The following is a 55859-nucleotide window of genomic DNA, read 5'->3' as shown; positions in this document are numbered from 1 at the left end:
CGGTGTCGATTACGTGGTCGATACCACGGCGGTGGACGCGGTGGTGCAGGCGGCGCTGGCCTCGCTCGCCCCGCACGGGACGATGGCGTTCCTCGGCGTACCCAAGAAGATGGATGCGGTGTTCTCGACCTCGATGCTCGGCTTCCTCGCCAGCGGCGCGACGCTGAAGGCGGTGATCGAGGGCGATACCGACCCCGACACCTATATTCCCGAGCTTCTGGCTCATTACGAGGCGGGGCGCCTGCCGCTCGACAAGCTCGTGCGCACGTATCCGTTCGACCAGATCAATCAGGCGATCGAAGACCAGCTTGCCGGGCTGGTGGTCAAGCCCGTTCTCACCTTCTGAAGGCAACCGATCATGCAGACCGACACACTCGCGTTCGGGCCGGACGAACTTCGCATTCCCGATGACATCGCCGAAAAGGTGGTGAACCCGAACCTCTGCGCCGACGAGGCTTCGTTTCACGAGGCGCTGGCGTGGATGCGCGCGAACCGGCCGATCGGCTGGGCGCATCTCGGCGGCTACGATCCGATCTGGATGGTCACGAAGTACAACGACGTCGTCACTGTCGAGCGCCGCGCCGACGTGTTCCTGAACATGGTCGACAATCCCATCTATAACCCGCAGGCCGACGATGCCTTCCTGCGGTCGGCCAACAACGGTACCTGCCAGGTCGTCGCGGCGCTTACGCACATGGACAATCCCGATCACAAGGCTCTGCGCTCGATCGCCGTTCCGTACTTCTCGCCCGCGAGGATCACCCGGCTTGAAAGCGATATCCGCATCATCGCCAGGGACACCGTGGCGCGGCTGCTGGCCGGTCCGCGCGAGGTGGATTTCGTCAAGGACTTCGCGCTCGAATACCCGCTCAGGGTCATCATGAACATGTTCGGCGTCCCCGAGACGGACCTGCCCAAGATGTTGAAGATGACGCAGGAATTCTTCGGCTCGAAGGACCCCGAAGAGCAGCGCAGCGACATCGAGATCACCCCCGACATGGCCGCGCGCCAGTTCCACCGGGTGATCCAGGAATATTACGACTACTTCACGCCGATGACCCGCGATCGCCGCGAGAACCCGCGCGACGACCTGATGAGCGTGATCGCCAATGCCGAGATCGACGGTGAGCCGATCAGCGATTTCTTCGCCAACGGCTATTACATCACCATCGCCACCGCCGGGCACGATACCACGTCGACCACGACCGCCACCGGCATGAAGGCGCTGTGCGAGCACCCCGACCAGTTCGCGCGGCTCAAGGCGGACCCGAGCCTCATCCCGTCCTTTGTCGAGGAAGCCCTGCGTACGGCGGCGCCGGTGCGGCACTTCACGCGCACCGCGATCGACGACTTCGACCTGCACGGGACCGCGATCCGCAAGGGTCAGCGCCTCATGCTGTCCTACCCTTCCGCCAGCCGTGACGAGGACGTGTTCGAGAATGCGGGAGGATTCGACCTTGCCCGCAAGCGCAACCGGCACCTCTCGTTCGGTTCCGGCCCGCACATGTGCCTCGGCCAGAACCTTGCGAAGCTCGAGATTCGCATCCTCTACGAAGAACTGATGCCGCACCTCACCGCCGTCCGGCTGAACGGCAGCCCCCGCTACATCGAGACCAACTTCGTGGGAGGGTTGAAGTCTCTGCCGATCGCTTTCGAAACCAACTGAAAAACAAAGTTCACGGGAGAAGATACATGAAATCCAGCAAGTTACTGGCGGGCGTCGCCTTCATCGGCCTTGTAGCCACGCCGGGCCTCGCCATGGCGCAGGACGAAGCGGCGAGCGCGGCGCAGCCCACGGCGGGCGTCGGCGAAATCATCGTCACTGCTCAGAAGCGCTCGGAATCGCTGAACAAGGTCGGCCTGACCATCCAGGCGCTGTCCTCCGACGATCTGGTGAAGCAGGGCGTCAACAGCGTGTCGGATCTCGCCAAGGTGATCCCGGCGCTGACGGTCGCCAACAGCATCTACAACACGCCGGTCTACACCCTGCGCGGTGTCGGCTTCTACGAGAACTCGCTGGCGGCCTATCCGGCGGTCAGCGTCTACGTCGACGAAGTGCCGATGCCGTTCCCGGCGCTGGTCGGCACGGCGGCGCTGGACGTCGAGCGCGTCGAAGTCCTCAAGGGACCGCAGGGCACGCTGTTCGGCCAGAACGCGACGGGCGGTGCGATCAACTACATCGCCGCCAAGCCGACCGCCGACTTCAAGGCAGGCGTGAATGCCAGCATCGACAGCTTCGGCGAAGTCGATGCGAGCGGCTTCGTCAGTGGTCCGATCAGCGACACGCTGCGCGTCCGCGTCGCGGCCAAGACCGCGCAGGGCGGCGCCTGGCAAAAGAGCCAGACCCGGCCCGACGACGACAAGCTGGGCGACAAGGAACTCTACATGGGCCGCGTCCTGCTCGACTGGACGCCGACCGACCGGCTCTCGGTGTCGCTCAACGTCAATGGCATGATCGACAAGTCGGACCCGCAGGCGGGCCAGTACATCGCCCTGTTCCCGCAAGTCGGACCGGTCGGCGCGGGTCTTGCCGCCACGCCCTTCGCGCCGTCCAAGCCGCGCACCGCCGACTGGAACCCCAATCGCCGTCCCAAGGGCGACGACCGCCAGTGGCAGGCCGCCCTTCGTGCCGACTATGAGCTTTCGGACAGCCTCAAGCTGACCTCGATCACCTCCTACGTCGATTTCAGCCGCAAGCAGGTCAACGATCCCGATGGCGTCGCCGTGGAATCGCTGGAGTTCCTGTTCGATGGTTCGCTCAAGTCGTTCAGCCAGGAACTGCGCATCGCCAGCAACGGCTCCGGCCCGTTCAGCTGGATCATCGGCGGCAACTACGAGCACACCACCTCGAAGGAATTCGCCGACCAGTATGCGGGGCAAAGCTCGGTGGTGGCGAACCTCGGCTTCCCGGCCAATACCAACACGTTCTTCCTGAACTCGCAGATCGACAACTACGCGGTCTTCGCCAATGCGGACTACGAGATCCTGCCCGGCCTGACGGTGAAGGGCGGCGTGCGCTACACCAAGAGCCAGCGCGATGCGCAGACCTGCACCCGCGATCCCGGAAACGGCGGCGCGGCGGCGTTCTTCACCGCCGTCTCGACCCAGGTGCGTCAGGCGATCGATCCGACTGCCGCGCCGACGCCTGCCATTCCCGCAGGCGGATGCGTGACGCTGGACGAGGCGACTTTCCTACCGACGCTGTATGAAGGCTCGCTCGACCAGGACAACGTTTCGTGGCGGGGCGGCATAGACTATCAGGCGCTTCCCGAACTGCTGCTCTATGCCAACGTGTCCAAGGGCTACAAGGCCGGCAGCTTCCTGTTCACCAATGCGTCCAGTACCGCGCAGTTCGCGCCGGTCACGCAGGAATCGGTGCTGGCCTTCGAAGGCGGCTTCAAGGCCAGTATGCTCGACCGGCGCATGCAGTTCAATCTGGCCGGGTTCTACTACAAGTACACGGACAAGCAGATCCGCGGCAAGCGCATCGACCCGGTGTTCGGCGTGCTCGACGCGCTGGTCAACGTGCCCAAGTCGAGCCTGATGGGCGTCGAGGCGGAGATCATGGCCGAGCCGGTCGATGGCCTGAACCTGCGTCTGGGCGGCACATATGTCGATACCCGCATCGACGAATATACCGGCGTCGGCTTCAACGGCGGCGTGCAGGATTTCGAGGGCAACCCGATCCCCTTCGCGCCCAAGCTGTCGGTGAATGGCTCTGCGGATTACGAGTTCGCGCTCAGCGAGGGCGTCTCGGCATTCCTCGGCGGGACGGTGACGCACAACAGCTCGACCTACTCGGTGATCGACACCGTGCCGACCGCCAAGCTGAAAGATTATACACTGGTTGACCTTCGTGCAGGATTGTCGTTTTCTGACGATGCGTATCGACTCACGGTGTTCGCGAACAACGTCACTAACGAGTATTATTACACCAATGCACCAATCCTGTACGATACTCAGGTGCGGTACACCGGGCGGCCGGCGAGCTACGGCGTAGCGCTCGCGGCCCGCTTCTGACGGGTGGCCGGGGGAGGGGGCAGCACCTCCTCTCCCGAGCCGGAAAAAAGAGAGAGGACCTGAATCTTGCGCGGGACGATGATGACGAACCCGATGCTGTTGTCGCGGCTGATCGACCATGCCGCCGAGCATCACGGGGATACGCCCTTCGTAGCGCGCCGCATCGACGGCGTGATCGAGCGTTCGGACTGGGCGCGGATGCGCGACCGGGCAAAGCGGCTGGCCAATGCCATGACCGGCCATGGCTTCAAGGTGGACGACGTCGTCGGTTCGCTGGCGTGGAATACCTCGAACCACATAGAGCTGTTCTATGCCGCGCTCGGCATCGGGGCGGGGCTGCACACGCTCAATCCGCGCCTGACGGCCGAGGATCTGCGCTACATGATCGAGAAGGTCGGCGAGATCACGATCTTCATCGATGCCGACACCCTGCCGCTGGCCGAGCAGGTCGCGGCTATCACGCCGATGGTCATCCGCTGGGTGTTCATGGACGAACCCGGCGCGCCGGTTCCGGCGAGCGCACTGCCCGGCTTCGTCACCAAGACCGATTTCATCGGCGACGCCTCGGCTGACTTTGCATGGCCCACTTTCGACGAGAACCAGGCTGCGACGATCTGCTTCACTTCGGGCACGACCGGCCGGCCCAAGGGCGTCGCCTATACGCACCGCTCGATCACGCTGGGGTCGATGAACATGTCGATGGCCGACATGTACGGCACCCACCGGCGCGGCTCGCTGGAATGCATGCTGCCGATCGCCGCGATCTTCCACGCCAATGGCTGGATGATGCCCTTCACCGCGCCGATGAACGGCCACAAGCTTGTCCTCAACGGCCGCGATTTCTCGCCCGAGGGCATCATCGAACTGATCGACGGGGAGGGCGTGACGATCACCGGCGCCGTGCCGACGATCTGGATGGACCTGTTCGACGCCGCCGACCGTCAGGGCTCGAAGCTGGAGACGGTGCGCACAGGCCTGCTTGCCGGTACTCGCCCGTCGCGCGCGCTGGCCGAGCGCTTCGAGAGCTTCGGCATCACCTTGTGCCAGTCCTGGGGCATGACCGAAGTGCCGGGCTGCTCGCGCAGCGCCCCGGCGGCGGGGTCGGACACTCTGCCGGCCGACGAACAGCACGAACGCCACCTTGCCCGGCAGGGGCGCGTCGGTTTCCTGTCCGAGATGCGCATCGTCGATGACGAGGGCAAGCCGCTTCCGTTCGACGGCGAGCACGCGGGCCACCTGCTGGTGCGGGGGCCGATCGCCTCGGGCAGCTACGTGGGCCTCAGCGATGCGGAAGGCTTCGAATGGCTGGAGACGGGCGACATCGCGCGTATCTATCCCGACGGTTCCATGGAGATCGTCGACCGCGCCAAGGACGTCATCAAGTCCGGCGGCGAGTGGATCAGCACGCTGCAACTGGAATCGGCGGCGGCCAGTTTCGCCGGCGTCGCCGAGGCGGGCGTCATCAGCATCCCGCATCCGCGCTGGCAGGAACGGCCGCTGATGCTGGTCACGCTGGCCGAGGGCGTCGAGGCGCTCGACGAGGCGGCGCTGCGCGCGCATATGCAGGGCTTCGTCGCGAAGTGGTGGTTGCCCGATGCGATCCGGGTTATCGACATGATGCCCCGGACCAGCACCGGCAAGCTCGACAAGATGGCATTGCGGCGCCTCTACGCCCAGAGGTCGGAGAACATCATAGCATGAGCGGCACAGTGCTTACGGTGGAAAGCGAAGGCGCGATCGAGATCGTCACGCTCAATCGCCCCGACCAGCTCAACGCCGTCTCGCCCGAACTGGCGCAGGCGCTGCTCGATTACTTCAGCGGGCTGCCCGCACGGCTGGAGACGCGCGTGGTGATCCTGCGGGGTGCCGGACGCATGTTCTGCGCCGGTGCCGAACTGGGCTCCGACGCTTTCGCCAATGAAGGACCGGGGCGCAACCAGCGGCAACTGGCGATGCAGCGGCTCTATTCGGGGATCGTGCGCGCCATGCGGGCATGTCCGCAGCCGATCATCGCGCTGCTGCACGGCGCGGCCTGCGGCGCGGGGTTCTCGCTGGCGCTGGCGGCTGACGTGCGCATCGCTGCGGAGGATGCGCGGCTCAATGCCGCCTATCTGCGCGTGGGGCTGGGCGGATGCGACATGGGTTCGGGCTATCTGCTGCCGCGCCTTGTCGGGCTGTCGGTGGCCTCGGAACTGCTGATGACCGGCAACTTCATCGCCGCGCCGCGCGCGCTGGCGACCGGGCTGGTCAGTTCGGTGGTGGCTGGCGAGGCTCTCATGGAAGCGGGCCTGGCAATGGCCCGCGATATGCTGCGCGCCTCGCCGATGGGGCTGCGCATGACGAAGGAGACCCTCAATCTCACCGTCGATGCGCCGGGTATCGACGCCGCGCTGACGCTGGAGGATCGCCAGCAATGCATGCTGATCGCGACCGCCGATCACGAAACGGCGGTGGAAGCCTTCAGGAACCGCGCCGCCCCGGAATATCGCGATCTTTAGGGCGCTATATTGAATCGTCATTGCGAGCGTAGCGAAGCAATCCAGGGCAGTTTCAAGCCGCCCTGGATTGCTTCGCTGCGCTCGCAATGACGAGATGGTCGTTCAATCCGACATCATCGACCTCTAACGCTTGACACATTCCCCTCTCCAACCTTAAGTTTACCAAACGGTCAAATAAAGACTCGATGCGGCATCTGATGCCGACGTCGGCGCCGGTTCCGATTGGAGAGGGTTGGGACATGAACATCACCGCTTCCGCGCGGGCTTTCGAAGGCAAGACGGCGTTCACCGAGGCCTGCGGCCTTGGCACCGGCCCGGTGCCGCTCGAGCCTTACCGATCGCCCGAGTTTTTCGAACGCGAACGCGTGCAAGTCTTCGAGCGGGCCTGGCTGCTGGTCGGGCGCGAGGAAGAAATCCCGGCCTACGGCGACTATTTCTCGACCGAACTGTTGCCGGGCGGCGTTTCCGCGATCCTCAACCGGGGCAAGGATGGACGCATCCGCGCGTTCTACAACACCTGTTCGCACCGCGGATCGCAAGTCCTCGACGGACCCACCGGCAATGCGCGGCGCATCGTCTGCCCCTACCACAACTGGACATATGCGGCCGATGGCGATCTGATCTCGATCCCGGACGAAGCCAGCTTCTTCGCGGTCGACAAGAAGCGCTGCGGGCTGACGCAGATGGCGACGGAAACCTGGGAGGGCTGGATCTTCGTCAACCTCCAGCGCCAGCCCGAAGTCGATCTGCGCACCTTCCTCGGCGATTTCGCCGACCGTCTGGCCGGCGTGCCTTACGTGGCGGCGGACAAGCCGATCGTGCTCAAGGCCGACCTCGATGCCAACTGGAAAGTGGTGCAGGACGCCTTCATCGAAAGCTACCACATCCCCGCGATCCACAAGAAGACGATCGCCCAGACCTTTTCGTCGAGCGAGAACCGCTTCGCCCGGCTGCTCGATGCGCGCACGTTCGGGCCGCACCGCACCGTCTCGATGTACGGCAACCCGACGATGCCGCTCGACGAGCGCAACAAGGTGGAGATGCTGGCCTATGCCTCTGGCGACACCGGCAGCCTGATCGCGGCGGGCACGAGTTCGCAGATGGCTGAGTTCCTCGATCACCCCGCCGTCAATCCGACGCGGGCGGGGTGCTGGTCGATGGACGTGAACAACCTGTTCCCGAACACCCAGATCGATTTCGGCCCCGGCGGCTTCTGGGTCCACCAGTTCTGGCCGCTGACGCCGACCACTTCGCGCTACGAAGTGCGCTTCTATGTCCCCGACGCGCTGAACGCGCGCCAGCGCCTGCAGCAGGAACTCTACGTCGCGCGGGTGATCGAGGTGGTGCTGGAAGACCTCGCCAACGTGGCCCGCACCCAGCGCGGCATCAACAGTTCCGGCAAGGACGAGATGCAGCTTCAGGACAGCGAGGTCGGCATCCGTCACTCGGTCGAGCAACTGCTCAAATGGGTCGAGGCGGAAACCGTCACCGAGGCGCTGGCGTGAGCGGTGCGGCGCGCTTGCCGCAGGCGTTCGCGGAACTCGAACCTTTCGTCGACAGCTGGGGGAGCCATACCACCGCCGGGCGGCTGGCCGCGCGCTGCGAGCGCTCGATGGACGAGATCAGGGTGTTCTACGAGGCCATGTGCGCGCGGGCGGAAGAGGCCATCGGCTACGTCGACCGTTTCGGGCTCGACGACCTGCCTGACGATGCGCGCAATCTCATGGCGCTGGTGCTCGGGCTGGCGCAGGCGCACGTCGCCATTGAAATCCACGGGCAACCCCGCGCGCCGGGAACGCCGTGGCCCAATTCGATAAGGATCGCCCGCGGCTTGCCGTTTCTCGGCTGATCGGGCGCAAGGGAAAGGACTGTCATGCGTTTCAAGGGCAAAGTCGCCATCGTCACCGGTGGAGCATCGGGCCTCGGCCGCGCGACCGCGCTGCGGCTGGCGTCGGAAGGCGCCGCAGTGGGCATCGCCGATATCAACGATGCGGCGGCGAAGACCGTTGCCGAAGAGATCGCCGACGCGGGCGGCACGGCGCGCGCGCTGCATCTCGATATCACCGTGGAAGACCATTTCCGCGCGGCAGTGGGCGCGATGGTCGATGGCTTCGGTCGGCTCGACATCATGCACAACAACGCGGCATTCACTTCGCCCGAGGCGATTTCCGGCGACACGGATATCCTGGAAATCCCCGACGCGCTGTGGGACCAGATTTTCGCAGGCACGGTGCGCGGGACGATGCAGGGGTGCCGCCACGCGATCCTTGCCATGCGCAAACAGGGCGGCGGTTCGATCGTCAACACCGCCTCGATGTACGGGGTGGATGCGTTCTACAAGATGCCCGCCTACTGCGTGTCCAAGGCGGCGGTGATCCAGTTGACCAAACAGGTGGCCACGGCCTTCGGCCGCGAGGGAATCCGCTGCAACGCGGTGGCGCCGTCGATGATCACGACGCCGCTGCTCGAAGCCTCGATCCCGCCCGCCTTCATCGCAATGAACGTCGACGCCACCCTGACCGGCTACCTCGGCACGCCTGACGATGTCGCGCAGGCCGTCGCCTGGCTGGCGTCGGACGAGGCGCGCTACATCACCGGGCAGGTGATCCGGGTGGACGGCGGCTCGACCGCGCACCTGCCGACTTACGCCGATGCCCGGCGGTTCTACGATGGCCTTGCGGCTGCCTGATCTCCCGAAACGAAGGAACGACGATGAAGCTGGCTCGGTTCGAAAACGGAGGCGTGCCGCGCCTCGGCGTGGTGGACGGCGATGGATTCGTCCCGCTCGATACTATCGGCATCGACCATCCCGACATGATCGCGTTGATCGAGGGCGGGCAGAGCACTCTGGGTGAGATCGCCGCCGCGCTGGCATCGGGGCGCGGTGAGCGGCTGGCGCTGGCCGATGTGCACCTGCTGGCTCCGCTGCGCCCGCGCAAGTTCCTGGGTCTTGGCATGAACTACCGCCGTCATGCGGACGAGGCGCGTGCGCTGGGCATCGCGGTGCCTGACGGGCAATTGTGGTTCAACAAGCAGACGACTTGCGTGAACGGGGCCTACGACGACGTGGTGCAGGGACCGACCACCAAGCTCGATCACGAAGTCGAACTGGGCGTGGTGATCGGCCACGCGGCCAAGTCCGTCGCCGAGGGCGATGCGATGGCGCATGTGTTCGGCTACCTTGTGGTGAACGACGTGTCGGCGCGGGACTGGCAATTCCAGTCCCCGACGATCACCATGGGCAAGTCGTTCGATACGCACGGGCCGATCGGGCCATGGATCGTGACGGCGGACGAGATCGCTGATCCGGCGGCGCTCGGCATCCGCTGCATCGTCAACGGTGAGGTACGCCAGTCCAGCAATACCGAGCAGTTCATCCACTCGATCGGGGCGCAGATCGCCCACCTTTCAGCCGCCTTCACGCTGGAGCCCGGCGATATTCTCGCCACCGGCACGCCCGAAGGCGTGGGTGCGGCTCAGCAGCCGCCGCGCTTCCTGTCGCCGGGGGACGTGGTGCGCTGCGAGATCGACGGGATCGGTGCCATCGAGAACAGGATCGTCGCGTGACCGTCAATTTTTGCCCAAAAACTGACCTAATGGTGGATTAATCTCACCGCGGTTTTTGCAAAATCGCTTGACCTTGCTGCATATCCTGATGTGAGGGTGTCAGGAAATGCACATCTTTGGTCAGGCGAACGGCCTGACGGAGCGATCGAATGGCCGAAACGAGCGATATTCCCGAAGATTCCGCGCCCGCCAAGCGCCGCCGTGCCAGCAGCGGCCGCATCGCGGTGCGGCTCGACGGGGCGGAAACGCACCCGGTCGCGATCGACCAGAAGGCGCCGCAGCGGCAGCGCAAGCGCGCCAGCCGCCGGGGCGACGATGTGCGCGAGCGCATCCTGGCCGCCGCGCTGGAATGCTTCGGGGCGTTCGGCTTCGAAGGCACCTCCACCCGCGCCGTGGCGGATCGGGCGGACGTGACACACACGCTGGTGCTCTATCACTTCCAGTCCAAGGAAGCCTTGTGGATCGCGACGATCGACAATGCGCTCAAGCGCTATTCGGCGGAAATGAAGGCGCATCTGGAAAAGGCGGGCGACAGCGCCGCGGCGGGACTGCGCACGTTCATCGAGCAGTTCATCCGCATGTCCGCCCGCCAGCCGCAGATCCACCGTATCCTGACCATGGAGAGCAACCAGGACACCTCGCGCCTGCAGTGGGTCATCGAGAACTACTTGCGTGAACACTTCGGCGCGATCCGCGAACTCATCCGCGCCGGGCAGGACCAGGGCATCGTGCGCCAGTGTGATCCGGCGCGGATGTACTACATGATCATCAGCGCCGGCGGCACGCCGTTCACGGTCTCGACCGAATACCGAGAACTGACGGGCCGCGACGTGTTTTCGGAGACCGAAATCCTGCGCAACATCGCATTCCTCTACGAACTCGTCTTCATCGACGCGCCGTAGGGCGCGATGATATTGAACTAACCTTCGTCATTGCGAGCGTAGCGAAGCAATCCAGAGCGGCGTAAAACTGCCCTGGATTGCTTCGCTTCGCTCGCAATGACGATACGATGTAATGTCGTCACGCCTTAGGGCGGCGCCTCGGCCTCAGCTCCATTCCGGCTCGCCGAGGTTCTCCCAGAGCTGGATCATGTTGCCGTCCTGGTCGTAGAACAGGAACGAGCGGCCCATCGATGCGCATTGCCACACGTAGTCCGTCTGCGTGCGGTAGCCGGCAGCCCTGACTTTTTCGAACCAGCCGTCGATGTCTGTCACCAGCAGGCCGAGTTCGTGGATGCCGGTATGGCCATAGCGCAAGTTCTCCTCGGGCGTCTTGGTGATCGCGGGGTTCAGGCATTCCTGTAGCTCGATGAAGGCGCCGTCCTTCGAACTGAGCAGGGCCATGCGCGAACGCGCGCCCTTGATCTTGAAGATGTCGTCCAGCAGCGCCGGATACATGAAGGTGTTCGGTCCTGGCTCGGGCCCGTCGGGGATCACGGTCTCGACGCCGAGCTCAAAGCCCATGACGTCGCGCCAGAGGCGGATGGCGTCTTCCAGATTGGTCACCATCAGCGCCATGTGATGAAACTTCATGCCATTCTCTCCCGATCGGGCGGTCTGTGCGACACGCCTCCTTGTCATCCGCCTTGGGTTATGCTTTCCTGACCAAAAGATCAATATAAGACAGGCAAGGAAGAGGAGGATTCGATGGAGGATGCACAAGGGCTTGCCCGCCGGTTCGGCGAACTGTTGGCGCAGCTGCGGTTCCCGGAGGCGTTCGAACTGCTCGCCGACGACGGCATCTACACCGTGATCGGCACGACGGCGGCATCGGGCGTCTATCACGGACCGAAGGACCTGATCGCGCGGCTGGTGCCGCTGCTGTCGGACTTCGTCGAGCCGCCGGTCGTCCGCTTCGAGGAGCCGATCGTGCAGGGCGACCGCGCCGTGCTGCTGGGCAGCGGACGCGGCGTGGGGCCGACCGGGCCTTACGATCAGCCCTACTATGCCTTCGTGATGCGCGCGGCAGGCGGGCGCCTCGTCGAAGTGATCGAGTTCATGGACACGATGATGCTCCAGTCGGCGGTCTTCGGCGAGCAAGCGGCGCACTGACGCCTTCTCCAGACACAAGGACAACAACCATGACACAGCAATCCAGTGAGACCGCCACGGAGACTGCGGCGATCATTCCGCCCGTCCGGCTCGCCCATTTCGTGCTGCGGACATCGCGCTTTCGCGAGGTGATCGACTGGTACAAGACCGTGCTCGGCGCCGAGGCTGCTTTCGAGAACGAAATCCTCGCATTCCTCTCCTATGACGAGGAGCATCACCGCGTTGCCGTTCTGAACATGCCGGATCTGGAGGAGCAGAAGGACGGCGTGGCGGGCTTCCACCATGCGGCGTTCACCTACGACAGCCTCGGCGATCTCATGGCGACGTACAAGCGACTGCGCGATGTGGGCATCACGCCGGTTTTCCCGATCAATCACGGGCCGACGACTTCGATGTACTATCAGGACCCCGACGGGAACCAGATCGAACTGCAGGTCGACAACTACGACAACATCGAGGACGCGACGGCGTTCTTCTATTCCCCGGCCTTCGCCGAGAACCCGATCGGCGTGGAGTTCGACCCCGAAGATCTGCTGCGCCGCGTCGAGGCGGGCGAGGATCAGGCCGTGCTCAAGCGGCGGCCGGATATCGGCCAGCGCGGGCTCGAAGCGGTGAAGCTGCGGTGACGGAGGCGGAAATGACTAAGCTCACCATCGAAGATCGGCTCGACCTTGCGGAACTGGCCCTGCGTGGTTTCTGGCTCATCGACCAGGGGCGTGCGGGCGAGGCGGCGGCGCTGTTCGCCGAGGATGCGAACCTGACCTTCGGGCCCGGCGCGCCTCGGCCCGGCACGATCAGCGGCGCTGCGATTGCGGCGGCGATGGCCGCCCGGCAGGCCGAGGCGCACGTCACCTCGCGCCATGTCCTGTCCAACACGCTGATTTCGGCGCTGGACGACGGGCGGGCGGAAGTGCGTTCGCTGCTGACGCTGTTTCGCTCGCCCGACGCAGACCTTTCACCGGTGGTGCGTTCGGTGGCCGACGTGATCGACGTGTGCGTGCAGGAAGGCGGCGTCTGGAAGATCGCGGATCGCAGCATCCTCCCGGTTTTCCAGCCGGGGTGACGGAGCCACCGTTCCCATAACGACAAAGCGGAGAGGGTATTTGTCTCGTATCAAGATGTTCGGCGCGATTCCGCGCAAACCCGGCGTGACGGCGCAGTGGTTTCACGACCACTACCGGCACCCCCACGGAACGATGGGCCGCACGATATCGACCATGCGCGCCTATACCCAGAGCCATCAGGTTCACTCGGACCTGCTGGACGCGCGGCAGACGCATTTCGAGGCGACGGCGGAAGTGTGGTTCGACTGCGTACAGGACGCCATCGATTTTCCCGGCGAGCCTAATTACGTCGAATTGCTGATCCCCGACGAACCGCTGTTCGTCGACATGGACAAGCTGCGGTTCGTCTTCGCCGAAGAGGAAGTGCTGCAGTCGGGGGCGGACTGGAACGAGGAGGGCGTCGAGACGGGCGACAGACTGTTCCGGCTGGATCGCCGCCCGATCAGCATCAAGCTGCTGCAATACGTCATCAGCGAGGGTGTGACTGCCTGGGACGATGGTGAAGACCTTGCGCTAGGCCGGCGGATCGGCGCGCTGCGCCATGTGCGGTGCCGCCCTTCGCCTGCCCTGCATCCCGAAGGCGCGTTCTGCGTCGGTATCCGCGAACTCTACTGGCCGACGCAGACGGCGATGGAGGAGGGCGTCGCACGCGATCCGCAGGCCTGGGAGACACTGCTGCGCCGTCCGGCGGATTCCATCGCCTACCTCGCCAGCGCCGAGCGCTTCATGTGACGAAGGGCGGGGTCGGTGTGCCGACCCCGCCTCTGCTCAGCCGCGCAAGGTCGGCGCGAGGTGCTTTTCGGCCCATGCGCGAAAGTCGATCGGCGAGCCGACCAGCGCCGTCAGCGCGCCGGTGTCGTTCTCCGCGGGCTTCGTGGCCAGCCAGGTATAAAGGTCCACGCCCTGCGGCCAGTGCTCCGCGATCGCGGCCATCGGGACTTCGACGGCAACCGCCGGTTTTCCCGCCAACTCACCGACGATAGCAGCCATCTGTGCGGTGCTGCCGACGTCGGCGACGAGATCGACCTCGCGCCCGCGCCAATTGTCCGGCGACGCAAGCACCGCCGCCGCCGCGCGCCCGATGTCTTCGGCGCAGATCAGCGCGAGTTGCACGTCGGTCGGCAAGGCCATTGCGATCGTAAGCGTGCCGTCGTTCTGCGTGATCGGGAAGTAGTTCAGGAAGTTGTCCATGAACCATGCCGGGCGCAGCACCGTGGCATCGAGGCGGAGTTCGGCGATCCGTTCTTCCACGGCTCGTTTCGATCCCACCGATAGCACGCCCCGGCTGCCCGCCGCCTGTGCGGATTGATAGATGAAGTGCCCGGTGCCCACTTCGCGCACCGTTTCCGCCACCATGATCCCCTGAACGGCCTGCCCGATGTCCCAGCGGTCCTGCAGGGACGCACCGGATAGATAGACCGCGTCCGCCCCTTCGATGGCCCGGCGCAGGGCCGAGCGGTCTTCCATGTCGGCGGTCACGGTTTCGGCGCCGAGCGCCCGCGCAGCCTTTGCCTTGTCGCCCGTTTCATCGCGGGTGACGGCGCGGACCGTCCAGCCGTCCTGCAGCAGCGCGCGGACCACGCCGCCTCCTGCCGTTCCGGTTCCCCCGAAGACCGTTATCGTACGCGATACCATGCCTGCTCTCCCATCTGGCTGAGTTTGCGAAGGACTATGGCGGTGGCGCTTGGTGAGTGCAATTAAATTGACCATATGAATTCATAATTCGGCTGAGATTCATGCGATAATTCTATTTTATCGCGATAAATATCGTTTTTTCGACGTTTTAATTGACATAACGGTCAAATGTGGGAGCTTTGCTCCGGGCGTCCCCGCAGCGACGGAGGACCACGCCGATAGGAGAGGACATGACCGACAGCAGGCAGATCGCGCGCGCGTTCTTCGACAAGTTGTGCAGTGGCGATTTCATGGGTGGTTTCGAATCGCTGGCCGAGGATGCGACCTGGACGATCATCGGCGACACGCCCCTTTCCAAGCATTTCACCAGGGATCGCCTGCTGACGGAGATGATCCCGATGCTCTCCACCTTCCGCGAACCCGCACGCATGGCGGTGAGCGAGATCATCGCCGAGGGAGACCGCGCCGTCGTGATCGCCAGCGTCGAGGGTGTCGGACCTTACGGTCCATACCGGCAGGACCCCTACTGCTTCATCCTGCGCACGCGCGACGGCCGCATCAGCGAAATCGTCGAGTATCTCGATACGGTTGCCGTGGAGACGGCCCTCGTCGGTCGCAAGCTGGTGGATGCGCGATGAGCGGGGCGAGCGTGATTGCACTTCCCGAAACGGCGGACATGGTGGTGATCGGCTCGGGCGCCGCGGGCATGACGGCGGCGACCGTCGGCGCGCTGAACGGGCTGGACGTGGTGCTCCTTGAAGCGGCCGATGTCTTCGGCGGGACCACCGCCTTTTCCGGCGGAGGCGTGTGGATTCCTGCGAACCACCACCAGCCGGCGCTCAGTATCGCGGACGATCGGGCCTCGGCACGCACGTATCTCGAGGCGGTGCTGGGCAACTTCTTCAACGCCGCCAAGATCGATACGTATCTCGACAAGTCGGGCGAGATGCTGGCCTTCATGGAAAGCCGCACCACGGTACGGCTGACGCCCAGCGACATTCCCGATTATGCCCCTTCTGCGGCAGGCTGGAATCAGGGGCGCTGTCTGCTCACGGCTGATTTCGACGGCAATGCGCTGGGCGCGGATTTCGAGCGCGTGCGTCCGCCGATCCGCGAGATGGGGTTGTTCAAATCGATGCAGGTCAGCCCCGCGCAGGCGGTGGCGATGCAGGGTTGGAATCGCTCACTTTCGGCCTTTCGCCTGACTGCCTCGCGCATGACGGGCTACGCTTTCGACCGGCTGCGGGGACGGCGCGGAAGGCACATGGCCAACGGCAATGCGCTGGCGGGGCGCCTGTTCAAGTCCGCGCGCGATGCGGGGGTACACCTGATCGAGAAAGCCCGCGCCTGCGATCTCGTGTTCGACGGCGGCCAGGTGACCGGCGTAGTGTTCGAGCATGGCGGCGGGCGGCATACGGTCAAGACGCGGCAAGGCGTCGTCCTTGCATCCGGCGGCTTCGGGCAGGACGAGGCGATGCGGCAGAAGTGGTTGCACCAGTCCGCGGCCGGCTGGTCGCTCCAGCCCGAAGGCAGCCGGGGCGACGGCATCCGCATGGCCGAGAAGCTGGGCGGGCGGCTGAACCCGGACAATGCGGCGAACGGCATCTGGGTGCCGGCCTCGCGCTATCAGCGGGAAGACGGCAGCGTCGGCCTTTTCCCCTCGCTGTTCTTCGATCGTCACTGCCCGGGGCAGATCATGGTCGATGCGCGCGACGGCAAGCGCTTCGTCGACGAGAGTTTCCACTACCAGAACTTCGGGGAAGTCTCGCTGGAGAAGGGCGTGACGCGCATCTGGCAGATCGCCGATGCCGAGGCGGTGGCGCGCTACGGTCTGGGTGCGATCAAGCCCGCGCCGTTCCGCCCGGACAAGTGGGTCGCCTCCGGCTACGCCCGCAAGGCGGCGAGCATTTCCGAACTCGCGCGCGAGCTGGGGCTCGATCCGCTGGCGCTGTCGGATACCGTGGAACGCTTCAACCGGCATGCGGCGGACGGGCGGGATCCCGACTTCGGACGCGGCACCAATGCCTATGACACCTACATGGGCGATGCGGGACATGGGCCCAACCCGTCCCTGCGGCCTCTGACCAAGGCGCCGTTCTACGCGATCGAGGTGCGGCCCAGCGATCTGGGCTCGATACAGGGCCTCGATACCGACGAGCATGCGCGCGTGCTCGGTGCCGATGGAGCGCCGATCGCCGGGCTCTATGCCGCCGGGCTGGACAACAACTCGATCATGCGCGGCAAATACCCCGGCGGCGGGGCCAGCCTGGGACCGGCAATGACGTTCGGCTACATCGCGGCGCTCGACATTGCCGCCCGTGCCGCAAGCAAAGGACGCGACCATGTTTGACCTCACCGGAAAATCGATCGTCATCACCGGCGCGGCTTCGGGCATCGGCGCCGCCACGGCGCAGCGTTTGCGCCGGGCAGGCGCGCAAGTGCTGATCGGGGACATCACCGATTGCGCAGAAAGCGCGGCACAGTGGGGCTGCACGTTCCGCCATACCGACGTATCGGACGCGGACCAGTTCGCCGCGCTGCTGGACGAGGCGATGGAGCGCCACGGAAGGCTCGACGTGCTGGTCAACAACGCCGCCTCGGCCGGTGTCCATGACATGGCCGAAGCCGATGCGGAGCGCGCCGCGCGCTATTACCGGATCAATGCGCTCAGCGTGCTCGTCGGCATGCGAGAAGCGGCGCGGCGGATGGAGCGGGGCGGCGCGATCGTCAACGTCGCCTCGCTGTCCGGCGCGCGGGGGACGCCGGGTTGGGGCGAGTACGGGATGAGCAAGGCGGCGATCATCTCCGCCACGCAGACCGCCGCGCTGGAGTTCGGACCGCTGGGCATCCGGGTCAATGCGGTCAGCCCCGGCGGTGTCGCCACGCCGCTGTCGATCGCCATCAACGGTGACGCACTCAGCCGGGCGCTGGAAGTGCTGGCGCCGATCGGTCGGGAGGGGCAGCCGGAGGACATTGCCGCCGCCGTCCATTTTCTCGCCAGCGACGATGCCGGCTATGTCACCGGGCAGAACTGGTTCGTCGATGGCGGCTGGAGCGTCGGCACCACGGTGCAGACGCTCGGCCGTATACTGGCTTGAGGTCATGACTTCTTAGTGAATCGTCATTGCGAGAATAGCGAAGCAATCCAGAGCAGTACGAAACCGCCCTGGATTGCTTCGCCATGCTAGCAATGACGAAGGGTGGTTTAACCCAATGTCATCGGGCTCTACGCCTCCAGCAGCGTCTCGATCGGGCGGACCTTGTCGGGCGCGGATTCGAAGCCTGAGCCGATGAACCACGCACGCTGGCGCTCGATCGGCATGGCGCTCGCGTCGATCACCACCCTGCGGGCCTGATCCGCGAGATCGGGGCCGAGGGTCTCGATGAGCGCGCAGGTGCTGTCCATCAGGGCGCTGCGGGCGGCTTCGATCTCGTGGTTTTCCCGTGACGGATCGGCAAGCGCCGCTTCCAGTGCCTCCCGCGGAGCCGACAGGGCCTGACTGGACGTAAGCGCGCCCAGCTTTCCGGCGAGGTCCAGCGCATCGCTCGACAGCGCGCGGATGAAACGGCGCGTCATCGGCAACTGGCTGCGCAGCACGCCGAGCGTGGCGAGCGACAAGTGCAACTGCTCCTGCGCCACCTTCTCGTCCGCCCGGATCGCGGGGCCGACGGCTTCGCGCAGCGCCTTGATGACGACCTGCAGCTGGAGATCGGAATCGGGGACCATCAGAGCACCTCCTTCAGCGTGCCGCGCAATTGTTCCATGATCGGGTAACTGATCATCGCCAGCCACGAGACGACGATGTCCTGATGCGTCTTGGCGCCCTTCGCCACGCGGTATCCGGTGCCGAGGCAGATCGAGACCGACAGGTAGCTGCACAGCACCCGGTAATAGGCCAGCCGCGCCGGATCGACCGTCAGGCCCGACGCCTTCTCGTAGGCGGCGATGTAGTCGTCGTAAGGCAGCATGCCGTTGATGAGCTGCGCGGTGCCTTCCTCATTCGAATGGCTGTAGGGGTCCATCATCGACCATGCGAGGTCCTGATGCCGGTCGCCCAGCAGCGCCAGTTCCCAGTCGAGCCAGGCGGTGATCCGCGCGTCGTGCTCGGTGAACAGAAAGTTGCCGGCGCGGCAGTCGCCATGGACCAGCGAGACGTGGTCGATCGGCGGCGCATTGGCGATGAGCCAGTCGTAGGCGACCGTCATCAGCGGTTCGTCGTGCGCGCGGTCTTCCTCCCACACCCGCCGCCACCAGTTGACGAGGCGGATGACGCTGGCGTTGGAGCCGACCTCCACGCCGTCGAAGCTGGGCAGGCGGGGCGCGAGTTCCGCGCCCATGCGGTGAAAGCGCGCCATGTGCTCGATGAACTGCGCGGTGATCGGCGCGCGCAGCTTAGGGCCATAGTTGAGGCCGATGCCGGTCACCTGCTGCGAGGGCAGATCGGAAGGCTTGGTCACGCCTTGCGCGAAGCCGTAGATCAGCGCGGGGTGCGGCAGGTGCTCGCCATCCGGATCGACCCAGAAGCAGGGCGGCACCGGCACCACCCCGTCGAGCGCCTGAAGCAGCTCGAACTCGCGCTTGCGGCTGGTCTCGACCACGGATTCGTTGGGTTCCATGCGCAGGACCATCGGCGCCTGGCGCCGGGCCGATCCGTCCTGCCATTCGAGTTCGAAGGCGACCTGGATCTTCGAGGCGCCGCCGGTCAGCCAGCGTGCGTTGGAGATCGTGAAATCGTCGCCCACGTTGGCGCGGATGAGGCTGGCGGTGCCTTCGATCAGGCTGTCCAGCGAATGGGCGGCGTAGACGTCGCCGCTCGCCCGCAAGCGCATCTTGCGCGACAGGGTGCGGTCGATCTCGGCCTCGACCGGAAACCGGTCCCGGATGGCGTCGAGGAAATGGTCCTCGGGGCGCTGACGTATGTCGAGAGTGCCGTGCATTGGTTCAGCCACTTCCTTCCCAGTCGTTTCTTGTATCCTGGCGGGGTCAGGTCATCTCGATGACGACCTTGCCCATGTGCTGCGCCGCGCGCAGGTGTTCATAAGCCTCTGCCGCCTCGTCGAAGGCGAAGCTGCGGTCGATCAGCGGTTCGATCCGGTGCGCTTCCAGTGCGCGGCCGAGATCTTCGAAATGGCGGCGCGAACCGACCATGACGCCGCGCACCAGCGCCCCGCCGATGAGGATCGCCAGCGGGTCGATCGTACCGGGGGCGATGACGCCGACCATGGCGATCTCCCCTCCGCGCCGCAGTGCCGACAGCGACTGCGGCATCGTGCTCGGCCCGGCGCTGTCGACGATCTTGTCGATCCCGCGTCCGCCCGTGAAGGCGCGGGCGGCGGCGCCCCATTTGGGCGTCGCGGCGTAATTGACGACATGGTCCGCGCCCATCGCCGTGGCCCGTTCCAGCTTGGCGTCGCTGGACGAGGTGATGGCGACACGTGCTCCGGCGGCCTTGGCCAGTTGCAGCGTCCAGATCGCGACGCCGCCGGTGCCAAGCGCCATCACCGTAGAGCCGGGCGCGATCGGCTCGCGGCCGTAGAGCGCGTTCCAGGTGGTGACGGCGGCGCAGGGCAGCGTGGCCGCCTGCGCGAAGTCCATGTAGGCGGGGATCGCCACCAGCCCGGCCTCGTCGATCACGACATATTCGGCGAGCACACCGTCGATCGCACCGCCCAGCGCGGACGCACCGTCCGCGTCGGTCATGTCGCCGCCGATCCAGCTCTGCATGAAGATCGGGCAGACCCGGTCCCCCACCGCGAAGCGCGAGCAGCCTTCACCCAGTTCGACGACCTCGCCCGCGCCATCGGAAAGCGGCACGATCGCGTCGGGCGCACCGCCCGGATAGTGCCCGTCGATCATCAGCAGGTCGCGGAAATTGAGCGAGAAGGCACGCATGCGCAGCAGCACCTGCCCGCGACCGGGGCGCGGCATGGCCGCGCGCTCCTGCCGCAGTCCGGCGATGCCCTGTCCCGGCGTGATGACGTAGCGTCGGTTTTCGGTCATCGCCGAATCTCTCCCTATGCGACAGTGTAGTCGAAGATGGTTTCCTCGTTTGCGAGGAAAGCGCTGATGCGCGGGGCGTCGATGAACTGTTCCTCGTCTGCCTGTAGCACGCCGCTCGCCTCGATGCCCTCGGGCGAGGAGAGCGCGGCCTGCATGGCTTCCTCGCTTTCCCACCATACTTCGGTGAGGCCGTCGGGCGGGCGCTTCCAGCCGCGCCCTTCAGCAAAGGCGTCGATCTCGGGCGAGACGCGCTTGTGGCTCTGGACATAGCGCACGAAGCCCATAGCCTTCGCATTGGCACGCACCAGCGCACCGTGTTCCACCAGCCAGCGGCGGGCGAACTGCTCGTCCGTCATTTCCGGCTTCTTCCAGACTTCGACGACCATCTTAATCATGTCAGTCTCCCTTAGATGGCGTAGCCGCCGTCGACGATCATCGGCGATCCGGTCATGAACGAGGACATGTCGGACAGCAGGAACATCGCGGCGTTGGCGATCTCGTCCATCTCGCCGAAGCGGCCGATGACGTGGCGCTGGCGCAGCCCTTCGAGCGCCTCGGAGAACACCGGGTCCTGCATCAGCCGGTCCTTGGCCATCGGCGTCATGATGAGGCCGGGGCACAGCGCGTTCACCCGGATGCCGAGCGGCCCGCCGTCGCAGGCGACCGCCTTGGTCAGACCGACGACGCCGTGCTTGGCCGCGACATAGTCCGAGGCGTTGATCTGCCCGCGAATGCCCGAGGAGGATGCGGTGTTGACGATGGCCCCGCCGCCGCTGTCCTTCATCACCCGGAACTGGTGCTTGAGGCAGTAGAACACGCCGACCAGATCGACGCCCAGCACCGCCGCGATATCCTCTGCGGTCAGTTCGTGGATCGGCTTGTTGCGCATTTCGATCCCGGCGTTGTTCATCGCCCCGTCGAGCCGGCCGTAAAGCGAAACCGCCTTGTCCACGGCGGCGGCGACGCTGGCTTCGTCGGTCACGTTGCAGGGCTGGAACGCGGCTTCGCCGCCCGCCTTGCGGATGCCTTCGACGACCTCGGCGCCCGCTTCGGCGCTGAGGTCGGTGACAAGCACGCGCGCGCCGTTCGCCGCGAAGACTTCGGCGCAGCGGCGGCCGATGCCCGAAGCCGCGCCGGTGATGAGGATGGCCTTGCCGTTCAGCATCCGTATTCTCCCTTGGCGGCCGAGCCGCTCTGCAAAGTCATGGGTCGCGCTCTCATCCCGGGAACAGCCCGCCGTCGACGATCAGTTCCGCGCCGGTGACGTAGGATGCGTCGTCGGAGCACAGGAACAGCGAACTGCGGGCGATCTCGTCCGGGTTGCCGATGCGCTTCATCGGGATCGAGGTGCGGATCATCTCGCGCTCCTCGGGCAGCATCGTCGCGAGTTGCGGCGTGTCGATCATCCCCGGGTAGATCGAGTTCACCCGCACGCCGCGGCCTGCATATTCCTGCGCGGCGGCCTTGCTCATGCCCCGGATCGCCGCCTTGGCGCCGTGGAACGAGAAGCACGTCACCGTCGACATCATCGCCAGCACCGAGGAGATGTTGACGATCGCGCCGTTGCCGCTGGCCCGCAGGTGCGGCATTGCCGCGCGCATGCCCAGGAACGTGCCGGTCTGGTCGATCGAGACGATGTGGTTCCAGCCCTCGAGCGTCTCGTCCTCCACTCCGAACATGTGGTTGAGGCCCGCGTTGTTGACCAGCGTGGTCAGTCCCCCATAAGCGGCAAGCGCCGCGTCGATGGCGGTCTGCCAGGAGCCTTCGCTGGCGACGTCATGCTCGATGGCGATGGCCGCGCCGCCGGATTCGACGATCTGCGCCACCACGGAGCGGGCGGCGTCGAGGCGGATGTCGGTAGCGACGACTTGCGCCCCTTCGCTGGCGAACAGACGGGCGTGCGCCGCGCCGATTCCGCTGCCTGCGCCGGTTATGAACGCGATTTTTCCGGAAAGTCGGCCGGTGGGCATCGTCTTGTCCTTCATCCCTTGGTGCAGTCAGTCGCTGCGCTTTCCATAAACAGACCAGACGGTCAGCCAATGTCAAGCATTCAATCGTGCCTTCGAGATCATGCACTCGGTTTCAGCGCGATTATTGCTAAAATCATAGCCTGACCCGGCTTGACGTCCATTTGCGCATTGCGCACAAGTTGACCATATGGTTCAATTTCGTTACTCGCGGTTGGGCAAGGCATAAGAGGGGAGATGGAATGACGCAGATCGAAGTGCCGGTGCTGATCGCCGGAGGCGGGCCGGTCGGCATGACGCTGGCCCTGAACCTTGCCCGCTACGGCATTCGCTCCCTGCTGCTGGAGCGGAACCCGGCGACCACGCGCCATCCCAAGATGGACCTGACCAATGGCCGCAGCATGGAGCTGTTCCACCGTCTCGGCCTGGACGAGGCGCTGCGCGACGCGGGCGTGCCGCGTGCGAACGGCTTCGACATCCTGTGGATCACCTCGATGGTCGGGCATGACCTGTACCGGTTTCCCTACCCCTCCGCCGACGAGAAGACCCGCATCATCCGCGAGGAGAACGACGGCAGCCACGGCGCGCAGGCGCCCTTGCGGGTCAGCCAGATCCAGATCGAGCCGGTGCTGAAACGGGCGATCGACGCCAATCCGCTGATCGACGTGCGCTTCGGCACCCGCTTCGAGCGGATCGTCGAGAACGGCGCCGATGGCGTCACCGCCGAGATCGTCGATTCGCAGAGCGGCGAAACCAGCACCGTCAAGTGCCGCTTCCTTGCGGGCTGCGATGGCGGGGGCAGCCGCGTGCGCCGGGGTCTCGGCATCGCGCTGGAGGGCGAGGAGAACGTCGCCGGGGCCTACATGGTCCACTTCCGCACCGACGACCGCGAACTGCTGCAGCGCTGGGGGCCGATCTATCATCTGCAGTCCGGGCTCGGCACGATCATCGCCCAGAACGACCACGACATCTATACGCTGCAGGCATGGCTGCTGCCCGGCATGAACCCCGACGAGATGACCGCCGAGGGTGTGCTCGAAGGCTGGGTGGGCAAGGCGTTCGACTACGAGATCCTGCAGGCCAATCCGTGGCATGCGCATTTCGTGGTGGCCGAGAAGTACCGGGACGCCAGTACGCTGCTGGCAGGCGACAGCGCGCACCAGTTCATCCCGACCGGCGGCTACGGCATGAATTCGGGGATCGCCGACGCCGCCGCGCTGTCGTGGGTGCTGGCTGCGAACCTGCAGGGCTGGGGCGGTGACGGGCTGCTCGATGCCTACGATGCGGAGCGGCGGCCGACCGCGTGGTGGCATCTCGAAGCCTCGCGCCGGCACATGGGCGTGCGCCAGCAGATCACGATGATCTACATGGAGGCGGGCGACCTCGAGGGTGAAGGCCCCGAAGCCGACGCCCGCCGCGCCGACGTAGCCGCAAAGATCGCCGCGCTCGGCAATGCCGAGAACGAGAGCTGGGGCGTGGAATACGGCTATCGCTACGACCAGTCGCCGGTCGTGGCGGGTGAGGGCGAGGCTCCGGCGATCGACCCGCTGACTTATGTGCCGAGCACCTGGCCCGGCGCGCGCCTGCCACACGTGTTCCTTGAGGACGGGACGGCGCTGTTCGACCGGCTCGGGCTGTTCTTCACACTCGTCGTGCTGGGCGATGCGGACACCGCGCCGCTGGAGGCTGCGGCGAAGGCTCAGGGCGTTCCGCTCGACGTGCTGCGGCTCGATCGCCCGGACCTTCGCGCGATCTACGAACGCGGCCTGATCCTGGTGCGGCCCGACCAGCACGTCGCCTGGCGCGGCGATGCCTTGCCGGACGACTGCGCGGGATTGCTGCGGCGCGTCTGCGGTCGCTAGAGCATTTTCTAATCAGGTGGGATCACCTGATGACTCGGAAAATGCGGCAAACCAAAAACCTGGGGCGGTTGATCCGGTACAGCCGGATCAACCGCCCCAAAACCGGATACAACGACAAGAGGAGAGGACAATTGACCGTCGAGAAGAGTCCCGAGGACTACTGGCAGGCCAACGATCACCCGCGCTGGAACCAGAGCGTCTACTTCAACTTCTACGATCCGGCGCAGCGCATCGGCTGCTTCATCCGCGTCGGCATCCTCGAGAATCTGGGCGAGACGAACAGCTGGTTCGTGTTCTTCCGGGACGGCAAGCCGCTGTTCAACCGCACCAACATGAACCTGCCCTACACCGCCACCCGGCTGGGGCTGGGTGACGGGCTGGAAGTCGCCGGGATGCGGCTGCGCTCGATCGAGCCGCTGTCGAAGGCGCACATCACTTTCGATGAACGGGACTTCAAGGTCGATCTGACCTGGGACGCGATCCTGCCGATGCAGGATGCGATCCACCTCAGCGATGCCGGGGCGGAGGACGCCTTCGCCAAGGAGATCGCCCATATCCACATGGAGGGCACCTGCCGCGTCACCGGCACGATCACGCTGGCGGACGGCGAGACGATCGCGATCGACGGCAAGGGCTTTCGCGATATCGCCGTCGGCCCGCGCAACTGGGACTTCCTGCGCCACTACCGCCTTGCCTGGCCGATCTTCGATAACGGTCTGTCGATCGTCTCGACACACGGCATCTCCACCAACGGCGACGACGCCTACATCAAGATGGTGGGCAAGGGCGGCAAGTGGATCGGCGTGACCGCGATCGAGGACCGCAACATCTACGAAGCCGACGGCATGACGCTGAAGGGCATGGACTGGCGTGTCACCGATGCGGACGGAGAGGTGCACGCCTTCACCGCGCGGCGGCTCTACTGCTGGACCTTCCCGCTCGATACTTTCGCGCTGACCGAGCACATGATGGAATATACCCTTGCCGACGGTACCAAGGGGTATGGCCTTGGCGAATGCGGTTTCCGCTTCCCCTGGGCGGGTAACGGAGAAGACTGATGGCATTCGATCCCGCAGCACTCGCCCGGCCGGCAATGGCCATCGACCCCGTGCATGATGGCCGGCACTCCCTGCCTGACCTGCCGTTGATGCGCGAATCCATCCCCTATTGCGTCGTCCTGCCCGAGCACGAGATCGCCTTGTTTACTTATACCTGGGTGGACAAGGACGGCATGGCGGGCGCGGCGATGGGCATCTGGGGCCGGGGTCTCGGCCGTGCGCCGATCGCGGTGCGCCTGCCCGATCGCAAGGTGCCCGATACCATGGGCTTCGACGACTGGCGGATCGACAACTTCACCATGCGCCAAGACCTCAGCTTCAACCGCGCGGAAATATCGTGGCGCAGCGAGGAAGCGGAGATCGCCTTCACGTACGAGGCGTTCCATCCGCCTTATGCCTACTCGACGCACAAGGACGGCTGCCCCTCCTACGCCGCCGACGACCGCATCGAGCAGAGCGGCCGCGTCTCCGGCACGCTGCGCATCGGGACACGGACCATCGACGTCACAGGCAGCGGCCACCGCGACCACAGCTGGGGGCGGCGCGACTGGGACGCGCTGCATTATTACCGCTGGTTTCAGGGCCAGTCGGGCGATGCCTTTTCGGTGCACTTCTGGGAGTTCTACGCCCTCGGCCGCCGTCAGGTGCGCGGCTACGTCTACAAGGATGCGGTCATGGCCGAGATCGCGACGCTCGACGTCGACTGGCAGGGCGACAGCCGCCTCGACCAGACCGCGTTCCAGTGCGACATCGTCGATGAACTGGGCCGCGCCACGCGGGTGGAGGGGGATGTCTTCGGGGTCTTCCCGCTCCCGGCCGCGCCGAACTTCGTGCTGAACGAAGGCGCGGCGCGGCTGACCATCGACGGCAATCCCGGCGGCGGCTGGATGGAGATGGGCTGGCCGATCTCCTACCTCGAACATGTGCGCGCGGCGGGCGTGTACTGAGCCTCTTCCCGTCATTGCGAGCGAAGCGAAGCAACCCAGGGCGGCTCAAGACTGCCCTGGGTTGCCTCGCTTCGCTCGCAATGACGAAGGGGAGCGATCAGGCCGGAAGGTACGCGCCCAGCGCGTTCATCACCACGCCCGTGTCGAAATATTCGCGGTAGAACACCAGCGTATCGCCCCGATATTCGTGCACGCCGACGTAGCGCTGGTCGTAGACCGCGCCGCCCGGCTCGCCGTAGCCGCGATACTCCACCAGCACGCGGTTCGGATCGGCGAGCGGGGTCACCTCCACCGAATTGAACTTCACGTCGAAGACTTCGGCGGCCGTGCGGAACATGCCCAGCGCATCCTCGCCATGCAGCTCGGTGGGCAGGCGCACCGTCCCGGCGAAGGGCAGCTCCATGTGCAGGTCGGGCGAGACCATCGCCCAGAAGGCATCCATGTCGTGCCCGAACAGCGCCATCAGCTTTTGCGCGTTGGCGACGTTGCGGTCGCTCAGGGCCTTGTCGAATTCGCTCATCGGTATCGTCTCCTGTTCAGGCGAGTGCTTCGGCCACGGTCCCGGCCTCGATCCATTTGTGCAGGTTGTGCAGCGAGTGGCGGATCATCACTTCGCCGTCCTGCAGCGGCATGGTGTCCTTCGCGCCCGATGCGATGCCTTCCTGCGTGCGCTCGGTATTGCCGACGTCTTCGAGCAGGATCTCGCCCAGCCGCGCGATGTAGTGCTCCTGCTGCAGCCGGCTCCACACATCGGTCGCATCGGGGATGTAGAAGCGGGCTTCCCAGCGCGTCTCGTCCTGGCTGACCGGCCAGAAGTGATGGGTCCAGAACCCGCCGGGGGAGACGTCGATCTGGAAATTCGGAAACAGCCAGGTCACGTCCACCGCCCAGCTCGCCGACTTGGTCGGGTTGATCGCCGGATGCCGCCGGAACACTTCGGTATCGTCGAGGCTGGCGGCCGAAAGCACGTTGCCGGTGGCGATGTTGCTGTAGAACAGGCGCTCCACCTGCGATCCGGGCGGCGGCGCGTACTCGGGATTGCCATAAGTCGATACCGAGCGGTGCGGCCCCCATGTCTGCGCGCTGATCGGCCGCGCGAAGGGGTTCTCGTTGCTGGCGAACGTGGCGCCGATCGTCTCGGGATGGATCGCCGGGATGTGGTAGGTCTCGGCGAAGGCGTCGGCGATGACCTTCCAGTTCGCTTTCAGCCGGGACTCGAACAGGATCGAGCGGTCGGCATTGGGGTAGGGGATGCCCCGGTAGATTTCCCCGAACGCGCCGAGGAATTCGGCCAGCGGCACTTCCGGCTCGCGCTGGAGGTTGATGAAGATCCACCCTTCCCAGATGTCGCAGGCGACGGGGGTGAGGCCGCAGGACTTGCGGTCGAAATCGAAGAAGTTCTTCTGGTCCGGCACCCCGACAAGCTCGCCGTCGTTGCGGTAGGTCCAGTTGTGGTAGCGGCACATGAAGCGCGAGGCATTGCCCTCTCGTTCCAGTACGACCTTGTTGGAGCGGTGCGAGCAGACATTGTGGAAGGCGCGGATGCGGCCGTCCTTCGTGCGGGTGACGAGCACTTCGGCGCGGGCGAATTCGAGCGTCTGGACGAAGTAGTCGCCGGGCGCGGCAATCCGCTCCTCGCGGCCGAGGCACAGCCATGCGCGCTTGAACACCTGCCGCACTTCGGCATCGAACCAGTCCTGCGAGCGGTAGGGTTCGAGGCTGACCGGCGCGGTGTCCAGCCCGGCCAGCGCGGTCAGGTTGGTGCGGTCCGCGCGGAAATCGGCGACCTGATCGTTCATGGTTCCTCTCCTTCGCCGTTTTCGGCTTTTTCCTGTTGTCTCACCCGAGAATGCGCGGCCCTTCCACCAGACGGACCTCGTGCGGATAGGGCGTGAAGGGCGCGCGCGGCTGGCGGTGCAGTTCCGTCGCCATCGACACGTGCGCCAGCGCCAGCAGGAGCTGCATCAACCTTAGCGGTGCGCCTTCGAGATCGCGCATGTCGCGCCCTTCCAGCGAACGGATCGCCTCGGGCGCGAGCGCCAGCATGGCGGTGTAGAACGCCTCGATCTCCTCCATCGAGGCGGCCTCGCGCGCGGCGCGCCGTTGCTGCGCGCTAGCCGCCGCCCAATAGGCGACGTGGGGTTCGAGCGCCTCGAACCCCGCCGGCAGCGAGCGGTCTGCGGTCACGCCGCCACCGGCTGATCGACGCGCCGGCCGAGCACGGTGGAGATCACGCCCTGCAGCGTGGCCCCGGCATCGGCCACCGGCACGGCCCCGCGCCAGGCGACGTGCTGGTCGGGCCGCACGATGATCGCCCCGCCGCGCTGCAGGCCGGAGATATTGGCCCAGCGATCGTCGACCGGCGTGAAATCCTCGTCCTTGCCGACAGGGACGAGATCGATGGTCAGCCCGCTGGCCGCGCGGGCGGCATCGACGGCGGCGGTCCAGTCCCCCGCAGGTCCGTCCACGAACACGGTGAAGCGGTCGAGCCGGGTCAGGTCGAGGGTGGAGACGCGCTTGTCTTCCCCGGTGTTCTTCGCGTCAAGCCAGACGTGGGCCATGCGGTGGCCGGGGCGCATGGTGGGCACATGGGTATCGCCCAGCAACCCGCGCGGCGGCGGCTCGGTGCCGTCGGGGACGATGGCGCCGGTGTCGTAGCGGAAGCCGATCTCGATGTCGTGGGCCTGGAATTCGGCGCGCTGGGTGCCGATCACTTCGGCCACCATCTGCCGCCGTGCCGCGCCTTCGGGCGTGTCGGAGAACAGCTTGTGATAGGCGCCGATGTTGAACTCCACCGGCACGCCCGGCATCAGCCCGATCGCGGAATCGATGGTCAGGTGGTTCTGGAAGGTCATCATCGCCCAGGCCACGTTGTTGGCGGCCACCGGACGGCGCTCCGCCTCGTAGCTGTCCAGCAGGGCATCGCCCGCGTCGCCGCGGATCACGGCGGCCAGCTTCCACGCCAGATTGTGCGCGTCCTGGATCGCGCTGTTGAGGCCCAGGCCGGTGGTCGGCGGATGGCGATGCGCGGCGTCTCCGGCCAGGAACACGCGGCCCTTGCGGTATTCGCGCGCCAGTACGCCCTGCACCTGCCAGTCGTTCATGCGGATGATCTTCGGGTCGAGATCGGGCAGGCGCAGCAGTTCGCGGATCTGCGGGATCGCGGTTTCGGCGTCGAGCTTGCCCGCCTCGCCCGGCTGGAAGGCGAAGTGCATCAGCCATTCCTTGCTTTTCGCGCCAAACGTATCGGGGCCGAGCGCGACCATCACGCCGCTGCCCCACGAACCGCCCTTTTCGGGGTTGGTGAACCAGCGGATCATCACCGACTCGTCCTCGATGTACTCGGAGAGGTCGGCGGCGAACCACACTGTCACCATGTCGATCAGCCGGTCGATGCCGTCCATCGCGATGCCGAGCGATGGCCCGACCAGACGCCCGCCGTCCGCCGCGATCATGTACTGCGCGCGCACTTCGTAGACTTCGCCGGAACTGCGATCCTCGACTTGCGCGGTGACGCCGTCATCGTCCTGCGTGAAGCTCTTGAGTTCCTGATGGAAGGCGATGCGCGAGGTGGGGTAAGTGGCGAGGTGCTCCAGCAGCAGCGGTTCGATGTACATCTGCGCGAAGTTGGCGGCGCGCACCGGGCTGTCGGCGCCGTAGGCGTCCTTCAGCGAGTGGCCGCCGAAAGCGTCGATGATGCCGATGCGCTTGCGGTCGAGCGGACCGTCACCGCCGAGGCTGGTGTACCAGCCCACGCGGGCCATGTTCTCGGCCGGGGTGCTGCTGCGGTAGATGTGATCGGCCAGCCCCTCTTCACGCAGGATCTCCATCGTGCGCTGGTTCAGGTAATGCGCCTTGGGCGCGGGCGAGGTGGCCGGATAGCGCTCTATCACCAGGCACTCGATGGCCAGCCGTCCAAGGAAGTTCGCGCTGGCCAACCCGCAGCCCGCGCCGCCGACGATCAGGACCGGGACTTCGATTCGCTTCATTTCGCGTGACCTCTCCATTGCCTGGCTCAAGCGCCGGGAGCGCTCCGCCGCATTTTTCGCAGAATGCTACAACTGACCAAATAGTCAATATTAAGTTCAGGCCGCCTGCGCCTCGACTTGCGCCACGTAAGCCTCGACCTGATAGGGATCGAACAGTTCGCGCACTTTCAGCAGCACCCCGTCACGGTACGTGAAGAACAAGTGGTAGGTGTTGCGGTAGATCGCCGAACGCGGGCCGATGCCATAAGACTTGCCGAGGATCGCCACGGTATCGCCGTCCGCCACCGCCTGCTCGACATGGAATTCGAAATGCTCGAACCCGCCGAGAAATCCGTCGAGCAGTTCGCGCATCGCCACCTTGTCGCGCTCGCCCGCGAAGGCGAAGCGATCGGGCAGGTAGGGCATCGTCCATGTGCCGTCCTCGGCGAAGGCGGCGAACATCGTGTCGAGGTCGCGTTCGGAGAGGAGGCGGCAGGCTTCGAGGGCGCGGTCCTTGTTGGTCGTCATGGGTAGAACTCCTGTCAGAATGCGGCGGCGAGGTCGCCGAAGGCGCGGGTGACCTCCGTGGTGTCCCAGTATTCGCGGAAGAGGATCAGTCTGCCCTCCTTGAAGCGCATTATGGTGATGTATTGCTGGTCGTAGGTGCCATTGGGTGCCGGGCAGGTGCCGACGTATTCGACCACCACTTCGCCCGGATTTCCGGTCTCCCTTGCGGTGATGCCGGTGAAGCGCAGGCCCTCCAGCCCCGAGACGACCTTCTCCAGATAGGCTCGCGAGGCGTGCTTGCCGGTGACCCGCTGCGGCATGCCGATCGAGCGGGCGAAGGGGAATTCGAGGACGAGATCCTCGTCGGCGATGGCCCACCATGGCTCCATGTCGGCGCCGAACGTCGCCATGAGATCGGCGGCTATGCGTGCGTTTTCAGCCATTCGTCCTATCCCGCCAAGAGGCCGCCGTCGATCGGCAGCTCGACCCCGTTGACGAAGCGCGCCTCGTCCGAAGCAAGGTAGACGCAGCCCCAGGCGATGTCCTCGGGCGCGCCGTTGAAGCCGTTGGGCTGCTGCGCGGAGAAGGCGGCGCGCGTCGCTTCGGGGTCGTCGCTGCGGTCGAAGATGCCCTGCAGCATCGGCGTCTCGATCACGCCGGGGTGGATCGAATTGGCGCGGATGCGCTGGTGGGCATGCTCGACGGCGGTGGACTTGGTGAAGGTGCGCACGGCGCCCTTGGAGGCGCAGTAGGCCGCGAAACCGGGGGCGCCGACGACACCGTAGGCCGAGGAAATGTTGGTGATCGAGCCGCCGCCGCCCGCGATCATCGGCGGCAGCGCATGCTTGGTCAGCAGGAATACGCCGCGCGCGTTGATCGCCATGATGCGGTCCCATTCGTCCACCGCAAGGTCGATGTCGCTGCCTTGTCCGGGAACCCCCGCGCAGGCGACGGCAGCGTCGAGGCGGCCCCAGGTTTCGGTCGCCAGCGCGACTGCAGCGGCGACGTCGCTCTCCTTCGAGGCGTCGCAAGTGGTGAAGCGGACCTTCTCGGGCGCCTCGTCCAGCAGGGTGCGCAAGGCGGCGTCGAGCGGGGGCTGGATGTCGCAGGCGAGCACCCGCGCGCCTTCCTCGACGAACAGCCGCACGACCGCCGCGCCGATGCCCGATGCGCCGCCCGATACCACGGCGACCTTGTCCTGAAGTCGATTCATTTCCCATCTCCCTTGGATTTGCTTGCGGAGCAGCCCGGCAGCCGGAAGGCCACGACGCTGTCGGAAAGCGGTGATTGCAGCATGTTGTGGCCGCCTGCGGCGGTGGCGACGTACTGGCAGCCGGTGCGCGGGCTGCGGTAGGTCATCGGCATCGTCTGCGCGCTGGCGGGCAGGCGGGCGGACCACAGTTCCTCGCCCGTCGCGGTGGCGAAGGCACGCAGGGTCTTTTCGCGCGCGGCGCCGATGAAGGTGAGGCCGCTCGCGGTGGTCAGCGATCCGCCGAAGTTGGGCGCGCCCATCGGGATCGGCAGGCCGAGCGCCAGGCCCAGCGGCCCGGCATCGCGCGCGGTGCCGAACGGGCGCTCCCATGCGACCTTGCCGGTGTCGAGATGGATCGCAGCGATCCGGCCGAACGGCGGGGCATTGCACGGCACGCCCAGCGGCGACGCGAGGGGCTTGAGGCGAACACCGAACGGGGTGCCCGCCTGCGGCAATGGCAGGCCGAAGTTGGTGACGGCATGACTGTCCGTCGCGGCACCTGCGATCAGGCGGTCGGTCTCGGCGCGCGGCACCAGTTGGATGATCGTGCCGTAATAGAGCGCGTTGGCCACGGCGATGCGCCGGACGGGATCGATCGCCATGCCGCCGAAGTTCATGCCGCCACCGATGCTGGGATAGATCAGCGCCTCGTCGGTGCCGGGCGGGGTGGCCTTGCCGTCATAGCGCAGTTGCCGGTAGCGCACGCGGCACCAGAGCTGGTCGAACGGGGTGAGGCCCCACATGTCGCGCTCGGCAAGGTCCGGGCCGGCCATGGAGTGAAAGGCGGAGAAGGGCTGCGTCGCGGCGACTTTCTCCACCGCCCCCCGGCTGGGGACGGCGCGTTCCGTGACCGGCAGCAGCGGTTTGCCTGTGCGCCGGTCGAGCACGAACGTCTCGCCGCGCTTGGTCGGGATCGCGATGGCGGGGGTGTTGCCAACTGCGAAGAGGCTGGGCTGCGCGGGAACGTCATAGTCCCACAAGTCGTGGTGGGCGGTCTGGAACGACCAGCGCACCGCCCCCGTGGCGACGTCCAGTGCGACGACCGAGGAGCCGTATTTCTCGCTCGCCGCACTGCGCAGCGCGCCGTAATGGTCGGGTGTGGGATTGCCGGTCGGGGCGTAGATCAGGCCGAGGGTATCGTCCACGCTCATCGGCGCCCAGGTGTTGGGCGTAGAGCGCGAGTAGTGCTCGCCCGGTCGGGGCCCGTGGACGTTCAGCGGATTGCCCGCGTCCCAGGCCCAGACAAGCGCGCCGGTGCGCACGTCGTAAACGCGGATGACGCCGGAGGGTTCGTCGTTGCTCTGGTTGTCCGCCACCCATCCGGCGACGACGATGCGGTCGCGGGCGATGGCGGGCGGGGCGCTGGAATAGTAGAAGCCGGGCTGCACCAGTCCCATGCCGTCGAACAGGTTGACGGCGCCGTCCGTGCCGAAGCCCTCGCAGGGCTTGCCGTCGGTGGCATCAAGCGCGATCAGGCGGCCGTCGAAGGTGGCGGTGACGATCCGCGCGGCGCAGCGGCCGGCGCCTTCGGTCCGGGCGAAGGCCACGCCGCGACAGGTCCGCACGGCGGAGGAGCCCTTGGCGGATACCCGGGGATCGAAGCGCCAGAGTTCCCGGCCGCTGTCAGGATCGAGCGCGAAGACCGAATTGTCCTGCCCGCACAGGAACATCCGCCCGCCGACCATCAGCGGTGTTGCGGAGAGGTAGCCGGTGGAGGGGTCGGACGGAATGCGGGTATGGAAGGTCCACGCGGCTTCGAGCTTGCCGACATTGGCGGGCGTGATCTGCGCCAGCCGGGAAAAGCGGCTTCCGCCCTTGTCCCCGCCCCACGATGTCCATTCGTCCCCCGCTGCGTCTGCGGGGATCGGCGCCGAGGCGGCGATCGCTTCGGCCGCGCGAATGTCGTGGCTGTCGCGCCCGAAGTGCGCGCCGACGACCAGCAGCAGCGCCAGTGCTCCGACACCCGCCGCAAGGCTGGCGCCCCGGCCGAGCGAGGCGCGCGCACCGGGAATGACGAAAAGCAGTCCGAGCAGCGCCGGGGCCAGCAGCCGCGCCGTCAGCGGCCATGGCGCGAACCCGCTTTCCGCCACCGCCCATGAGATCGTGACCGTGAGGAACAGCGCATAGCCCTTGGCGCCGGTGCCGCGCCCCAGGGCGATCAGTGTGCCTGATCCCAGCAGCACGGCTCCGGCAAGCAGGTAATAGATCGAGCCGCCCAGAGCGACGAGCCACAGGCCGCCGATCAGGAATGCCAGACCTGCGATAGCCGCTGCCATGCCCAGGGCAATCGTGCCCCGGCTCGCCGTTTTCGGCGTCATCCTCGTTTCCCCGTTCGTTTTGAGGAGGCTGGACTAAACTTACCTTATGGTCAATAAAAACATTGCACGCCCACCCGTATCGAGTGGGGAAGGATGCGAAGATGGGAGAACGAAGGAATGAAAGGTCTTCAGGACAAGTCGATCGTCGTCACCGGCGGTGGCAGCGGGATCGGCGAAGCGGTGGCGCTCGCGCTGGGCGAGGCGGGCTGCCGGGTGACCGTGGCGGACCTCGATGGCGGCAAGGCGCAGGCTGTCGCGGCAGCGATCGGGCAGGCGGGCGGCACCGCGCAGGGCATCGCGGCGGACGTGGCGGATGAAAGCTCGGTCACCGCGATGATCGAGGCGGCGGTGCGCGCCTACGGCCGCCTCGATGGCGCCTGCAACGCCGCCGGAGTCCCCCAGCGCGGCAAGCTGCTGCACGAAATCGAACTCGACGAATGGGACCGCTGCCACGCGGTGAACCTGCGCGGGCTGTTCCTGTGCAACAAGCACGAGATCCGCGCGATGCTCGACAAGGGCGGGGCGATCGTCAACATCGTCTCCACGTCCGCGATGGTCGGTTTCCCGAACGGCAGCGAGTACTGCGCCAGCAAGGCCGGAGCGATGGGCCTGACGCGCGGCGGCGCGATCGATTATGCGACGAAGGGCATCCGCATCAACGCGGTGCTGCCGGGCGGTACGCTCACGCCGATGCTGAAGGGCGCGATGGAGGTCGATGCCGGGCTGGAACAGGCGCTGGCCGCCGTCCATCCGATGAACCGCTTCGGCCAGCCTTCCGAGATCGCGGGTGCGGTGCGCTGGCTGCTGTCGGACGAAGCCTCGTTCGCCACCGGCGCCTCGTTCGCGATCGACGGAGGGCATACCAGCATCTGATCTTCATCCGTCACGATGGCAAAAAAGTGGCCCGGAAACCTCGCGGTTTCCGGGCCTTTCAGGAGGGTAGGTTGCTTCTTCAGAAGTTCATGCCGACCGTGATGCCGTATTCCGCCGGACGGCCGGTGTAGCGCACGAAGGTGTCGTAGGCCTGCGTGGCGTTGCTCCAGTAATAGGTGTTGAAGATGTTCTTGCCCCAGACCGACGCTGTCCACTTGCCGTCCGAGGAACGGATGCCGAGGTTGGCGTTGACCAGCGTATAGGCCTTGATGTCGTAGAGGTCCGAGGTCGCCCCGAAGGTGGCCGAACCCGGCACGACCAGCGCCGACACCGAACTGCTCTGCCCGTTGAGGCCCGCACCCACGAAGCCGTCCAGCGCCGAGCTGACCGGGAACGTGTAGTCCGCCCGCAGCGAGTACTGCCACTTGGGCGAGAACGGCAGGTCGACGCCCTTGAACGAGGCGTTCACCGGCACCAGCACGCCGCTTACCGCCGTCTGGCCCACGGCGCCGAGGTACTTGTCCACCTTGGCGTCGAGGTACGTCACCGAGGCGCTGAGCGACAGGCCCTGCATCGGGCGCGCGGTGACTTCGAGTTCGGCGCCCTTGATGGTGGACTTGGGCACGTTCAGCAGCTTGTCGAGCGCGCCGAAGATCGGATCGACGAACTTCGCGCGGGTCTGCTTGTTCTTGTAGTCGTAGTAGAACGCGGCGCCGTTGATGGTGAGCAGGCGATCCATCAACTGGGCCTTGAAGCCCGCTTCGTAGGCCATGATCGATTCCTGCTTCACCGGCGCATAGGCATCGAAGATCGCGCCCGACAAGTGCGGGAAGCTGCCCGCCTTGTAGCCCTTCGAGACGTTGGCGTAGAGCAGCAGGCCGTCCACCGGCTTGAAGTCCGCGCCGACCATCCACGAAGTGCTGTTCTCGCGGATGCGGGTGTTGACGGTGGTGGCGGTCAGGAAAGTATCGGGATCGACCGGATCGTTCGCCGAAGGATCGCCCAGCACCAGCCCGCGCGTGTCGAGGATGATCGAGCCGCCCGGTGCGATCGTCGGGATCTGGTAGCCCGGGCCGCCGTAGAGCGGGCCGAGCGAGCCGTACACCGCGTTGAAGAAGTCGGTCAGCGTGACGCCCGGAGTGCCGCCGAAAGTGGTGTCGGTCGGCAGGATCGGGAACTGCGGCAGATCGCCGTTGAAGGCATAGGCATCGCGCTTGGCACGGGTCTGGCGGATGCCGGCCTTGAGCGTGATCTGGTCGTTCACGTCGAACTCCAGGTTTCCGAAGGCGGCGTAGTTCGTCATCTTCTGGCGGGTTTCATACGTGCTGCCGACGATGCCGTTGACGTACGTGGAACTGGTGTCGGTGTAGGTCAGCCAGGTGACTTCGTTGACCTTGGTGCGCTCGTAGTTCGCGCCCACCACCCAGCGCAGCGCGTTGTGGGAATCGTTGGCGATGCGCACTTCCTGCGTGAAGCTCTTGATGTGGCCGCTGTCGCTGCGCAAGTCGAGGTCGCGCAGCGCGGTGCCGCCGCCTTCGGTGGTGTTGTCGAACTTGAGGTCGGTGTAGCCGGTCAGCGACGTGACGGTGATGCCGCTGAAGTCGTAGTCCATGCGGAACAGGCCCTGCAGCATGCGGTTGTCCTGCCGCGGGCGATAGTCGGTGGACCAGTCGGCGGCGCGGGCATTGCGCGGTGCGTTGGGGTAGGTCGCCTGCGGATAGGGCACGGGGCCGTCGGCATAGGTGAACGGCGCGATGGCGGGGGCGCCGGACACGTCGTTCTGCGGCACGAAGGCGATGCGCTGCGGGGCCTGCGGCTCGCTCTGGTCGCGCCAGCCGTTGAGGTTGAGCGAGGCCTTGAAGTCGCTGCTCGGCTCGAATTCGAGGATCATGCGCCCGGCGATCGTATCGGCGCGGCCGTTGCGATCGTCGCGGGTATAGCTCTTCTGCCAGGGATCGCCGTTGACCGCCTTCACCGCGATGCGTCCGCCCAGGGTATCGGTGATCGGGCCGCTGATGAAGCCGTTGGCCTCGATCGTGTTGAAGCGGCCGTAGCTGAAGGTCGCGCCGCCCTCCAGCGTCGGCGTGGGCGTGTTGGCGACGAAGTTGATCGCGCCGCCGGTGGCGTTGTTGCCGAACAGGGTGCCCTGCGGACCCTTCAGCACTTCGACGCGCTGGAGGTCGAAACCGGTCTGCGCGGACATCACCGGCAGCGCCAGCGGGAACTGGTCCATGTAGACGGCGACGTCGGGGTAGGACGCCAGCGAACTGTCGTAGAAGCCGACGCCGCGGATCGTGTAGACCGGCGTGGCGTTCGGCGTCGGCGCGAAAGTGAGGCCCGGCGTCACTTTCGCCAGGTCCGCGATGTTGGAGATGTTCTGGACCTTCAGCGCCTCGCCGCTGACCGCGCTGACGGACGAGCCGACTTCGCTGAGGTTCTGTTCGCGCTTGTTGGCGGTGACGACGATCTCGTTCGTGCTGGCGGACGAGGGTGGCGGTGTGGCTTCAGCGGTCTGCGCGTTCGCATACGTCGCGGAAAGCCCCAGCGACAGCAGCGATCCGCCTGCAAAAAGCACAGCGCGTGCATGCATTTTCATCGATTATCCTCCCCATGGTGCGGCGCTTTGCGCTCGCCGGTTGCATTTGCTTAACCTGACCAATTGGAATTCTAATGAGCGCATTTGGCGCGTCAAGCCATTATTCGAACTTGTGATCTGCTGCTGATCTGCAGGTTGCCAAAGGCTTTGAAGTTGGGCGTGATGATCGATTTATATACTGTAATTCATAGATAAATATCGGAGTTATGGTGAGCATGACCGATGCGGTTGGTGCCTACCTTCCGGCATTCCTGTGCCGTTTTTGCTGGGCTGGCTATTAGTCATATGGTCAGATAATTCGTGACGGGGAGTAAAGGCGCGAGCTGGATTCGCCAATTTTGACGACTTTGCCTGCGATCTCTGTGTCCGGTCGCGCTCCGCGGTAAGAATCATATTGACCGTTTGGACAGTTTAAACCACATCGACGTTCACAACGAATGCCTCGGCAGAGATCGGCAGCGAAAAACGGAGGGCGAGATGCCGAAGTCCAAGACCATCATCAGCTGCGCCGTGACGGGCTCGATCCACACGCCGTCGATGTCGCCGCATCTGCCGGTGACGGCCGACGAGATCGCGCAGAGCGCTCTGGAAGCGGCAGAGGCCGGGGCGGCGATCGTCCATCTCCACGCGCGCGATCCCGAAACCGGCAAGCCGGTGCATGAACCGGAAGACTTCGCGCCGTTCCTCAAGGTGATCAAGCAGGCGAGCGACGTGGTGGTCAACATCACCACCGGCGCCTCGCCCTACATGCCGGTCGAGTACCGCGTGAAACCCGCCAAGACGTGGCAACCCGAAGTGGCCAGCCTCAACATGGGCAGCATGAACTTCGGGCTGTTCCCGATGCTCAAAAAGGACCGGGAGTGGAAGCACGCCTGGGAGCCGGAGATGCTGGAGGCCAGCCACGACCTCGTCTTCCGCAACAGCTTCAAAGATATCCGCTATGCCCTTGAAACGCTGAATAAGACCGGCACCCGCTACGAGTTCGAATGCTACGACACGGCGCACCTCTACAACCTGCACTACTTCTGGAAGGAGGGCTTGGTCGAAGGGCCGCTGTTCATCCAGACCTGCTTCGGCCTCCTCGGCGGCATTGGCGCCCACCCGGAGGACGTGATGCACATGAAGCGCACCGCCGACCGCCTGTTCGGCGACAACTACCGCTGGTCGGTGCTGGCGGCAGGCGCGAACCAGATGCCGGTGGCGGCGATGGCGGCCAGCATGGGCGGGCACGTCCGCGTGGGGCTGGAGGACTCGCTGTGGATCGGCAAGGGCCAGCTTGCGACCAGCAACGCGCAGCAGGTGACGAAAGTGCGCCAGATCATCGAGGGCCTCGGCGGCGAGATCGCCACCCCTGCCGAAGCGCGCGAAATCCTCGGCCTCAAGGGCGGGGATAAAGTGGGGTTCTGAAGCGCTCCTTTTCGCAGCAATCGGGATGACGATGATGACCGCTACGATCACCGAGATGCGCGCGGCCCTGGGCTGAAGATTGGCGGGCATCGGGCCAGTTGCGCTTCGATGCCGACGCCACCGCCAATGCAGCGACGCAACTGTTTCCGGAGAAACTGAAATGGCCATTGAACTCAAAATGCCGGCGCTGTCCCCGACGATGGAGAAGGGGACGCTTGCCCGCTGGCTGGTCGGCACGGGTGATACCGTCAAGGCGGGCGACCTGATCGCCGAGATCGAAACCGACAAGGCGACCATGGAAATGGAAGCCGCCGAAGATGGCCGCATAGCGCGTCTGGTGGTGCCTGCAGGTAGCGTTGATGTACCCGTAGGTGCCGTTGTGGCACTGTTGAGTGCCGGTGAGGACACCGATCCTGTCCCTCTCGCTGCTGCCGAAACCTACGCCGAGCCGATTCAGACATTGCCCGTTTCAGCCCCGGATGTCAGTTCGACATCGCTCGCCCGGCGCCTTGCCACGGCACGCGGCATCGGGTTGGACTCGATCGCGGGCTCGGGGTCGCGCGGCAGGATAATGGCGGCAGATCTGGGACTTGCGACGGCGGCATCGGTTGCCCTGATCCCGGCGGAAGATCGGCCGCTGCCCGCGCCTCAGGGAATACCGATGCGCAGCGAGAGCCTGTCCACTATGCGCAGGACCATCGCCCGGCGCCTGACCGAGAGCAAGCAGACCGTCCCGCACTTCTATCTCACCGCCCGCTGCCGTCTTGACGGATTGCTCGAACTGCGCCGGGAATTGAACGGTGCCGTCTCGCATCGCGGTGCCCGCGTTTCAGTAAATGACTGTGTTATCAAGGCGATGGCGTGGGCATTGGAGCAGGTTCCAGAAGCCAATGTGCAGTTCGCCGGGGACCGGATTCATCGCTTCGAACGCGTCGACATCGCCATGGCGGTGGCCATCGACGGCGGCCTCGTCACACCGGTCATCCGGGATGTGGCGGCCCTTTCCCTTGGCGCTGTTTCCGAAGCGGGCCGGTCGCTTGCGGCGAAGGCGAGGGAAGGCCGCCTGACGCCCGGCGACTACGAGGGCGGGACCGCGACCATCTCGAATCTGGGGATGTTCGGCATCGATGAGATGGTGCCGGTCATCAATTCGCCGCAAGCCATGATCCTGGGTATCGGGGCAGGGGTGGAACAGCCGTGGAAAGTCGACGGCGATATTGCGCTGGCCACGATCATGGCCGCGACCGGCAGCTTCGACCATCGCGCGATCGACGGCGCCTTGGCCGCGCAATTCATGGCCGCGTTTCGTGAGGCGATCGAGGTGCCTATGCTGCTGATTTCCTGATACAATTCTTGCGGGAGAGTTCTAAACTCTCCCGCAAGAGGACGTCCTAGACCAGTTCGGCCATGCCAGCGAGGCCGCCGATATAGGCAGGCACAACAAGCGTGCGAGCAAGTGCGTGATCGAGTTGCAGGCGGGTGATGTCGTCCATGTCGGCGACTATGCTGCTGCAGTCCTGTGACAGTTCCTTCAGAGCTGCCATCGCCGCCGGACGACCGCGAAGCCAGAAGTCCGTACCGACCCTCCGCTGGACCGGTGCAGATCCGGGGGTAGGGGCTCCGAACAGGGCGCTGGCCAATTCGGGGCATTGCGAAGACGCCTGCGATACTTTCGTGGAGATCGCCTCCCGCGCGGCTTCGATGCTGTCCGGCAGGGAGCCGTCCTTTGCCGCCTTGTCATAGGCCTGCTTGCCGAGGAACATCGTACGGATCATGTTGCGGGGTTCGGGGCGCTGGATCAGAGCCGAAAACACGGACATTTCCGCGCGGATGGCGCCATCGATCGGCTGGATGATGCCGAACTCCACGCAGTCGAGAATGGCGAGAGGGGCTGGTTCATGGCCGAGCATCCTTGCCAGTTCGCGTTCGCGATGGCGCTCGATGGCGCCGGAAATCTCGGCATGCGGCAAAGGAGCACTGTCAGTGCGGTCCCAGGGCTGCACGCAGTGGGCCGCCTTGGACAGCAGCCAGCGTTCGGCGGCGGCGATCTCGTCGCCTTCATCCACGACCTCGCCGGCAAGGCCGGCAGCCACGGCATCTTCGCCCTGGTAGGTACGGCCGAGAAGCAGGACTTCCAGCCCGGCCTCGACGCCGACGAGGCGCGGCATGCGCTGGGTTCCACCGGCGCCGGGAAGCAACCCCACGGCATATTCAGGCAGGCCCAGCATCGCACGGCGGGAACGGGTCAGGACACGGTAGTGGGCGCCGAGAGCAAGTTCGCATCCGCCCCCTAGCGCGACACCAGCGACGGCGGCGGCAATCGGCTTTCCTGCGGTCTCCAGACGGCGGATCGCATGGCTGAGGGGGAAGAAGTGGTCGAAGGCGATATCGAAACGGTCGGCCCTGGGCGCGGCGACGATCATCTCGTAGGCGACGCCCAGTTCCGTCAGGTCCGCGCCCGCGCAGAAGCCGTTGGCCTTGCCGGAACGGACGACCACGCCGCGAACGTCGTCGGCGCGGTGCAGCCATTCGGCGAAGGCGCCCAGTTCATGGATCGCCTTGTTGGAAAAGACGTTCATCGATCTGTCGGGGCAGTCGAAGACGAGATGGATCAGGCCGTTGTCCTGTCGCTCGACACGGAACTGGGTGAGATCGGGGAGGGGCAATGTCATGAATTCTCCTGCGCCGGCTTGCGGCATTGCGAGAAGCAGGGTCAGAAGGCGACCTTGTCGCCACCCTTGAGGCCGAGGATTTCGCGCGCTTCGGCAGGGGTGGCGATCTCGCCGCCAAGGCCCTCGATGATCTGGCGCACTTTCGTCACCTGCTGCGCGTTGCTGGTGGCGAGCTGGCCCTTGCCGATCCACAGCGAGTCCTCCAGCCCCACGCGGACGTGCCCGCCCATGCTGGCCGCCATCGCCGCCACCGGCATCTGGTTCGCGCCTGCCGCCAGCACCGACCAGCGGTAGTTGTCGCCGAACAGGCGGTCGGCGGTGCGCTTCATGTGCATCACGTCTTCCGGATGCGCGCCGATGCCGCCGAGGAGGCCGAAGCAGGTCTGGATGAACAGCGGGCCTTCGACCAAGCCCTCCTTCCAGAAGTAGTGCAGGTTGTAGAGGTGCGCCGTGTCGTAGCACTCGAACTCATAGCGGGTGCCGGTCTTGTTCAGCGTTTCCAGCGCATAGCGGATGTCCTTGAAGCTGTTGCGGAACACCAGATCATGGCTGGCCTCCAGCATTTCGGGCTCCCAGGCGTGCTTCCACTCCCGGTCCTTCTTCAGCATCGGGAACAGACCGAAGTTCATGCTCCCCATGTTGAGGCTGGCCACTTCGGGTTGCCACGTCTCGGCGGGTTTCACGCGATATTCGACGGGCATGTAGGGCGAGGCGCCGGTGGTGATGTTCACTACCACGTCGCTCGCCTGCTTGATGACCTTGAGGAACGGCGCGAAGTCTTCCGGTTCATGCACCGGCTTGCCGGTTTCGGGATCGCGCGCGTGCAGGTGGACGATCGCGGCGCCTGCCTCTGCCGCCTCAAGCGCACTCTGCGCGATCTCGTCGGCCGTCACCGGCAGATGCGGCGACATCGACGGCGTGTGGATCGAACCGGTCACGGCGCAGCTGATGATGGTCTTGGCCATATAATCCTCTCTTGTGTTCTCAGAGCCGATCCGAAACCGCACGCCAGCTTTCTGCCAGGACATCGCGGAATTGGGGGGCGGCTATACGTATCAGGGCTTCGGCGCGGTCATCATGGCTCTTGCCCCGCAGGTCGGCGGCACCATGTTCGGTGACGACTACATCGGTATCGAGCCGGCTCAGCGATGCCGGGCCGCGTGCAGAGGCAGGGTCGATGATCCGCGACAACGTGCCTTTCGCCGCGTCGGCGGGAAGGCAGATCAGGCGCAGCCCGCGCGGCGACAGGCGGGCGGCGGCGGCAAAGTCGCTGGCGCCTCCCGGTCCGGACATGGCGCCTTTGGGGCCGACCTCGGAATAGACTTGGCCGAACAGATCGACCTCCAGCGCGGAATTCACCGTGACGAAGTGTCCGGCGGCTCCCGCGATGCGCGGATCATGCGTCACCGATACCGGCCGGAACTGGAAATGGGGATCATCCAGCCCGGCGTAGAGTTCGGGCGATCCGATCGCGACGCCGACGAGGGCGCTCGAACCCGGGGCCATGGCCCCCGATCGCACCAGCCGCAGCCCGCCGTCGCCGACGAGGCCGGTATGAAGGCGCAGGTCGCGGCGGTCATGCAGGGCATCGAGGACGGCGTCGGGCACTTTGCCGAGGCCGGTCTGCAGCGTGGCGCCGTCTTCTATGAACCGGGCCGCATGTTCCGCGATCGCGCGCGAAACAGGGTCCGGAAGATCGGTGGGCGTGCCTTTCAATACCTGATCCTGCTCGATGAAAGCGGTCAGTTCGCCGAAGGGAATACCCGGATCGCCTGCCGTGCGCGGCATGGCGGGGTTGATATGCGCGATCCGCGTTCCGGCGGATCGCCAGAAATCGGGAATGAACGCTGTTTCCGGCCCGAACGAGCACATTCCGTTTTCATCGGGCGGGCTGCACATGAACAGCACGGCGCTTGGCGGCTCGGCCGCATAGAGCGCGGATATCTGCCCGTAGCACAGCGGCCTGAAATCGACCCGCTCGGGTTCCGCCCTGAGCTGCGGCGTCTGGAAGAACGTCAGCACGCGGCTCAGGCTGCTTCCCGACCATGTCCGGCGGTTGAGGCCGGGTACGAAAATTCCCGAGAACCGCATGGCCGCCAGGGTATCTCCCCCCCCGGCGACCATATCGGCCAGCAGGTCCGATTCCGCGCTGCACGACGAAACCAGCGTCAGCCCACCGGGCGGCAGGACTGCGGCCAGATCGTCTGCGGTGATGCGTCGTGGTGCCACGGGCCGACCCTGCTGATTTGCTATCTGCTATTCCGTCACTTCACGTACTTGTGGAAGTCGGGCGCGCGCTTCTCGGTGAAGGCGCGGACGCCTTCCTTGGACTCGTCGGTGTCGTAGAACAGCTTCACCGCATTTAGCGCCAGCATCGAGATGCCGCGGATGTTGTCGCTGTCGGCATTGAAGCTGCGTTTGGCGAGCGCCAGCGCGGTGGGCGAACGCTGGGCGAGGATGTCGGTCCACTCGGTCACCGCCGCATCGAGCTGGTCGTGCGGGACGATCTTGTTGACGAGGCCCATCTCGAGCGCCTCTGCCGCCGTATACTGGAGGTTGAGGAACCAGATTTCGCGCGCCTTCTTGTCGCCGACGTGGCGGGCGAGCAGGGCGGTGCCCCAGCCTGCATCGACCGAGCCGACCTTGGGGCCGACCTGCCCGAGCTTCGCCGATTCCGACATGATCGAGAGGTCGCACAGCGTCGCGAAGACGTTGCCGCCGCCGATCGCGAAGCCGTTGATGCGGGCAATCACGGGCTTGGGAATGTCGCGGATGATCGACTGCAGTTCGTCGATCGGCAGGCCGACGATGCCGCGCCCGTCGTACTGGCCTTCGTGGGCCGACTGGTCGCCGCCGGTGCAGAAGGCCTTGTCGCCCGCGCCGGTGAGCACGACCGAGCTGACGCCGCGATCGTCGGCGGCCAGCTTGAACGAGGCGATCAGCTCCTCGATCGTCTGGGCGTTGAAGGCGTTGTAGAGCTTGGGGCGGTTGATCGTGATCCAGGCCGCGCGGCCCTTTACTTCGTAGATCACGTGCTCGAACTGGGGTGCTTCGCTCATAGCGAGTCCTTTCCTGCGTTGTTCTTGTAGATCGCGTGGGAGCTGGCCATCACCCGCTCTCCGACGGTGGCGATCGCCTGGGTGAAGATCATCGTGCGCGTGGTTTTCACCAGCACGACCTCCGCCACCAGCCAGTCGCCCGCGACGGGCGGAGCCAGGTAATTGACCTGCAAGGATATTGTCGGCGTATGGGGATCGGCGGCTTCGCGGTCCTGGTAGACGAAGGCCTGCCCGTCGAGGAAAGTCGCCATGGCGCCGCCGTGCATGCCGCCGACGCCGTTGCAGTGATCTTCCGAGACTTTCAGGCAGTAGCGCTTCGCTTCCCAATCGACCCAGATCTGGCCGACCGTCCACGCTCCCGTGCGGGTAACGATGCCGGTTTCCCAGTTTCCCGGGATCGGCGGCGGGGTATTGTCCTGATCCGACATAGCCGGATCAGACCATGTTCATGCCGCCGGAGACGGAAATGGCCTGCCCGGTGATATAGGCGCCGTCGTCCGACGCGAGCATTGCCACGATGCCGGCGTAGTCCTCGGGTTCTCCCATGCGCTTCAAGGGGATACCGCGCACCATCGCGTCCTTCCACTTCTCCGCGTCGGCGCCTTCGCCCAGCACGCTGGCCATCATCGGCGTGTTCGTGGGGCCGGGGCAGACGCAGTTGGCGAGCACGTTCTTGCGCGCCAGTTCGCGGGCGATCGACTTGGTGAAGCTGATGAGGCCGCCCTTGCAGGCCGAATAGACCGCCTCGTTGCTGGTGCCGACGCGCGCCGCGTCCGAGGCGATGTTGATGATCCGCCCGCCGCCGCGCTGCGCCATCCGGCCCGCGACCGCGAAATGGGTGTTGAGATTGCCCTTGAGGTTGATCGAGATGACCTTGTCCCAGAACTCCGGGGTGGTCGTGAGGAAGGGCATCGGCTTGTCCCATCCGGCGTTGTTGACCAGCGCCCAGACGGGACCAAGAGTGTCCTCAACGGCACCTACCGCAGCCTGAACGGCCTCGAAGTCGCTCACATCGACCTGCCAGGTCTGCACCACGGCGTCTCCGGCGAGCTTGGCGGTCTCTTCCCCCGCCTCGGGGCTGAGATCGAAGATGGCGACCTTGCACCCCTCCGCCGCGAGCCTGAGAACGAGCGCGCGCCCGATGCCCTGTCCGCCGCCGGTGACGATGGCGACCTTGCCTTCCAAACCTTTCACAACAACCTCCGTTTGTTCATGACCGGCTACATTTCTATGTCGCCGGCCCCTTCGGCATCGCTGCCGATGAGTTCGATCAGTCTTGTCTTGACCTTGAGGAGTACGCCGCTGGCGCCCTCGAGTTCTTCGTCTTCCACCACGCTCATGATGTCGGCTTCCACCGCATCAACCGCTTCCCTGATCGCGGCGACCAGCTTCTGGCCAGCCTTGGTCAGGTAGATGCGACGGGCGCGGGCATCGCGTTCATCCGCCCGGCGTTCCACGAAGCCACCGGCTTCCATGCGATCGACCAGTCCACCGATCGCCACCTTGGTGAGATCGAGGTCGGCGGCGAGGGCGGTCTGGGTCATTCCGTCGCGGCGCGACAGGAAGGCCAGCACCCACCACTGCGAACGCGTGATGCCGAGGGGCTTGAGGGCCCGGTCCACGACGATGCGGCGCATGCGCGACACGTCGTGGATCAAAAAGCCGAAGCGCAAATTGGAATCCAGATTCTTGGGCACGCTCTTTCCTTCGGAGGTTGAAACCTCCGCACTATCGGCAATCGCGCGTGCATCAAGAGGTAAGCGTGTTTCCATTACCCTTTGCGCGTCAGCTTGCCCTTGAACATCTCACGCGCGATGATGGTCTTCATGATCTCGATGGACCCGCCGGCGATCTTGACGATGCGCGCGTCCGCATAGGCGCGGCAGATCGGATACTCCCACATGTAGCCCCAGCCGCCGAACAATTGCAGGCACTTGTCGACCGTTTCGCAGTGCAGTTCCGAGGTGGTCATCTTGGCCATCGCGGCATCGACCGGATCAAGCTCGCCCTTCATGAACAGGTCGATGCACTTGTCGGTGAAGACCCGCGCCATCACCGCGCGTGCCTTGAGGTCGGCCAGCACGAACTGGGTGTTCTGGAAATCCCCGATGGTCTGGCCGAAGGCCTTGCGCTCGGCGGTATAGTCCACCGTCCATTCGATGACGGTTTCGGTCACGGTCGCCGAGCGGATCGCCTGGGCGAGCCGTTCCTGCGACAGCTTCGTCATCATCAGCGCGAAGCCCTGACCTTCCTCGCCCAGCATTGCGCTGGCAGGCACGCGCAGGTTGTCGAAGAACAGTTCCGAGGTGTCCTGCGCCTTCATGCCGAGCTTGTCGAGGTTCTGCCCTCGGTTGAAACCGGGGAGGCTGGCATCGACGAGGAACAGCGAGGTGCCCTTGGCCCCGGCGGCGCTGTCGGTCTTGGTGGCCAGCACGATCACGTCGCAGAGCTGGCCGTTCGAGATGAACACCTTCTGCCCGTTGATGACGAAATCGTCGCCGTCGCGCTCGGCGCGGGTGCGGATCGCCTTGAGATCGCTGCCCGCGTGCGGCTCGGTCATGCCGAGCGAGCCGATCGCCTCGCCGCTGACCATCTTGGGAAGCCACTGGCGCTTCTGCTCCTCGGTCCCGAAGGCGAGGATGTAGGAGGCGACGAGGTCGGTGTGGATCAGGAAGCCCGGGCCGCTCGTGCCCGCGCGCCACAATTCCTCGAAGACGATGACGTCGTAGAGATAATCCGCGCCGATGCCGCCGTATTCCTCGGGAACCGTGCAGCACAGCATCCCGGCCTCACCGGCCTTGAGCCATACCTCGCGCGGGACGATGCCGTCCTTTTCCCACTGGTCGTGGAAGGGGACGATTTCCTTCTCGATGAACTTGCGGACAGTGTCGCGCCACATTTCGTGTTCGGGCTGGAAGAGGGATCTTTCGATCATGGCTCAGTTGCTCCCCCGTTGGGCTTTTTCCTTGGCGACCGAACCTGCGATCGCGGCGCGCGCTGCGTCCCACTGCTCGCCGGTCAGGTTGGTGAGATCGGCGAACGTGCCGGGACCGGCGAGATGCTGCGCGCCGTCGATCGCGATGGTCTGCCCCGTCAGGTAATTGCACCCATCCGACAACAGGAAGGTAATCAGGTTGCACAGTTCGGGCATGTCACCGAAGCGGCGCAGCGGCACCGTCTCGCAATTGGTGGCCGAGCTTTGCGTGTCCGGGATCGGGTTCAGCTTTTCCCAGGCGCCTTCGGTGGGGAAGGGGCCGGGGGCCACGGCGTTGAGGCGGATGCCGTAAGGGCCCCATTCCACCGCCAGCGACTTGGTCATCGCGTCGATCGCGGTCTTGCCCATGGCGGACGGCACCACGAAGGCCGATCCGGTCCATACCCAGGTCGTCAGGTTGGAGACGACCGCGCCTGCGATCCCGTCGCGAATCCAGCGCTTGCCGCACGACAGCGTGGTGTAGAACGTGCCGTCGATCACTGTCGAGGTCACCGCGCGGAAGCCCCGGGCGCTCAGGTCCTTGGTCGGTGCGATGAAGTTGGCGGCGGCGTTGTTGAACAGGCCGGAAAGCGGGCCCGTCTGCCAGATCGCCTCGACCATCGCGTCCACCGCATCGGCATCTCGGATGTCGCAGGCGTGAGCATGGACCGCGCCGCCGGTCGCCGCCGAAATTTCGGCGGCCGTTTCGTCCAGCAGCGCCTGGCGGCGGCCGCAGATATGCACCACTGCGCCGCGCGCGCTGAGGCTGCGGGCGATCTCCCGGCCAAGGCCGCTGCCGCCACCCGTCACTAGAATGGCCTTCCCGGCCAGTGCATCCTGTCTGAAAATATCCAAGTCCTGCTCCCTTGGCCGGAGGCTGCCCCGAGGGGGTGCCAAATCACCCTTGCCACTAATTGTGAACCTGTTTACAAAATGATTCGGCGCTGTCAAGAAGGCTGCGACGATATGCCGCCGCCAAGCAGCGGCGGACCTGAAAAATGATCTTGCGGAGGATAGGGTGCAGATCGGTATAACCGCGATGGGTGCATACTTGCCCGCGCTGCGCGTCGACCGCAAGGCGATCGCCCGCGAATATTCCTGGAGCGGCCTCGGCATGCCGCGTGGCGGTTTCCGCGCGCTGGCGGGCTGGGACGAGGACAGCCTGACGATGGCTGTAGAAGCGGCGCGGGGGCTGGTGCAGACCGCGCCCGAAAGTCTGCGGATCGCCTCGACCTCGGCCTATTATACGGAGCGTTCGCAAAGCGCGATCGCGCTCGATGCGCTGGCCCTGCCGCGCACGGTGCGCACCGTGGACTTCGGCAATTCGCGCCGCGCCGCCACGACTGCCATGCTCGATGCGCTGCTGGGTACGGGCGACCAGATCGTCGTCGCATCGGAAAAGCGGCTGACGCAGGCGGGCAGCGCGGCGCAGCTGGCCTATGGCGACGGCGCCGCCGCGGTGCGCATCGGCGAGGGTGGCGGCGCGCGGCTGGCGGGTTTCGCCAGCGTGACGCACGATCTGGTCGATCGCTACGCCTCGCAGGATCACCCCACGCCTTACGTTTACGAGGAACGCTTCGTGCGCGACGTGGCGGTGGCCGAACTGATCGTCCCCGCCATCCGCGACGCCTGCGAGGAAGCGGGGATCGAGCCGGGACATCTGACGCATGTCGCGGTGGCCGAGCCGGTCGGCGGGACATGGGCCGCTGCGGCGCGCCAGTTGAAGGTCGCTGCGCCCAATCATTGTCAATCGGTTTCCGATGCGGCGGGCGATCTGGGCACGGCGATGCCGCTCTACGGCCTCGGCCTGGCGCTCGCGGCGGCGGCGGTAGGTGACTACGTGCTGGTCGTCGGGTTCGGCAGTGGCGTCGATGCTCTGGTCTTCGAGGTTACCGGCGAAGTCGAGGGCGTGGCCGGGTTCGCCGAGGTTCTCGCGCAGGGCTTCCGCCTGACTTCGCCCACGCGCTTCCTCAATCTTTCGGGCGCGCTGTCGCTCGACTGGGGGATGCGCGCGGAATTCCAGCAGAAATCGCAGGCCACCGTGCTGGAGCGCGTCGGCCGCGACACCATCGGCTTCATCGGCGGGCGCGACAGTGGGGGCAACGTCCAGTTCCCCAAGAGCGCCTATCCGGTCAACCCGGCTCTGTCCGAGCCCGAAATGCTGGAGGACGTGCGCCTTGCCGATCTGGAGGCGAAGATCGTCTCGATCACGGCGGACCGGCTGAACTTCACCCCCGATCCGCCGTTCGACTTTGGTCTCGTCCAGTTCGACAACGGCGCGCGGGTGCTGATGGAGATGGTCGACCGGCCCGAGCAGGGCTTTGCGGTGGGGGACCGCGTCCGCATGCGGCTGCGCATCAAGTCGCAGAACCGCGAGCTGGGCACCCGCACCTATTTCTGGAAAGCGGCGCCGCTCGCGCGCCCGACGTTGGGAGACGCCTGATGGCGAGCGGATTCAGGGACAAGGTCGCCATAGTCGGCATGGGTTGCAGCCGCTTCGGCGAACGCTGGGACCTCGGCGCCGACGGTCTGATGGTCGAGGCGTTCGGCGAGGCGCTGGCGGATGCCGGTATCGCGCGCGAGCAGATCGAGGCGGCGTGGGTCGGCAATGCGCTTGACGACATCAACGTCGGCAATTCCGCGCTGCCCGCCGCCCATGCTCTGCGCCTGCAGCGGGTGCCGGTGACGCGGGTGGAGAACATGTGTGCCACCGGGACCGAGGCGCTGCGCGGCGCGGCTTATGCCGTGGCTTCGGGCGCGGTGGACATCGCGCTGGCCATCGGCGTGGAGAAGCTCAAGGACACCGGCTACGGCGGCTTGCCGCTCAAGACCAAGGGCGTGCAGAACGACTTGTGGATGCCTTATGGCTCCGCGCCGGGCACGTTCGCGCAGCTGGCAGGAGCTTATGCCGCGCGGCACGGGATCGACGCGGGCGACCTCAAGCGGGCGATGGCGCATGTCTCGTGGAAGAGCCACCAGAACGGCGTCCACAGCCCCAAAGCGCACATGCGCAAGGCGGTGGAGATGGACAAGATCCTGAACGCGCCGATGATCGCCGATCCGCTCGGCCTGTTCGATTGCTGCGGCGTGTCGGACGGCGCGGCCTGCGCCATCGTCACCACGCCCGACATCGCGCGCGGGCTGGGCAAGGCGAACCCCGTCACGATCAAGGCGATCCAGCTGAGCGCCAGCAACGGCTGGGAGATGCAGTACGGCGAATGGGACGGCGCGCATGTGCCCAATACCCGCGTCGCGGCTGGCAAGGCCTATGCCGAGGCGGGCATCCACGATCCGAAGCAGAGCATCGACATGACCGAGGTGCACGACTGCTTCTCGATCACCGAACTGGTCATCATGGAAGACCTCGGCCTGTCGGACGAGGGCCGCGCGCCTGCCGACATCCTCGATGGCCGGTACGACCGCGACGGCGCGATCCCGTGCCAGCTCGACGGCGGGCTCAAGTGTTTCGGCCACCCGGTCGGCGCCTCGGGCCTGCGCATGGCCTACGAGGTCTACAACCAGCTTCAGGGCCGGGCGGGCGAGCGCCAGCGCGGCAAGGTCGACTTCGGCCTGACGCACAATCTGGGCGGTGCGCCGTTCAACAGCGTCGCCGCCGTGGCGATCCTCGGCCGCCTGAACTGACAAGATAATAGGGAGACGATACGATGGCAGGCCTCTGGTTCGAGGAGTTCGAGGTCGGGCAGGTGATCCGGCACGAAATCCGCAAGACCGTGCTGGAATACGAGAACATGCTGTTCTCGTCGCTGACCTTCAACCCGGCGCAGCTTCACGTCGATCACGACTATGCGGCGCAGACCGAGTTCGGCAGGCCGCTGATGAACTCGATCTTCACGCTGGGACTGGTGATCGGCCTGTCGGTGCAGGATACGACGCTGGGCACCACGGTCGCCAACCTCGGCATGACCGATACGGTGTTTCCGAACCCGGTCTTCTCCGGCGATACCATCCGCTCGGAAACGCATGTGCTGGAGGTGCGCGCCAGCAAGTCTCGCCCAACGCAGGGCATCGTCCTGTTCGAGCATATCGGCCTCAACCAGAACGACCAGATCGTCTGCCGCACCAAGCGCAATGCGCTTATGCTGAGGAAGCCGGCGTGAGGCTGCGCTCGCTTCTCTTCGTGCCGGGCGACAGCGAGAAAAAGTTCGCAAAAGCCTCGCAGACCGCGGCGGACGTGCTGATCCTCGATCTCGAGGACTCGGTTGCTCCGGCGGTGAAGCCCGAGGCGCGCGGCATCGTCGCGGGCTGGCTCGACCGCGCGGGCGAGGTCGGCGCTGCGCTGTTCGTGCGGCCCAATCCGCTCGACAGCGGGCTGATCGACGACGACCTTGCCGCCGTGGTGCGCCCCGGCCTTGCGGGACTGTTGATCCCCAAGGCCAATGGCGCCGAGGACATCGCCGAAATCGCCCGCAAGCTCGACCGGCTCGAGGCCGAGGCGGGCATGGCGGCGGGCACGGTGAAGATCGCCGTCGTCTCCACCGAGACGCCGCTGGCGATGTTCAACCTGCAGTCCTACACGCCGCCGCACCCACGCCTCGTCGGCCTGACCTGGGGGGCGGAAGACCTTGGCGCCGCCATCGGCGCGACGGACAACAAGGAGCCCGACGGCTCCTGGACCTTCCCCTATCAGGTTGCCCGCGCGCAGTGCCTGTTCGCCTCGGCCTCGGCCGGGGTCGTGCCGATCGACACGCTCTTCGCCAACTTCCGCGATCCCGAGGGGCTGGAGGCCGATTGCCGCAAGGCCCGGCGCGACGGGTTCCTCGGCCGCATCGCCATTCATCCCGATCAGGTCGACACGATCAACCGCTGCTTCAGCCCGTCTGAGGAGGAAGTGGCCCATGCCCGCCGCATCGTCGATGCCTTCGCCGCCAATCCGCAGCTCGGTACGATCGGCATCGACGGAAAGATGTTCGACATTCCCCACCTCAAGGCCGCGCACAAGACGCTGGCCGCAGCAGGAGAAGATGGATGAGCGGTTTCGCGCGCGGCGCCAGCCTTGCGATCGTGGTCGGCCTGACCGCGTTCCTTCTCTATGCCTTCGCGACCGGCGAGGTCATCCCGGACCAGCTCCACGTGTGGTCGGTGGTCTGGGGCCTTTACGTCTGGGCCGATGCCTATTCCGGCTTCCTGCTCTTCTCGCTCATCATCTACGCCTACGAACGTAACCTGACGCTCGTGGTCGTGCTGTTCATCGTCACCTGCTGCACCGGCAACATGGTCAACGCCGCCTGGCTGCTCTGGCGCGGGCCCGACCTGCTGCGCCGCATCCAGTCCCATTCAACGAGGATTTCGTCATGAGTGCACCCCGTCCGCTTCCAACCGAGGAAGATCTCGAAGCCATCCGCGAAGGCGTGCGCGCGGTCTGCAAGCCGTTCGACGACGAATACTGGCTCGCCCGCGACGACGACGGCAAGTTCCCGCGCGAATTCCACCGCGCCATGGCCGAAAGCGGCTGGCTGGGTATCACCATGCCCGAGGAATACGGTGGCTCCGGCCTCGGCGTGACCGAGGCGATGACGATGATCCGCGAGGTTGCCTCTTGCGGCGGCGGGTTCGCCGCGTCTTCGACGATCCACATCAACCTGTTCGGACCGCACCCGATCGTGGTCAAGGGCACCGAGGAGCAGAAGGCCCGCTGGGTGCCGCGCCTTGTCTCGGGCGAGGATCAGGTGTGCTTTGGCTTCACCGAGCCCGATGCCGGTCTCAACACCACGCGGATCAAGACTTTCGCCGAGAAGGTGCCCGGCGGCTACCGCGTCAACGGCCAGAAGGTCTGGACCTCGACCGCGCAGGTCGCGAACAAGATCATGCTGCTGACGCGCACGACCAAGTTCGAGGATGTGAGCAAGCCGACGGACGGCATCACCATCTTCTACACCGATCTCGACCGCAGCAAGATCGACGTCCACCTGATCCCCAAGATGGGCCGCAAGGCGGTGGATTCGAACGCGATCTTCATCGAGGACCTGTTCATCCCCGACGAGGACCGCATCGGCGAGGAAGGCAAGGGCTTCGGCTATATCCTCCACTCGCTCAACCCCGAGCGCATCCTGATCGCCGCCGCCGCCACCGGCATCGGTTCCGACGCACTGCGCCGGGGCGTGAACTATGCCAAGGAGCGCGTGGTTTTCGACCGGCCGATCGGCCAGAACCAGGGGATCCAGCACCCGCTCGCGGAAAAGTGGATGTATCTGCAGAGCGCCTGGCTGATGGTCGAAAAGGCCGCGCGCCTCTACGACAGCGGCCTGCCCTGCGGAGCCGAGGCCAATTCCGCCAAGTTCCTTGCCGCCCGCGCCTGTCATGACGCGGCGTGGCAATCGGTCGCGACGCATGGCGGCTTTGGCTATGCCAAGGAGTACCATGTCGAGCGACTGTACCGCGAGGCCGCGCTGACGCGCCTCGCGCCGATCACCGAGCAGCTCATCATGAGCTTCATCGCCGAGAAGGTCCTCGACCTTCCCAAGAGCTACTGAGGATACGACAATGGGAATGATGGAAGGCAAGGCCGTGCTCGTCACCGGCGCCGGTCGCGGCGTCGGTCGCGGCATCGCGCTGGCCATGGCGAAGGCGGGTGCTGCGGTGGTCGTCAACGACCTTGGCGTGGCGCTTAGCGGCGCGGGTGAGGAGGGCGCTTCGCCCGCCGAGCAGGTGGTCGAGGAAATCCGTGCGCTGGGCGGGCAGGCGGTCGCCAACCACGACAGCGTCGCCGAATGGGACGGGGCGCAGGCGATGGTCCAGGCCGCGATCGACAGCTTCGGCCGGATCGATGCGGTGGTGAACAACGCGGGCAACCTGCGCGACGTGATCTTCCACAAGATGACGCCGGAGGATTTCCGCGCGGTGATCGATGTGCACCTGATGGGCAGTTTCCACACCAGCCGCGCCGCCGCGCCGTTCTTCAAGGAACAGGGCTCGGGCGCCTTCGTGCACATGACCTCCTCGACCGGGCTCGTCGGCAACTTCGGGCAGGCGAACTATGCGGCGGCCAAGCTGGGCATCGTCGGCATGTCGAAGTGCATCGCCATCGACATGCAGCGTTTCGGGGTGCGCTCCAATGCGGTGGCGCCCTGGGCGTGGACGCGCATGGTCAGTTCGATCCCGACCGACACGCCCGAGCAGCAAAAGCGGGTCGAGGGCCTCAAGAAGCTCGATGCCGACAAGATCGGGCCGTTCTGCGCGGCGCTGTGCAGCGATGGCGGCAAGGAGGTGACGGGACAGGTCTTCGGCGTGCGCAACAACGAGATCTACCTGTTCTCGCAGTCGCGTCCGATCCGCACCGCCCACACCGCCGAGGGCTGGACGCCCGAGACGATCACCGAGCGCGTGTTCCCGCAGTTCGCCAACGACTTCTACCCGCTCCACCGCTCGGGCGACGTGTTCACCTGGGACCCGGTGTGACGATGATCCGGCCCGACGCGATCCGGGACTACGGCTTCGGCGTGCGCACGCAGTCCTATGCCGAGCGTGACGCGATCCTTTATGCGCTGGGCGTCGGGCTGGGGCACGATCCGTGCGACGCGGGCGATCTCGCGTTTCTCGATGAAC

57 protein-coding genes (2 of these 57 only partly in view) are annotated in these 55859 nt (G+C 65.6%); 31 read left to right on the top strand and 26 right to left on the bottom strand.

From position 1 onward, the window contains the following. The 10 genes from PKE80_RS04855 to PKE80_RS04810 form a co-directional block, all read left to right on the top strand. A protein-coding gene (locus tag PKE80_RS04855; protein WP_271181539.1) for an NAD(P)-dependent alcohol dehydrogenase crosses the window boundary here: on the top strand, window positions 1-346 show its final stretch. Its footprint begins 755 nt before the window's first position; the window shows 346 of its 1101 coding nt (coding positions 756-1101); its start codon lies off the left edge, out of view; the stop codon is at window positions 344-346. Window positions 347-358: 12 nt separating this feature from the next. Then, window positions 359-1666: a cytochrome P450 gene (locus PKE80_RS04850; protein WP_271181538.1), complete on the top strand. Its 1308-nt coding sequence runs from the start codon at window positions 359-361 to the stop codon at window positions 1664-1666. A 26-nt stretch (window positions 1667-1692) separates the two neighbouring features. After that, window positions 1693-4020, top strand: a complete 2328-nt coding sequence (locus PKE80_RS04845; RefSeq protein ID WP_271181537.1) for a TonB-dependent receptor — start codon at window positions 1693-1695, stop codon at window positions 4018-4020. Window positions 4021-4098: 78 nt separating this feature from the next. Further along, the gene (locus PKE80_RS04840) at window positions 4099-5721 is read left to right on the top strand and encodes an AMP-binding protein (protein ID WP_271181536.1); all 1623 of its coding nucleotides are present in this window, start codon (window positions 4099-4101) and stop codon (window positions 5719-5721) included. Further along, on the top strand, window positions 5718-6518 hold the full coding sequence (locus PKE80_RS04835; protein ID WP_271181535.1) for an enoyl-CoA hydratase/isomerase family protein: 801 nt from the start codon (window positions 5718-5720) through the stop codon (window positions 6516-6518). The genes PKE80_RS04840 and PKE80_RS04835 overlap by 4 nt, the downstream gene beginning before the upstream one ends. 239 nt (window positions 6519-6757) lie before the next feature. Then, entirely contained in the window at window positions 6758-8023 is a 1266-nt protein-coding gene (locus PKE80_RS04830) for an aromatic ring-hydroxylating oxygenase subunit alpha (protein ID WP_271181534.1), read from the top strand. Next, window positions 8020-8367: a hypothetical protein gene (locus PKE80_RS04825; protein WP_036529659.1), complete on the top strand. Its 348-nt coding sequence runs from the start codon at window positions 8020-8022 to the stop codon at window positions 8365-8367. Before PKE80_RS04830 ends, PKE80_RS04825 begins: the two co-directional genes overlap by 4 nt. A gap of 24 nt (window positions 8368-8391) precedes the next feature. Next, entirely contained in the window at window positions 8392-9207 is an 816-nt protein-coding gene (locus PKE80_RS04820) for an SDR family NAD(P)-dependent oxidoreductase (RefSeq protein ID WP_271181533.1), read from the top strand. 23 nt (window positions 9208-9230) lie between these two features. Then, window positions 9231-10085, top strand: coding sequence for a fumarylacetoacetate hydrolase family protein (locus PKE80_RS04815; protein WP_271181532.1), 855 nt, complete (start codon window positions 9231-9233; stop codon window positions 10083-10085). A gap of 149 nt (window positions 10086-10234) precedes the next feature. After that, window positions 10235-10987 carry a TetR/AcrR family transcriptional regulator gene (locus PKE80_RS04810; protein ID WP_051587163.1) on the top strand — a complete coding sequence of 251 codons (753 nt, stop codon included), beginning with the start codon at window positions 10235-10237 and terminating at the stop codon, window positions 10985-10987. A 144-nt stretch (window positions 10988-11131) separates the two neighbouring features. On the opposite strand, the gene PKE80_RS04805 is transcribed toward PKE80_RS04810, so the two are convergent. Then, entirely contained in the window at window positions 11132-11617 is a 486-nt protein-coding gene (locus PKE80_RS04805; protein WP_271181531.1) for a VOC family protein, read from the bottom strand. A gap of 114 nt (window positions 11618-11731) precedes the next feature. Here PKE80_RS04805 and PKE80_RS04800 point away from each other — a divergent pair, with 114 nt between their 5' ends. From PKE80_RS04800 to PKE80_RS04785, 4 genes are read left to right on the top strand one after another with little or no spacing between them, the layout of a single operon-like run. Next, window positions 11732-12136 (top strand): nuclear transport factor 2 family protein, encoded by a 405-nt coding sequence (locus PKE80_RS04800; RefSeq protein ID WP_271181530.1) that lies wholly within the window; start codon window positions 11732-11734, stop codon window positions 12134-12136. 29 nt (window positions 12137-12165) lie between these two features. Beyond that, entirely contained in the window at window positions 12166-12762 is a 597-nt protein-coding gene (locus PKE80_RS04795; RefSeq protein WP_271181529.1) for a VOC family protein, read from the top strand. A gap of 11 nt (window positions 12763-12773) precedes the next feature. After that, window positions 12774-13199, top strand: coding sequence for a nuclear transport factor 2 family protein (locus PKE80_RS04790; protein ID WP_271181528.1), 426 nt, complete (start codon window positions 12774-12776; stop codon window positions 13197-13199). Window positions 13200-13239: 40 nt separating this feature from the next. Continuing rightward, the gene (locus PKE80_RS04785) at window positions 13240-13932 is read left to right on the top strand and encodes an EthD domain-containing protein (RefSeq protein WP_271181527.1); all 693 of its coding nucleotides are present in this window, start codon (window positions 13240-13242) and stop codon (window positions 13930-13932) included. A gap of 36 nt (window positions 13933-13968) precedes the next feature. Here the strand turns inward: PKE80_RS04785 and PKE80_RS04780 are convergent, their stop codons facing one another. Further along, window positions 13969-14835, bottom strand: coding sequence for an NmrA family NAD(P)-binding protein (locus tag PKE80_RS04780; RefSeq protein WP_271181526.1), 867 nt, complete (start codon window positions 14833-14835; stop codon window positions 13969-13971). A gap of 230 nt (window positions 14836-15065) precedes the next feature. On the opposite strand from PKE80_RS04780, the gene PKE80_RS04775 reads away from it, so the two are divergent. The 3 genes from PKE80_RS04775 to PKE80_RS04765 are packed head-to-tail and all read left to right on the top strand — an operon-like array spanning window position 15066 to window position 17933. Continuing rightward, complete coding sequence (locus tag PKE80_RS04775; RefSeq protein WP_271181525.1) at window positions 15066-15473, top strand: nuclear transport factor 2 family protein; 408 nt, start codon at window positions 15066-15068, stop codon at window positions 15471-15473. Further along, complete coding sequence (locus PKE80_RS04770; protein ID WP_271181524.1) at window positions 15470-17185, top strand: FAD-dependent oxidoreductase; 1716 nt, start codon at window positions 15470-15472, stop codon at window positions 17183-17185. Before PKE80_RS04775 ends, PKE80_RS04770 begins: the two co-directional genes overlap by 4 nt. Further along, window positions 17178-17933, top strand: coding sequence for an SDR family NAD(P)-dependent oxidoreductase (locus PKE80_RS04765; RefSeq protein ID WP_271181523.1), 756 nt, complete (start codon window positions 17178-17180; stop codon window positions 17931-17933). Before PKE80_RS04770 ends, PKE80_RS04765 begins: the two co-directional genes overlap by 8 nt. A 128-nt stretch (window positions 17934-18061) precedes the next feature. On the opposite strand, the gene PKE80_RS04760 is transcribed toward PKE80_RS04765, so the two are convergent. Genes PKE80_RS04760 through PKE80_RS04735 form a run of 6 tightly spaced genes read right to left on the bottom strand, consistent with a single transcriptional unit; the run spans window position 18062 to window position 22806 of the window. Next, entirely contained in the window at window positions 18062-18562 is a 501-nt protein-coding gene (locus PKE80_RS04760) for a hypothetical protein (protein WP_271181522.1), read from the bottom strand. Further along, window positions 18562-19773 (bottom strand): phosphotransferase family protein, encoded by a 1212-nt coding sequence (locus tag PKE80_RS04755; protein WP_271181521.1) that lies wholly within the window; start codon window positions 19771-19773, stop codon window positions 18562-18564. The genes PKE80_RS04760 and PKE80_RS04755 overlap by 1 nt, the downstream gene beginning before the upstream one ends. Window positions 19774-19819: 46 nt before the next feature. Then, complete coding sequence (locus PKE80_RS04750; protein WP_271181520.1) at window positions 19820-20836, bottom strand: zinc-dependent alcohol dehydrogenase family protein; 1017 nt, start codon at window positions 20834-20836, stop codon at window positions 19820-19822. 14 nt (window positions 20837-20850) lie between these two features. Then, window positions 20851-21231 (bottom strand): EthD domain-containing protein, encoded by a 381-nt coding sequence (locus PKE80_RS04745; RefSeq protein ID WP_271181519.1) that lies wholly within the window; start codon window positions 21229-21231, stop codon window positions 20851-20853. Between the two features lie 11 nt (window positions 21232-21242). Further along, the gene (locus tag PKE80_RS04740; protein WP_271181518.1) at window positions 21243-22001 is read right to left on the bottom strand and encodes an SDR family NAD(P)-dependent oxidoreductase; all 759 of its coding nucleotides are present in this window, start codon (window positions 21999-22001) and stop codon (window positions 21243-21245) included. Between the two features lie 52 nt (window positions 22002-22053). Beyond that, window positions 22054-22806: an SDR family NAD(P)-dependent oxidoreductase gene (locus PKE80_RS04735; protein ID WP_271181517.1), complete on the bottom strand. Its 753-nt coding sequence runs from the start codon at window positions 22804-22806 to the stop codon at window positions 22054-22056. A gap of 239 nt (window positions 22807-23045) precedes the next feature. Here PKE80_RS04735 and PKE80_RS04730 point away from each other — a divergent pair, with 239 nt between their 5' ends. The 3 genes from PKE80_RS04730 to PKE80_RS04720 all read left to right on the top strand — a co-directional run bounded on the left by PKE80_RS04730 (window position 23046) and on the right by PKE80_RS04720 (window position 26670). Beyond that, window positions 23046-24665: an FAD-dependent monooxygenase gene (locus PKE80_RS04730; RefSeq protein ID WP_271181516.1), complete on the top strand. Its 1620-nt coding sequence runs from the start codon at window positions 23046-23048 to the stop codon at window positions 24663-24665. 131 nt (window positions 24666-24796) lie between these two features. Continuing rightward, window positions 24797-25723, top strand: a complete 927-nt coding sequence (locus PKE80_RS04725; protein ID WP_271181515.1) for a DUF7064 domain-containing protein — start codon at window positions 24797-24799, stop codon at window positions 25721-25723. After that, window positions 25723-26670: a DUF7064 domain-containing protein gene (locus PKE80_RS04720; RefSeq protein ID WP_271181514.1), complete on the top strand. Its 948-nt coding sequence runs from the start codon at window positions 25723-25725 to the stop codon at window positions 26668-26670. Before PKE80_RS04725 ends, PKE80_RS04720 begins: the two co-directional genes overlap by 1 nt. 97 nt (window positions 26671-26767) lie before the next feature. Here the strand turns inward: PKE80_RS04720 and PKE80_RS04715 are convergent, their stop codons facing one another. The 8 genes from PKE80_RS04715 to PKE80_RS04680 all read right to left on the bottom strand — a co-directional run bounded on the left by PKE80_RS04715 (window position 26768) and on the right by PKE80_RS04680 (window position 34673). After that, complete coding sequence (locus PKE80_RS04715) at window positions 26768-27190, bottom strand: nuclear transport factor 2 family protein (RefSeq protein ID WP_271181513.1); 423 nt, start codon at window positions 27188-27190, stop codon at window positions 26768-26770. A 16-nt stretch (window positions 27191-27206) separates the two neighbouring features. Further along, window positions 27207-28469, bottom strand: coding sequence for an aromatic ring-hydroxylating oxygenase subunit alpha (locus PKE80_RS04710; protein ID WP_271181512.1), 1263 nt, complete (start codon window positions 28467-28469; stop codon window positions 27207-27209). 40 nt (window positions 28470-28509) lie between these two features. Continuing rightward, entirely contained in the window at window positions 28510-28857 is a 348-nt protein-coding gene (locus PKE80_RS04705) for a hypothetical protein (RefSeq protein ID WP_271181511.1), read from the bottom strand. Continuing rightward, complete coding sequence (locus PKE80_RS04700) at window positions 28854-30659, bottom strand: FAD-dependent monooxygenase (protein ID WP_271181510.1); 1806 nt, start codon at window positions 30657-30659, stop codon at window positions 28854-28856. The genes PKE80_RS04705 and PKE80_RS04700 overlap by 4 nt, the downstream gene beginning before the upstream one ends. A gap of 96 nt (window positions 30660-30755) precedes the next feature. Further along, window positions 30756-31166: a nuclear transport factor 2 family protein gene (locus PKE80_RS04695; RefSeq protein WP_271181509.1), complete on the bottom strand. Its 411-nt coding sequence runs from the start codon at window positions 31164-31166 to the stop codon at window positions 30756-30758. Between the two features lie 14 nt (window positions 31167-31180). Then, window positions 31181-31588: a nuclear transport factor 2 family protein gene (locus PKE80_RS04690; RefSeq protein WP_271181508.1), complete on the bottom strand. Its 408-nt coding sequence runs from the start codon at window positions 31586-31588 to the stop codon at window positions 31181-31183. A 5-nt stretch (window positions 31589-31593) separates the two neighbouring features. Further along, window positions 31594-32358 (bottom strand): SDR family NAD(P)-dependent oxidoreductase, encoded by a 765-nt coding sequence (locus tag PKE80_RS04685; protein ID WP_271181507.1) that lies wholly within the window; start codon window positions 32356-32358, stop codon window positions 31594-31596. Beyond that, complete coding sequence (locus tag PKE80_RS04680) at window positions 32355-34673, bottom strand: membrane-bound PQQ-dependent dehydrogenase, glucose/quinate/shikimate family (protein ID WP_271181506.1); 2319 nt, start codon at window positions 34671-34673, stop codon at window positions 32355-32357. The genes PKE80_RS04685 and PKE80_RS04680 overlap by 4 nt, the downstream gene beginning before the upstream one ends. 159 nt (window positions 34674-34832) lie before the next feature. On the opposite strand from PKE80_RS04680, the gene PKE80_RS04675 reads away from it, so the two are divergent. Then, on the top strand, window positions 34833-35588 hold the full coding sequence (locus tag PKE80_RS04675; RefSeq protein ID WP_271181505.1) for an SDR family NAD(P)-dependent oxidoreductase: 756 nt from the start codon (window positions 34833-34835) through the stop codon (window positions 35586-35588). Between the two features lie 79 nt (window positions 35589-35667). Here the strand turns inward: PKE80_RS04675 and PKE80_RS04670 are convergent, their stop codons facing one another. Then, window positions 35668-38184, bottom strand: a complete 2517-nt coding sequence (locus tag PKE80_RS04670) for a TonB-dependent receptor (protein ID WP_271181504.1) — start codon at window positions 38182-38184, stop codon at window positions 35668-35670. 477 nt (window positions 38185-38661) lie between these two features. On the opposite strand from PKE80_RS04670, the gene kce (PKE80_RS04665) reads away from it, so the two are divergent. Beyond that, complete coding sequence (kce, locus tag PKE80_RS04665) at window positions 38662-39591, top strand: 3,5-dioxohexanoate:acetyl-CoA acetone transferase (protein ID WP_271181503.1); 930 nt, start codon at window positions 38662-38664, stop codon at window positions 39589-39591. A 160-nt stretch (window positions 39592-39751) separates the two neighbouring features. Then, window positions 39752-40936, top strand: coding sequence for a dihydrolipoamide acetyltransferase family protein (locus PKE80_RS04660; protein WP_271181502.1), 1185 nt, complete (start codon window positions 39752-39754; stop codon window positions 40934-40936). Window positions 40937-40982: 46 nt separating this feature from the next. Here the strand turns inward: PKE80_RS04660 and PKE80_RS04655 are convergent, their stop codons facing one another. The 9 genes from PKE80_RS04655 to PKE80_RS04615 form a co-directional block, all read right to left on the bottom strand. Further along, entirely contained in the window at window positions 40983-42263 is a 1281-nt protein-coding gene (locus PKE80_RS04655; RefSeq protein ID WP_271181501.1) for an enoyl-CoA hydratase-related protein, read from the bottom strand. 41 nt (window positions 42264-42304) lie between these two features. Further along, a complete protein-coding gene (gene kce / locus PKE80_RS04650) occupies window positions 42305-43228 on the bottom strand; it encodes a 3,5-dioxohexanoate:acetyl-CoA acetone transferase (protein WP_271181500.1) in 924 nt (307 codons plus the stop codon). Between the two features lie 19 nt (window positions 43229-43247). Then, the gene (locus PKE80_RS04645) at window positions 43248-44492 is read right to left on the bottom strand and encodes an acetyl-CoA hydrolase/transferase family protein (RefSeq protein WP_271181499.1); all 1245 of its coding nucleotides are present in this window, start codon (window positions 44490-44492) and stop codon (window positions 43248-43250) included. A 35-nt stretch (window positions 44493-44527) separates the two neighbouring features. Next, a complete protein-coding gene (locus PKE80_RS04640; RefSeq protein ID WP_271181498.1) occupies window positions 44528-45322 on the bottom strand; it encodes an enoyl-CoA hydratase-related protein in 795 nt (264 codons plus the stop codon). After that, entirely contained in the window at window positions 45319-45750 is a 432-nt protein-coding gene (locus PKE80_RS04635; protein ID WP_271181497.1) for a PaaI family thioesterase, read from the bottom strand. The genes PKE80_RS04640 and PKE80_RS04635 overlap by 4 nt, the downstream gene beginning before the upstream one ends. A 7-nt stretch (window positions 45751-45757) precedes the next feature. After that, on the bottom strand, window positions 45758-46516 hold the full coding sequence (locus PKE80_RS04630) for an SDR family NAD(P)-dependent oxidoreductase (protein WP_271181496.1): 759 nt from the start codon (window positions 46514-46516) through the stop codon (window positions 45758-45760). A 26-nt stretch (window positions 46517-46542) separates the two neighbouring features. Further along, window positions 46543-47019: a MarR family winged helix-turn-helix transcriptional regulator gene (locus PKE80_RS04625; RefSeq protein WP_271181495.1), complete on the bottom strand. Its 477-nt coding sequence runs from the start codon at window positions 47017-47019 to the stop codon at window positions 46543-46545. Window positions 47020-47093: 74 nt separating this feature from the next. After that, window positions 47094-48257 (bottom strand): acyl-CoA dehydrogenase family protein, encoded by a 1164-nt coding sequence (locus PKE80_RS04620; protein ID WP_271181494.1) that lies wholly within the window; start codon window positions 48255-48257, stop codon window positions 47094-47096. Between the two features lie 3 nt (window positions 48258-48260). Beyond that, the gene (locus PKE80_RS04615; protein WP_271181493.1) at window positions 48261-49151 is read right to left on the bottom strand and encodes an SDR family oxidoreductase; all 891 of its coding nucleotides are present in this window, start codon (window positions 49149-49151) and stop codon (window positions 48261-48263) included. Between the two features lie 184 nt (window positions 49152-49335). Between PKE80_RS04615 and PKE80_RS04610 the strand changes: the two genes are divergently transcribed. The 8 genes in view from PKE80_RS04610 to PKE80_RS04575 are tightly spaced (at most 23 nt apart) and all read left to right on the top strand, a layout consistent with a single transcriptional unit that may run on beyond the window. After that, window positions 49336-50739 carry an OB-fold domain-containing protein gene (locus PKE80_RS04610; protein WP_271181492.1) on the top strand — a complete coding sequence of 468 codons (1404 nt, stop codon included), beginning with the start codon at window positions 49336-49338 and terminating at the stop codon, window positions 50737-50739. Further along, on the top strand, window positions 50739-51938 hold the full coding sequence (locus PKE80_RS04605) for an acetyl-CoA acetyltransferase (RefSeq protein ID WP_271181491.1): 1200 nt from the start codon (window positions 50739-50741) through the stop codon (window positions 51936-51938). The genes PKE80_RS04610 and PKE80_RS04605 overlap by 1 nt, the downstream gene beginning before the upstream one ends. A gap of 23 nt (window positions 51939-51961) precedes the next feature. Beyond that, window positions 51962-52414: a MaoC family dehydratase gene (locus PKE80_RS04600; protein ID WP_036525275.1), complete on the top strand. Its 453-nt coding sequence runs from the start codon at window positions 51962-51964 to the stop codon at window positions 52412-52414. Continuing rightward, a complete protein-coding gene (locus tag PKE80_RS04595) occupies window positions 52411-53286 on the top strand; it encodes an HpcH/HpaI aldolase/citrate lyase family protein (RefSeq protein ID WP_271181490.1) in 876 nt (291 codons plus the stop codon). Before PKE80_RS04600 ends, PKE80_RS04595 begins: the two co-directional genes overlap by 4 nt. Continuing rightward, the gene (locus PKE80_RS04590; protein ID WP_036525272.1) at window positions 53283-53612 is read left to right on the top strand and encodes a hypothetical protein; all 330 of its coding nucleotides are present in this window, start codon (window positions 53283-53285) and stop codon (window positions 53610-53612) included. The genes PKE80_RS04595 and PKE80_RS04590 overlap by 4 nt, the downstream gene beginning before the upstream one ends. Then, complete coding sequence (locus PKE80_RS04585; RefSeq protein ID WP_271181489.1) at window positions 53609-54787, top strand: acyl-CoA dehydrogenase family protein; 1179 nt, start codon at window positions 53609-53611, stop codon at window positions 54785-54787. The genes PKE80_RS04590 and PKE80_RS04585 overlap by 4 nt, the downstream gene beginning before the upstream one ends. Before the next feature lie 10 nt (window positions 54788-54797). Further along, window positions 54798-55712 carry an SDR family NAD(P)-dependent oxidoreductase gene (locus PKE80_RS04580; RefSeq protein ID WP_271181488.1) on the top strand — a complete coding sequence of 305 codons (915 nt, stop codon included), beginning with the start codon at window positions 54798-54800 and terminating at the stop codon, window positions 55710-55712. A 2-nt stretch (window positions 55713-55714) separates the two neighbouring features. Continuing rightward, window positions 55715-55859: the beginning of a MaoC/PaaZ C-terminal domain-containing protein gene (locus PKE80_RS04575; RefSeq protein WP_271181487.1), read on the top strand. 704 nt of this gene lie beyond the right edge of the window; 145 of the gene's 849 nt are visible here — the first part of the coding sequence; it begins with the start codon at window positions 55715-55717; the stop codon falls past the right edge of the window.

Source organism: Novosphingobium resinovorum (assembly GCF_027922145.1).
GTDB lineage: Bacteria > Pseudomonadota > Alphaproteobacteria > Sphingomonadales > Sphingomonadaceae > Novosphingobium > Novosphingobium resinovorum.
The sequence above is the reverse complement of the archived record's forward strand: the minus strand, read 5'-3'. Positions and strand labels throughout refer to the sequence as shown.

What these genes read in the sequence shown, in the direction of transcription:
- PKE80_RS04850 (WP_271181538.1), top strand. Translation starts at nt 359, where the DNA reads ATGCAGACCGACACACTCGCGTTCGGGCCGGACGAACTTCGCATTCCC.
- PKE80_RS04845 (WP_271181537.1), top strand. Translation starts at nt 1,693, where the DNA reads ATGAAATCCAGCAAGTTACTGGCGGGCGTCGCCTTCATCGGCCTTGTA.
- PKE80_RS04840 (WP_271181536.1), top strand. Translation starts at nt 4,099, where the DNA reads ATGATGACGAACCCGATGCTGTTGTCGCGGCTGATCGACCATGCCGCC.
- PKE80_RS04835 (WP_271181535.1), top strand. Translation starts at nt 5,718, where the DNA reads ATGAGCGGCACAGTGCTTACGGTGGAAAGCGAAGGCGCGATCGAGATC.
- PKE80_RS04830 (WP_271181534.1), top strand. Translation starts at nt 6,758, where the DNA reads ATGAACATCACCGCTTCCGCGCGGGCTTTCGAAGGCAAGACGGCGTTC.
- PKE80_RS04820 (WP_271181533.1), top strand. Translation starts at nt 8,392, where the DNA reads ATGCGTTTCAAGGGCAAAGTCGCCATCGTCACCGGTGGAGCATCGGGC.
- PKE80_RS04815 (WP_271181532.1), top strand. Translation starts at nt 9,231, where the DNA reads ATGAAGCTGGCTCGGTTCGAAAACGGAGGCGTGCCGCGCCTCGGCGTG.
- PKE80_RS04810 (WP_051587163.1), top strand. Translation starts at nt 10,235, where the DNA reads ATGGCCGAAACGAGCGATATTCCCGAAGATTCCGCGCCCGCCAAGCGC.
- PKE80_RS04805 (WP_271181531.1), bottom strand. Translation starts at nt 11,617, where the DNA reads ATGAAGTTTCATCACATGGCGCTGATGGTGACCAATCTGGAAGACGCC.
- PKE80_RS04800 (WP_271181530.1), top strand. Translation starts at nt 11,732, where the DNA reads ATGGAGGATGCACAAGGGCTTGCCCGCCGGTTCGGCGAACTGTTGGCG.
- PKE80_RS04795 (WP_271181529.1), top strand. Translation starts at nt 12,166, where the DNA reads ATGACACAGCAATCCAGTGAGACCGCCACGGAGACTGCGGCGATCATT.
- PKE80_RS04790 (WP_271181528.1), top strand. Translation starts at nt 12,774, where the DNA reads ATGACTAAGCTCACCATCGAAGATCGGCTCGACCTTGCGGAACTGGCC.
- PKE80_RS04780 (WP_271181526.1), bottom strand. Translation starts at nt 14,835, where the DNA reads ATGGTATCGCGTACGATAACGGTCTTCGGGGGAACCGGAACGGCAGGA.
- PKE80_RS04775 (WP_271181525.1), top strand. Translation starts at nt 15,066, where the DNA reads ATGACCGACAGCAGGCAGATCGCGCGCGCGTTCTTCGACAAGTTGTGC.
- PKE80_RS04770 (WP_271181524.1), top strand. Translation starts at nt 15,470, where the DNA reads ATGAGCGGGGCGAGCGTGATTGCACTTCCCGAAACGGCGGACATGGTG.
- PKE80_RS04765 (WP_271181523.1), top strand. Translation starts at nt 17,178, where the DNA reads ATGTTTGACCTCACCGGAAAATCGATCGTCATCACCGGCGCGGCTTCG.
- PKE80_RS04760 (WP_271181522.1), bottom strand. Translation starts at nt 18,562, where the DNA reads ATGGTCCCCGATTCCGATCTCCAGCTGCAGGTCGTCATCAAGGCGCTG.
- PKE80_RS04755 (WP_271181521.1), bottom strand. Translation starts at nt 19,773, where the DNA reads ATGCACGGCACTCTCGACATACGTCAGCGCCCCGAGGACCATTTCCTC.
- PKE80_RS04750 (WP_271181520.1), bottom strand. Translation starts at nt 20,836, where the DNA reads ATGACCGAAAACCGACGCTACGTCATCACGCCGGGACAGGGCATCGCC.
- PKE80_RS04745 (WP_271181519.1), bottom strand. Translation starts at nt 21,231, where the DNA reads ATGATTAAGATGGTCGTCGAAGTCTGGAAGAAGCCGGAAATGACGGAC.
- PKE80_RS04740 (WP_271181518.1), bottom strand. Translation starts at nt 22,001, where the DNA reads ATGCTGAACGGCAAGGCCATCCTCATCACCGGCGCGGCTTCGGGCATC.
- PKE80_RS04735 (WP_271181517.1), bottom strand. Translation starts at nt 22,806, where the DNA reads ATGCCCACCGGCCGACTTTCCGGAAAAATCGCGTTCATAACCGGCGCA.
- PKE80_RS04730 (WP_271181516.1), top strand. Translation starts at nt 23,046, where the DNA reads ATGACGCAGATCGAAGTGCCGGTGCTGATCGCCGGAGGCGGGCCGGTC.
- PKE80_RS04720 (WP_271181514.1), top strand. Translation starts at nt 25,723, where the DNA reads ATGGCATTCGATCCCGCAGCACTCGCCCGGCCGGCAATGGCCATCGAC.
- PKE80_RS04715 (WP_271181513.1), bottom strand. Translation starts at nt 27,190, where the DNA reads ATGAGCGAATTCGACAAGGCCCTGAGCGACCGCAACGTCGCCAACGCG.
- PKE80_RS04710 (WP_271181512.1), bottom strand. Translation starts at nt 28,469, where the DNA reads ATGAACGATCAGGTCGCCGATTTCCGCGCGGACCGCACCAACCTGACC.
- PKE80_RS04700 (WP_271181510.1), bottom strand. Translation starts at nt 30,659, where the DNA reads ATGAAGCGAATCGAAGTCCCGGTCCTGATCGTCGGCGGCGCGGGCTGC.
- PKE80_RS04695 (WP_271181509.1), bottom strand. Translation starts at nt 31,166, where the DNA reads ATGACGACCAACAAGGACCGCGCCCTCGAAGCCTGCCGCCTCCTCTCC.
- PKE80_RS04690 (WP_271181508.1), bottom strand. Translation starts at nt 31,588, where the DNA reads ATGGCTGAAAACGCACGCATAGCCGCCGATCTCATGGCGACGTTCGGC.
- PKE80_RS04685 (WP_271181507.1), bottom strand. Translation starts at nt 32,358, where the DNA reads ATGAATCGACTTCAGGACAAGGTCGCCGTGGTATCGGGCGGCGCATCG.
- PKE80_RS04680 (WP_271181506.1), bottom strand. Translation starts at nt 34,673, where the DNA reads ATGGCAGCGGCTATCGCAGGTCTGGCATTCCTGATCGGCGGCCTGTGG.
- PKE80_RS04675 (WP_271181505.1), top strand. Translation starts at nt 34,833, where the DNA reads ATGAAAGGTCTTCAGGACAAGTCGATCGTCGTCACCGGCGGTGGCAGC.
- PKE80_RS04670 (WP_271181504.1), bottom strand. Translation starts at nt 38,184, where the DNA reads ATGAAAATGCATGCACGCGCTGTGCTTTTTGCAGGCGGATCGCTGCTG.
- kce (WP_271181503.1), top strand. Translation starts at nt 38,662, where the DNA reads ATGCCGAAGTCCAAGACCATCATCAGCTGCGCCGTGACGGGCTCGATC.
- PKE80_RS04660 (WP_271181502.1), top strand. Translation starts at nt 39,752, where the DNA reads ATGGCCATTGAACTCAAAATGCCGGCGCTGTCCCCGACGATGGAGAAG.
- PKE80_RS04655 (WP_271181501.1), bottom strand. Translation starts at nt 42,263, where the DNA reads ATGACATTGCCCCTCCCCGATCTCACCCAGTTCCGTGTCGAGCGACAG.
- kce (WP_271181500.1), bottom strand. Translation starts at nt 43,228, where the DNA reads ATGGCCAAGACCATCATCAGCTGCGCCGTGACCGGTTCGATCCACACG.
- PKE80_RS04640 (WP_271181498.1), bottom strand. Translation starts at nt 45,322, where the DNA reads ATGAGCGAAGCACCCCAGTTCGAGCACGTGATCTACGAAGTAAAGGGC.
- PKE80_RS04635 (WP_271181497.1), bottom strand. Translation starts at nt 45,750, where the DNA reads ATGTCGGATCAGGACAATACCCCGCCGCCGATCCCGGGAAACTGGGAA.
- PKE80_RS04620 (WP_271181494.1), bottom strand. Translation starts at nt 48,257, where the DNA reads ATGATCGAAAGATCCCTCTTCCAGCCCGAACACGAAATGTGGCGCGAC.
- PKE80_RS04610 (WP_271181492.1), top strand. Translation starts at nt 49,336, where the DNA reads ATGGGTGCATACTTGCCCGCGCTGCGCGTCGACCGCAAGGCGATCGCC.
- PKE80_RS04605 (WP_271181491.1), top strand. Translation starts at nt 50,739, where the DNA reads ATGGCGAGCGGATTCAGGGACAAGGTCGCCATAGTCGGCATGGGTTGC.
- PKE80_RS04600 (WP_036525275.1), top strand. Translation starts at nt 51,962, where the DNA reads ATGGCAGGCCTCTGGTTCGAGGAGTTCGAGGTCGGGCAGGTGATCCGG.
- PKE80_RS04590 (WP_036525272.1), top strand. Translation starts at nt 53,283, where the DNA reads ATGAGCGGTTTCGCGCGCGGCGCCAGCCTTGCGATCGTGGTCGGCCTG.
- PKE80_RS04585 (WP_271181489.1), top strand. Translation starts at nt 53,609, where the DNA reads ATGAGTGCACCCCGTCCGCTTCCAACCGAGGAAGATCTCGAAGCCATC.
- PKE80_RS04580 (WP_271181488.1), top strand. Translation starts at nt 54,798, where the DNA reads ATGGGAATGATGGAAGGCAAGGCCGTGCTCGTCACCGGCGCCGGTCGC.